General features: G+C 45.2%; 50 protein-coding genes, 4 tRNA genes, 2 rRNA genes and 1 pseudogene (2 of these 57 cut by a window edge). 36 read left to right on the forward strand and 21 right to left on the reverse strand.

What is annotated here, in order from left to right; all coding sequences use genetic code 11:
* The 4 genes from EL210_RS12195 to EL210_RS12210 all read right to left on the reverse strand — a co-directional run.
* A 23S ribosomal RNA gene (locus EL210_RS12195) occupies positions 1-146 on the reverse strand (it extends 2759 nt beyond the left edge of the window).
* 229 nt (positions 147-375) lie between these two features.
* Positions 376-449 (reverse strand) — tRNA-Ala (locus EL210_RS12200).
* A 150-nt stretch (positions 450-599) separates the two neighbouring features.
* Positions 600-673: transfer RNA gene (locus tag EL210_RS12205), tRNA-Ile, on the reverse strand.
* A gap of 267 nt (positions 674-940) precedes the next feature.
* A 16S ribosomal RNA gene (locus tag EL210_RS12210) occupies positions 941-2472 on the reverse strand.
* The 16S and 23S rRNA genes sit together here with 2 tRNA genes alongside, the layout of an rRNA operon.
* Positions 2473-2593: 121 nt before the next feature.
* Between EL210_RS12210 and EL210_RS13705 the strand changes: the two genes are divergently transcribed.
* From EL210_RS13705 to EL210_RS12230, 3 genes are all read left to right on the forward strand, one after another.
* Positions 2594-2770 (forward strand): hypothetical protein, encoded by a 177-nt coding sequence (locus EL210_RS13705; RefSeq protein WP_197721029.1) that lies wholly within the window; start codon positions 2594-2596, stop codon positions 2768-2770.
* A gap of 512 nt (positions 2771-3282) precedes the next feature.
* Complete coding sequence (locus EL210_RS12225) at positions 3283-4017, forward strand: Bax inhibitor-1/YccA family protein (protein WP_026285967.1); 735 nt, start codon at positions 3283-3285, stop codon at positions 4015-4017.
* A 24-nt stretch (positions 4018-4041) separates the two neighbouring features.
* On the forward strand, positions 4042-4689 hold the full coding sequence (locus EL210_RS12230; protein ID WP_018920627.1) for a DUF4923 family protein: 648 nt from the start codon (positions 4042-4044) through the stop codon (positions 4687-4689).
* Positions 4690-4855: 166 nt separating this feature from the next.
* Here the strand turns inward: EL210_RS12230 and EL210_RS13945 are convergent.
* The 3 genes and pseudogenes from EL210_RS13945 to EL210_RS12245 form a co-directional block, all read right to left on the reverse strand.
* Positions 4856-5824 (reverse strand): annotated as a pseudogene (locus tag EL210_RS13945) (GH92 family glycosyl hydrolase); the annotation flags it as partial.
* Positions 5767-6453, reverse strand: a complete 687-nt coding sequence (locus tag EL210_RS13950) for a histidine phosphatase family protein (protein WP_018920625.1) — start codon at positions 6451-6453, stop codon at positions 5767-5769. The gene EL210_RS13950 and the pseudogene EL210_RS13945, both read right to left, overlap by 58 nt.
* Positions 6454-6793: 340 nt before the next feature.
* Entirely contained in the window at positions 6794-8554 is a 1761-nt protein-coding gene (locus tag EL210_RS12245; protein WP_026285966.1) for an alpha-1,3-galactosidase-related protein, read from the reverse strand.
* 133 nt (positions 8555-8687) lie between these two features.
* Here EL210_RS12245 and EL210_RS13650 point away from each other — a divergent pair, with 133 nt between their 5' ends.
* The 5 genes from EL210_RS13650 (at position 8688) to EL210_RS12265 (ending at position 12553) form a co-directional block, all read left to right on the forward strand.
* Positions 8688-8876: a hypothetical protein gene (locus EL210_RS13650; RefSeq protein ID WP_018920623.1), complete on the forward strand. Its 189-nt coding sequence runs from the start codon at positions 8688-8690 to the stop codon at positions 8874-8876.
* A gap of 421 nt (positions 8877-9297) precedes the next feature.
* Positions 9298-9771, forward strand: a complete 474-nt coding sequence (locus EL210_RS12250) for an arginine repressor (protein ID WP_004373895.1) — start codon at positions 9298-9300, stop codon at positions 9769-9771.
* Positions 9772-9912: 141 nt separating this feature from the next.
* Positions 9913-10128: a PspC domain-containing protein gene (locus tag EL210_RS12255; protein WP_004373889.1), complete on the forward strand. Its 216-nt coding sequence runs from the start codon at positions 9913-9915 to the stop codon at positions 10126-10128.
* Between the two features lie 176 nt (positions 10129-10304).
* A complete protein-coding gene (locus EL210_RS12260) occupies positions 10305-10859 on the forward strand; it encodes a helix-turn-helix domain-containing protein (protein WP_004373888.1) in 555 nt (184 codons plus the stop codon).
* An 11-nt stretch (positions 10860-10870) separates the two neighbouring features.
* Positions 10871-12553: an AMP-binding protein gene (locus EL210_RS12265; protein WP_018920621.1), complete on the forward strand. Its 1683-nt coding sequence runs from the start codon at positions 10871-10873 to the stop codon at positions 12551-12553.
* Positions 12554-12638: 85 nt separating this feature from the next.
* On the opposite strand, the gene EL210_RS12270 is transcribed toward EL210_RS12265, so the two are convergent.
* The 3 genes from EL210_RS12270 to EL210_RS12280 are packed head-to-tail and all read right to left on the reverse strand — an operon-like array spanning position 12639 to position 15343.
* Positions 12639-13316, reverse strand: coding sequence for a NigD1/NigD2 family lipoprotein (locus tag EL210_RS12270; protein ID WP_018920620.1), 678 nt, complete (start codon positions 13314-13316; stop codon positions 12639-12641).
* Positions 13317-13323: 7 nt separating this feature from the next.
* Positions 13324-14523 (reverse strand): 1-acyl-sn-glycerol-3-phosphate acyltransferase, encoded by a 1200-nt coding sequence (locus EL210_RS12275; RefSeq protein WP_018920619.1) that lies wholly within the window; start codon positions 14521-14523, stop codon positions 13324-13326.
* A gap of 28 nt (positions 14524-14551) precedes the next feature.
* A complete protein-coding gene (locus EL210_RS12280; protein WP_004378012.1) occupies positions 14552-15343 on the reverse strand; it encodes a DeoR/GlpR family DNA-binding transcription regulator in 792 nt (263 codons plus the stop codon).
* Between the two features lie 1237 nt (positions 15344-16580).
* Between EL210_RS12280 and glpA the strand changes: the two genes are divergently transcribed.
* From glpA to glpC, 3 genes are read left to right on the forward strand one after another with little or no spacing between them, the layout of a single operon-like run.
* Positions 16581-18203: an anaerobic glycerol-3-phosphate dehydrogenase subunit A gene (gene glpA / locus EL210_RS12285; RefSeq protein WP_018920618.1), complete on the forward strand. Its 1623-nt coding sequence runs from the start codon at positions 16581-16583 to the stop codon at positions 18201-18203.
* A complete protein-coding gene (gene glpB, locus EL210_RS12290) occupies positions 18200-19444 on the forward strand; it encodes a glycerol-3-phosphate dehydrogenase subunit GlpB (protein ID WP_018920617.1) in 1245 nt (414 codons plus the stop codon). Before glpA ends, glpB begins: the two co-directional genes overlap by 4 nt.
* Positions 19445-19448: 4 nt before the next feature.
* Positions 19449-20702, forward strand: coding sequence for an anaerobic glycerol-3-phosphate dehydrogenase subunit GlpC (gene glpC / locus EL210_RS12295; RefSeq protein WP_026285964.1), 1254 nt, complete (start codon positions 19449-19451; stop codon positions 20700-20702).
* A gap of 404 nt (positions 20703-21106) precedes the next feature.
* Here glpC and EL210_RS12300 read toward each other — a convergent pair whose 3' ends face one another.
* The 4 genes from EL210_RS12300 to rpmH all read right to left on the reverse strand — a co-directional run bounded on the left by EL210_RS12300 (position 21107) and on the right by rpmH (position 24195).
* Entirely contained in the window at positions 21107-22102 is a 996-nt protein-coding gene (locus EL210_RS12300) for a D-alanine--D-alanine ligase (RefSeq protein ID WP_004373857.1), read from the reverse strand.
* A gap of 19 nt (positions 22103-22121) precedes the next feature.
* On the reverse strand, positions 22122-23189 hold the full coding sequence (locus EL210_RS12305; protein ID WP_025879621.1) for an RluA family pseudouridine synthase: 1068 nt from the start codon (positions 23187-23189) through the stop codon (positions 22122-22124).
* 25 nt (positions 23190-23214) lie between these two features.
* A complete protein-coding gene (locus EL210_RS12310) occupies positions 23215-23907 on the reverse strand; it encodes a PASTA domain-containing protein (protein ID WP_004378017.1) in 693 nt (230 codons plus the stop codon).
* Positions 23908-24039: 132 nt separating this feature from the next.
* Positions 24040-24195, reverse strand: a complete 156-nt coding sequence (gene rpmH / locus EL210_RS12315) for a 50S ribosomal protein L34 (protein WP_004378018.1) — start codon at positions 24193-24195, stop codon at positions 24040-24042.
* A gap of 252 nt (positions 24196-24447) precedes the next feature.
* Between rpmH and efp the strand changes: the two genes are divergently transcribed.
* The 3 genes from efp to radC all read left to right on the forward strand — a co-directional run bounded on the left by efp (position 24448) and on the right by radC (position 26952).
* A complete protein-coding gene (gene efp, locus EL210_RS12320; protein WP_004373848.1) occupies positions 24448-25014 on the forward strand; it encodes an elongation factor P in 567 nt (188 codons plus the stop codon).
* A gap of 79 nt (positions 25015-25093) precedes the next feature.
* The gene (locus EL210_RS12325) at positions 25094-26143 is read left to right on the forward strand and encodes a glycosyltransferase (RefSeq protein WP_018920613.1); all 1050 of its coding nucleotides are present in this window, start codon (positions 25094-25096) and stop codon (positions 26141-26143) included.
* A 104-nt stretch (positions 26144-26247) separates the two neighbouring features.
* Positions 26248-26952, forward strand: coding sequence for a RadC family protein (gene radC, locus EL210_RS12330; protein WP_018920612.1), 705 nt, complete (start codon positions 26248-26250; stop codon positions 26950-26952).
* A 46-nt stretch (positions 26953-26998) separates the two neighbouring features.
* Here the strand turns inward: radC and EL210_RS12335 are convergent, their stop codons facing one another.
* From EL210_RS12335 to EL210_RS12345, 3 genes are all read right to left on the reverse strand, one after another.
* On the reverse strand, positions 26999-28231 hold the full coding sequence (locus EL210_RS12335; RefSeq protein ID WP_004378021.1) for an alpha/beta hydrolase: 1233 nt from the start codon (positions 28229-28231) through the stop codon (positions 26999-27001).
* Positions 28232-28328: 97 nt separating this feature from the next.
* Positions 28329-29096: a UDP-2,3-diacylglucosamine diphosphatase gene (locus tag EL210_RS12340; protein ID WP_004378022.1), complete on the reverse strand. Its 768-nt coding sequence runs from the start codon at positions 29094-29096 to the stop codon at positions 28329-28331.
* A complete protein-coding gene (locus tag EL210_RS12345; RefSeq protein WP_004373839.1) occupies positions 29097-29417 on the reverse strand; it encodes an iron-sulfur cluster assembly protein in 321 nt (106 codons plus the stop codon).
* 35 nt (positions 29418-29452) lie between these two features.
* Between EL210_RS12345 and EL210_RS13655 the strand changes: the two genes are divergently transcribed.
* Entirely contained in the window at positions 29453-29602 is a 150-nt protein-coding gene (locus EL210_RS13655; protein WP_018920610.1) for a hypothetical protein, read from the forward strand.
* Between the two features lie 166 nt (positions 29603-29768).
* Here the strand turns inward: EL210_RS13655 and EL210_RS12350 are convergent.
* Positions 29769-29841 (reverse strand) — tRNA-Pro (locus EL210_RS12350).
* Positions 29842-29963: 122 nt separating this feature from the next.
* On the opposite strand from EL210_RS12350, the gene EL210_RS12355 reads away from it, so the two are divergent.
* A tRNA-Phe gene (locus tag EL210_RS12355) sits at positions 29964-30036 on the forward strand.
* 1072 nt (positions 30037-31108) lie between these two features.
* Here EL210_RS12355 and EL210_RS12365 read toward each other — a convergent pair.
* Positions 31109-32425, reverse strand: coding sequence for a UDP-N-acetylmuramoyl-tripeptide--D-alanyl-D-alanine ligase (locus tag EL210_RS12365; protein WP_018920609.1), 1317 nt, complete (start codon positions 32423-32425; stop codon positions 31109-31111).
* 130 nt (positions 32426-32555) lie between these two features.
* Here EL210_RS12365 and folP point away from each other — a divergent pair, with 130 nt between their 5' ends.
* From folP to EL210_RS12405, 7 genes are all read left to right on the forward strand, one after another.
* Positions 32556-33410 carry a dihydropteroate synthase gene (folP, locus tag EL210_RS12370; protein ID WP_018920608.1) on the forward strand — a complete coding sequence of 285 codons (855 nt, stop codon included), beginning with the start codon at positions 32556-32558 and terminating at the stop codon, positions 33408-33410.
* Between the two features lie 147 nt (positions 33411-33557).
* Entirely contained in the window at positions 33558-34334 is a 777-nt protein-coding gene (gene cdaA, locus EL210_RS12375) for a diadenylate cyclase CdaA (protein WP_004378026.1), read from the forward strand.
* Between the two features lie 125 nt (positions 34335-34459).
* Positions 34460-35482 (forward strand): phosphate acetyltransferase, encoded by a 1023-nt coding sequence (gene pta, locus EL210_RS12380; protein ID WP_018920607.1) that lies wholly within the window; start codon positions 34460-34462, stop codon positions 35480-35482.
* A 40-nt stretch (positions 35483-35522) separates the two neighbouring features.
* Positions 35523-36728 carry an acetate kinase gene (locus tag EL210_RS12385; RefSeq protein WP_004373717.1) on the forward strand — a complete coding sequence of 402 codons (1206 nt, stop codon included), beginning with the start codon at positions 35523-35525 and terminating at the stop codon, positions 36726-36728.
* 125 nt (positions 36729-36853) lie between these two features.
* Positions 36854-37897 (forward strand): sugar kinase, encoded by a 1044-nt coding sequence (locus EL210_RS12390; RefSeq protein ID WP_018920605.1) that lies wholly within the window; start codon positions 36854-36856, stop codon positions 37895-37897.
* Between the two features lie 644 nt (positions 37898-38541).
* Positions 38542-39444, forward strand: a complete 903-nt coding sequence (locus EL210_RS12400) for an SPFH domain-containing protein (RefSeq protein WP_004373712.1) — start codon at positions 38542-38544, stop codon at positions 39442-39444.
* 142 nt (positions 39445-39586) lie between these two features.
* Positions 39587-39856 carry a hypothetical protein gene (locus tag EL210_RS12405; protein WP_232000355.1) on the forward strand — a complete coding sequence of 90 codons (270 nt, stop codon included), beginning with the start codon at positions 39587-39589 and terminating at the stop codon, positions 39854-39856.
* A 128-nt stretch (positions 39857-39984) separates the two neighbouring features.
* Here the strand turns inward: EL210_RS12405 and EL210_RS13435 are convergent, their stop codons facing one another.
* Complete coding sequence (locus EL210_RS13435) at positions 39985-40164, reverse strand: hypothetical protein (RefSeq protein WP_145962300.1); 180 nt, start codon at positions 40162-40164, stop codon at positions 39985-39987.
* Between the two features lie 237 nt (positions 40165-40401).
* Here EL210_RS13435 and EL210_RS12415 point away from each other — a divergent pair, with 237 nt between their 5' ends.
* The 11 genes from EL210_RS12415 (at position 40402) to EL210_RS12465 (ending at position 53930) form a co-directional block, all read left to right on the forward strand.
* Positions 40402-40698, forward strand: a complete 297-nt coding sequence (locus EL210_RS12415) for a hypothetical protein (protein WP_232000357.1) — start codon at positions 40402-40404, stop codon at positions 40696-40698.
* A 297-nt stretch (positions 40699-40995) separates the two neighbouring features.
* Positions 40996-42804, forward strand: a complete 1809-nt coding sequence (locus EL210_RS12425) for an AMP-dependent synthetase/ligase (RefSeq protein WP_018920602.1) — start codon at positions 40996-40998, stop codon at positions 42802-42804.
* Between the two features lies 1 nt (position 42805).
* Positions 42806-43942 (forward strand): peptide chain release factor 2, encoded by a 1137-nt coding sequence (prfB, locus tag EL210_RS12430; protein ID WP_018920601.1) that lies wholly within the window; start codon positions 42806-42808, stop codon positions 43940-43942.
* A 38-nt stretch (positions 43943-43980) separates the two neighbouring features.
* Positions 43981-44130 (forward strand): hypothetical protein, encoded by a 150-nt coding sequence (locus EL210_RS13660; RefSeq protein WP_004373698.1) that lies wholly within the window; start codon positions 43981-43983, stop codon positions 44128-44130.
* Positions 44127-44630, forward strand: a complete 504-nt coding sequence (locus tag EL210_RS12435; protein ID WP_018920600.1) for a CYTH domain-containing protein — start codon at positions 44127-44129, stop codon at positions 44628-44630. Before EL210_RS13660 ends, EL210_RS12435 begins: the two co-directional genes overlap by 4 nt.
* A 4-nt stretch (positions 44631-44634) precedes the next feature.
* A complete protein-coding gene (locus EL210_RS12440) occupies positions 44635-44991 on the forward strand; it encodes an MmcQ/YjbR family DNA-binding protein (protein ID WP_018920599.1) in 357 nt (118 codons plus the stop codon).
* Positions 44992-45145: 154 nt separating this feature from the next.
* The gene (locus EL210_RS12445; protein ID WP_018920598.1) at positions 45146-46504 is read left to right on the forward strand and encodes a sodium-dependent transporter; all 1359 of its coding nucleotides are present in this window, start codon (positions 45146-45148) and stop codon (positions 46502-46504) included.
* 57 nt (positions 46505-46561) lie between these two features.
* Positions 46562-47455 carry a ComEA family DNA-binding protein gene (locus EL210_RS12450; RefSeq protein ID WP_018920597.1) on the forward strand — a complete coding sequence of 298 codons (894 nt, stop codon included), beginning with the start codon at positions 46562-46564 and terminating at the stop codon, positions 47453-47455.
* Positions 47456-48257: 802 nt separating this feature from the next.
* Positions 48258-51032, forward strand: a complete 2775-nt coding sequence (locus EL210_RS12455; RefSeq protein ID WP_018920596.1) for a TonB-dependent receptor — start codon at positions 48258-48260, stop codon at positions 51030-51032.
* An 89-nt stretch (positions 51033-51121) separates the two neighbouring features.
* On the forward strand, positions 51122-52384 hold the full coding sequence (locus EL210_RS12460) for a DUF4876 domain-containing protein (protein WP_018920595.1): 1263 nt from the start codon (positions 51122-51124) through the stop codon (positions 52382-52384).
* Positions 52368-53930, forward strand: coding sequence for a DUF6850 family outer membrane beta-barrel protein (locus EL210_RS12465; protein WP_018920594.1), 1563 nt, complete (start codon positions 52368-52370; stop codon positions 53928-53930). Before EL210_RS12460 ends, EL210_RS12465 begins: the two co-directional genes overlap by 17 nt.
* Positions 53931-54042: 112 nt before the next feature.
* Here the strand turns inward: EL210_RS12465 and dgt are convergent, their stop codons facing one another.
* Positions 54043-55380, reverse strand: a complete 1338-nt coding sequence (dgt, locus tag EL210_RS12470) for a dGTP triphosphohydrolase (protein WP_004378046.1) — start codon at positions 55378-55380, stop codon at positions 54043-54045.
* Positions 55381-55483: 103 nt separating this feature from the next.
* On the opposite strand from dgt, the gene dut reads away from it, so the two are divergent.
* Both dut and EL210_RS12480 read left to right on the forward strand, forming a co-directional pair.
* Positions 55484-55918 (forward strand): dUTP diphosphatase, encoded by a 435-nt coding sequence (gene dut, locus EL210_RS12475; RefSeq protein ID WP_018920593.1) that lies wholly within the window; start codon positions 55484-55486, stop codon positions 55916-55918.
* Between the two features lie 63 nt (positions 55919-55981).
* Positions 55982-57671 carry the 5' portion of a tetratricopeptide repeat protein gene (locus EL210_RS12480; RefSeq protein WP_018920592.1) on the forward strand. Its footprint extends 47 nt past the window's final position, so the window shows 1690 of its 1737 coding nt (coding positions 1-1690); its start codon is at positions 55982-55984; its stop codon lies beyond the right edge, outside the window.

Consider the following 57671-nt stretch of genomic DNA (forward strand, 5'->3'; position numbering starts at 1 on the left):
CCGTCCTTCAGACGGCCGGGTTGTCCCATTCGGAAATCCCCGGATCAGAGATTATTTGCATCTACCCGGGGCTTATCGCAGCTTATCACGTCCTTCGTCGCCTCTGTGAGCCTAGGCATCCGCCATACGCCCTTTCTTACTTTCTTCTTATGAAGGATAAAGCGGGGATACAAGAAGCAACATACATTGCTCTGCCTTCCTCCGGCTTCACCTTCTGAAGCTCATACTTTCAGCTGTCAAGTGAAATCGCATCTTGCGATTTGATTTCTAAGACTGAACTTAGTTTACTTTACAGTTTTTGCTTGTGTCAATATGTCAAAGATCGTATGGAAACCTCAGAATGCACGCTTCAGCATGCACGGTGATGTCCATCTGTGGAGAATAACGGATTCGAACCGTTGACCCCCTGCTTGCAAAGCAGGTGCTCTAGCCAGCTGAGCTAATCCCCCAAGGTAGTAATTCATAATGATTAATGCATGATGCATAATTATGATTACCATTTGATTGGAGTGTTCATCATTCAAGGTTCCATTAATAAGCAAAACTCAAATTTTAGTTTGGATTATGCATTATTAATTATGAATTATGAATTAAAGAAGTAGTCCCAGGCAGACTTGAACTGCCGACCTCCACATTATCAGTGTGGCGCTCTGACCAACTGAGCTATAGGACTGTGGTCTGTTCATGATGCACAATGCATAATTATCATTTCCATGCTCATGCTCATGAATCCCGGTTGGCTGCTGTCCAAGACCTGGGCTTGGATAGCCCGGCTTCCTTTTTCTCTATATCAAAAAACAGGTGCGGCAGTACAAGAAGAATGGAAGAATATCTTGCCTATCCATTCTGTTTCCCTTCGTCTTTATTACTTCTCTCTTTGCTGTCAACTCGTCAACATGTCTACTGTCAACTCGTCAACCAGCAGGAAATCCGTCTCCAGAAAGGAGGTGTTCCAGCCGCACCTTCCGGTACGGCTACCTTGTTACGACTTAGCCCCAATCACCGGTTTTGCCCTAGGCCGTTCCTTGCGGTCACAGACTTCAGGCACCCCCGGCTTTCATGGCTTGACGGGCGGTGTGTACAAGGCCCGGGAACGTATTCACCGCGCCATGGCTGATGCGCGATTACTAGCGAATCCAGCTTCGTGGGGTCGGGTTGCAGACCCCAGTCCGAACTGGGACCGGATTTAAGGATTAGATCGTGTTTGCACAAAATCAACTCTCTGTACCGGCCATTGTAACACGTGTGTAGCCCCGGACGTAAGGGCCGTGCTGATTTGACGTCATCCCCACCTTCCTCACACCTTGCGGTGGCAGTGTCTACAGAGTGCCCAGCATCACCTGATGGCAACTGAAGAAAGGGGTTGCGCTCGTTATGGCACTTAAGCCGACACCTCACGGCACGAGCTGACGACAACCATGCAGCACCTTCACAGACGCCCCGAAGGGCAGCTTCATCTCTGAAGCCTTCGTCTGCAATTCAAGCCCGGGTAAGGTTCCTCGCGTATCATCGAATTAAACCACATGTTCCTCCGCTTGTGCGGGCCCCCGTCAATTCCTTTGAGTTTCACCGTTGCCGGCGTACTCCCCAGGTGGGATGCTTAATGCTTTCGCTTGGTCACCAGGCTGAAACAGCCTGACAACGGGCATCCATCGTTTACCGTGCGGACTACCAGGGTATCTAATCCTGTTCGATACCCGCACTTTCGAGCTTCAGCGTCAGTTGTGCTCCCGCAAGCTGCCTTCGCAATCGGAGTTCTTCGTCATATCTAAGCATTTCACCGCTACACGACGAATTCCGCCTGCGTTGCGCACACTCAAGTGGACCAGTTCGCGCTGCAGTGCAGACGTTGAGCACCTGCATTTCACAACACGCTTAATCCACGGCCTACGCTCCCTTTAAACCCAATAAATCCGGATAACGCCCGGACCTTCCGTATTACCGCGGCTGCTGGCACGGAATTAGCCGGTCCTTATTCATGCGGTACCTGCAATGAAGGACACGTCCCTCACTTTATCCCCGCATAAAAGCAGTTTACAACCCATAGGGCCGTCATCCTGCACGCTACTTGGCTGGTTCAGGCTCTCGCCCATTGACCAATATTCCTCACTGCTGCCTCCCGTAGGAGTTTGGACCGTGTCTCAGTTCCAATGTGGGGGACCTTCCTCTCAGAACCCCTACTGATCGTAGCCTTGGTGGGCCGTTACCCCGCCAACTAGCTAATCAGACGCATCCCCATCCCTGACCGATGAAATCTTTAATCGTCGTTGGATGCCCGCAGACGATGCCATGAGGTATTAGGCCGACTTTCGACGGGTTATCCCTCAGTCAGAGGCAGGTTGGATACGCGTTACTCACCCGTGCGCCGGTCGACGCCCGGGGAAGCAAGCTTCCCCGTCGTTTCCCCTCGACTTGCATGTGTTAAGCCTGTAGCCAGCGTTCATCCTGAGCCAGGATCAAACTCTCCATTGTAAAATAAGCTTGATAGGTAAAAAGCAAAAAGAAAAGACAGCAAAGCCGTCTCGGCTCCAAGCTCATACCATGAATAATCTGTTCAGAACGAATCTCCCTGATTTAATAGTAAAAAAACAAATTGAAAGCAAGAAAGCAACAGACAGGGAAAGCAATCGCTCACTATCCCGCTTCCCATCACTTCACTGCTCGAATTGATCGGTTCGTTTATTCTACCCAAGACACATATCGCTACATGCCTTGCTTCTTGTACTACTTCTCTGTTTATGTAAATCCTTTCAAAGAACGCTTCTTCTGAGCCTGAGAGAACCGTAGTTCTCAAAAGCGAGTGCAAAGGTAAGATAAAAAACATTCACCACCAAATGTTTTTAAAGAAATGTTTGAAATAACTTCAATTTATTTCACTTTGTCTTACAAACCATCTACACTGAAAATGTTACACCTTATTATATAATGTAAAAGACAAACATAAAAGGACTGCCAGCGCCGCTGACCTGCAGGGACATTGCAATCTGCGTCAAAACAGCGTGTAATCTGCATCAAGTTATCGTGTCATCTGCGTCAGATTGCGTGGTAATCTGCATCAAGTTACAGCGCAATCTGCGTCAAATCACGACACTTTCCACTATCATATAGACAGTAATAGGCTAAAGATTATTAAAGAGGGGAATTAAAATGGCATTACATTTGTACATAGAAAAAGAAAAGATTATTTTTGCATCGAAAGATGACAAGACGTCATTCGGCAAAGCAGAAACAGCTCTGCTTTCAGCAAAACACAACAGATTATTATCAAAAACAGTAAAGAATATGGATTTCAAAGAATTTAATGAAAGAATCAGAGAACAGGAGTATGGCACAAACGACATGGTGCTTTCAGAGGCATTTCCTGCCTTGATGCGCAAAGTGTATCTATGGATGACTTTGGCTTTGGCCATCAGTGGCATCGTCGCTTACGGCGTTGCAACCTCTCCAAACCTGTTATATCTGATTTACACCAACCAATTAGTGTTCTGGGGATTGATTATAACGGAGTTAGTTTTAGTGTGGAAAATCAGTGGAAGTATATGGAAGGAAAATCGCTCGTTAGCTGCAACAACATTGATGTTTGCCACATTCGCAGCCCTCAACGGTGCCACACTGTCATACATCTTCATCCGCTTTGCACCGACAGCCATCATCAAAACGTTCTTCATCACGTCAGGAACTTTCGCTGTTACTTCTGCATACGGCTACTTCACCAAGAAAGATCTTTCCAAGTGGGGAAGTTTTCTTTTCATGGCGTTAGACGGACTTATCATTGCATTGGTGGCCAACATATTCCTCAAGAGCAGCATGCTCGACTTCATCATCAGTATTGCAGGCGTGTTACTCTTTGTCGGTTTGACCATTTGGGACAGCCAGAATATCAAGCGTCAATTAGCAATTGCACCCGACATGAGCGAGACTTCACAGAAGATTGCACTGTGTGGCGCACTTGATTTATACCTTGATTTCATCAACTTGTTTATCTATCTGCTGCGCCTTTTCGGTCGTGATAATTAAAGAAGAACTATATACAACACGGTGATGAATAAAAAAATCATTCTGGCAGCAGGCGTGCTGACCACGACATTAATGCTAAGCAGCTGCGGCATTACAACCAACGGCAGCAGCAATAACACAGGAGGGAACATCTTGAGCGAGGTTCTTGGCAGTATGGGCAACGCCAACACTATCGGCAATGTGCTGAACAGTGTGCTCGGTATAGACAAGCCTTCGGAACGCGATCTCATCGGAACATGGCACTACAGCGAGCCGGGAGTAGCTTTCACGAGCGACAACACCTTGGCAAAAGCAGGTGGAGAGGTGGCTGCTGCCCAGGCAAAAACGAAGTTGACCGAAAGCTACAAGGCCATTGGTCTTCGACGCGATAACACCCAACTGACCTTTAACAGCGACAAAACTTTCAGTGGACGCATCCTTGGAAGAAGCATCAACGGTACATGGACTTACGACAGCAGTAACCAGAAAATCATGATGAAGACTTTGTTCTTCACTCTCCCTGTATATGCAAAACGCACCACAAAGGGCATGAGTTATCTCATGGAGTCGAAGAAACTGCTGACTCTTCTTCAGACCGCTTCAGTCCTCAGCGGCAACAGCACTATTCAAACTGTCGGTGAACTGAGCAAGAACTATGACGGAATACGCATGGGATTTGAAATGAAAAGGTAAGAAAACAGCTTTTCTCTCCCACCCTCTGAAAATGAGAAAGAAAACAAGTTGAAGAAAAATTCACGAAGACTTATCAAGCCTCTGCATGATAAGAATTATAAAATCAAATGGAGAATATCAAAGACATCATCTGCGATATTCTCCATTTCTTTAGGAAAGACGATTATCATTTCATCAAATCCGGCGGGCAATCTTCTGTCTTGCTGCCCCACTCCGTATTGGGTTTCAGCCCCATTTGAAATTCCAACACGCCGTCTCCTTTCAACATTTCATACGTAATGTAGTTGTGCGTGTAAGGCTGTCCATTGTAAGTTGCCGACTGGATATAGATATTTTCATGCGAAACATGATGTGCCTTAATGGTGAAACGACCGATATGTGCCTCGTCAAATGTCGGGGTCCCTATAATATAATAAGGTGAAACGGGACATACGGGATAGAAACCTAAGGCCGAAAGTACGTACCATGCACTCATTTGTCCGGCATCATCATTGCCACTAAGACCACCGGGCACATCAAGATATTCATTATCAAGGATAGTCTTTACCCTCTGCTGTGTCTTCCACGGCTGTCCAACATACGCATAAAGATAAGGAATCTGCTGGCAAGGTTCATTGCCATGCCAATACAGGCTGTCGCTGAACATACGGTCAAGTCGGTCAGCAAATATCTTCTTTCCACCCATCACCTGCATCAATCCATAGACATCATGGGGCACATACCACGTATAGTGAGCCACAGTTCCTTCTGTAATAAACTTCACACGCGTGGTCAAATCCTTATTATTCAGCCATTTTCCATTGGCCCATCTGCCGTCAGCCCATCCTATACGAGGATTGATAACATGCCGCCAATTGCGTGCCCTTGCCATGAGAACACGGTAGTCATCAGTATTCCCCAAGGCCTTTGCAGCCTGCGCAACAGCATAATCATCATAGGCATATTCCAAAGTCCGGCTCACTTGTTCATGCGTATGGAAAGCTTCCATGACACTGTCATTCAGCGGGATATAGCCATATTTCAGATAACTCTGCATCGCACGGCGTCCCTTTCCGTCCTTATAAGCTTCAGCATCTGCTATCTCAAAGGCATTCTTGCGCATGGCTTCGTAGGCCTTTTCTTTATTAAGATTACGTGCTCGTTGAGCATGAACTTAACGATAACTTGCTGTGGCTTTAATGGCTTCTCCTCCTTATCTGGATTATAATAAAAAACCATCTGCAAGTTGGCCGCCATAGGAATAACCTTGTCCATCTCGTCTGTTTGCTCATCAGAGAGGTTGTCAGGCCCCAACAAAGCCAGCAAACGATAAAGTGGAGTGTCATGCCCAAAGCGCAATGTAGCTGTCGGTTTGCCCTGCAAGGCACGGTTAACTTCGGCCACAATATTATGCCAAAGGCTTACGGCCGAACGCTGAGTAACCCCATAGTTGTCGGGAGCTTGCCCATTACAAAGCCACATCCGCTCATTATTCTGCTCGTAAATATCACGCAATTCCTCTTCCGTAAAAAACTGATAAAAATCGAGTTTCAGTCCCACATCCTGCATATCTGAGGCAACGGCATGCAGTTCTGTCATCAGTTTCTCGGCATCTTCAACCTTTGTCGGATCCTTGAAAAGAGCAGAAATAAATCGTTCATTGCCCAAACGACGCGGTGGATTGACGGTCTTCTGCCATGCCTTGAGTTCAGGACTCTTATGAGCAAACCAATCCTCTGTTAGGACTCTTGCTATCTGAGATGCACTTTTATATCCATCAACCAAAGATAAGTTAAAATCTAAATTCGTAATATTCTATACCTTCTCAATTTCATCTAATGATTATATGAAAGGCAAAGATACTTCTTTTCCTTTACATTTACAATCTCATCTAAAACATAATAAGACATTTCTTATTTCTAAAACTCTATTTAGAATATTCCTATTTCCAACAAAACAGGATATAGATAAATCTCTATTTATAGAATTTATCTCTTATTTTTAATACACTTATAAATAAAAAAGTCACAGAAAACGATGCAAAAACGATATCATTTCTGCATAATACATGCTCCGAAATTAGGACTAAGAAATAAATAATGCCTAATGATCAACTTCCTTATTGCTATGGTTCCAAGAACTTGTTTCCCTTGATAGTCACCTTACTGCAACCCTCAAGAACAACCCATTTATTCCCAACCAGCGAGGAAGGGGACTCTATCTTCACCTCATTGCCTTTGAAAACTAACTGTGAAGTGCTCTTGGCATACAGCAAAGGATTACCCGAAGTGACGAAGAAGTTATTGATTATACGTACATTCTGATGCACAGGTCTACGTGCATCAATAACCGTATTCGAAGGATTTAAGGCGATAACGGCACGTGAAGGGCCACCATTATAGGCACAATCTATAAACTTGTTGTTTTCAATAATCACATCCTTTACAGGCCCCGACTCATACCAACCAGCAGCATCGCCCTCTATAAGAATGGCACTCATGCCCGTATAACAATAGGTGTTATCACGGATAATCACTCGCCGAGGTGTGGTAACAAGCGTACCACGCGTGCTGGTTCGAGAGAAAAAACAATGCCGAATGGCCACTTCAGGCGTACAACTGAGGTTCTCTACGCAATCACTTTGCAATCGAACATCTCTAGGAATGGGGCGCATGAACGCCACTTCCACGATTCGAGGCGACTCCATTCGTACTTTCTTTACGATGTTTTCAGCATAGCGTTGCATGGTAGAAGGACGCACAAAGGCCACCGTATCGCCAGCAAAATAAGCACAAAAACCATAGCTTTGAGGATGCATGAAGCGCAATCTTAGCGTATAATCATCAACTCTTTCAACGGCTTGCAAATTGGTTCCATGCACATTAATGCCGTCATCTTGCGCACCAAGAAACCTGCAACTATCAATCACAACCTTGCCGCTACAGCCCGAGAAATGCATAAAATCGGCCGAAGATGCCAATAGTCGCGTGCTGTTTTCACGCGGTTCACATCTCACCCGAAGCATCTTGACGTTTCGACAATACTGACTTACGATGCCCAAGCCATGCATATAGTGCACACCTACATTGTAAAACGTGATATTTTGGCTTTCAAACAAGAACATTCCCACCTGATCTCGAATGATATCGCGCACCATAATCGTGTGGTTCTCCTTGAAATCTTTAGCCAAATCCGTTGCAAAATGCACCACATTTGGCGACAACTCAACAACCTTAGCCTGTGAGAGAATGTCCCAACCACGGCTATAATAAAAATGTTTATTAGTGGGATCATACTCTATACAATGCGGGGTATTCGTCCGCCAACCCTCTCCTATCCACATCATCTTCCCTTCGACAATCGCAAATTTGGAGTCGGGATGCACGCGAGCCGTTACTCCATGTGCATCAACTTTAAGGTAAGTGAGTTCCGAACCGCCAGGTCTTTCAAAGTCAAAATGAATATTCTGCAACCTCATCTCCTTGCAATGGGCAAAAGAAAGCATCGTCATCTTGCCATGAAACATCAGCGTTGCATCATTTCCCTCAATGGTTAGACCGCTCATATCTTCGAACAACAGCCCTATCGTCTTTACTTTCGAACGACATTCTGTTTCTGAAGAGGTGTTGGAAATGTAATATTCGCGCCTCATTGCATCTGTAGGCCACAGGTCATATCGCCCCGATTGAAACACAATAGCCTTGCTTTTCCAACGCTTGCAGTCGGCAATCAAGGTTTGCAAACGTGCCGTCTGGTCTTCATTGGTGTTGGGATGCACACCATAATCGGCCACAAACAGCGTATCATGGGGTGCAGCCTGCGCAGAAATCGTTATAAAAAACAAGCATACATTCAACAACAAACGCAATCTATTCTCCTTCATCATCTGTAAAGTCTCGTATTTTCATGCAAGGTGCATCGCCAATAAAAAGGTGACGATATGGGGCAAAGATAAGCATTATATCTGATAATCCGCCCCGTTTTGAGAGATATATTCCACGAAGAACTATCTTCACGCAGTGAAGAACATCCGCCAAATCAAGGCAGAAACACCATTAAGAAACTTTAAGAAAATAATCAAGTTTGTTTACAAGAAGCTTTATCCGAGAAGACCAACAAAGGCTTACCGAGTCATCTTTTCATTCACTTCAACGGCTAAAGCCTGTCATATCAGCACGCAATATGATGCAGAACATCTTGTAACTTGACGCAGATTACACCATGATTTGACGCAAATTATAGCCTCTTTTCCTATAGATGACACGATGATTTGCAGAAGAACATGAAAAAAGGGAAAGCACTTGCACACTTTCCCTACGGCAAAGATAATGGTTTTCAGAGGCGATTCCAAATCTAAGATGAAAGAAGTTTACAGATAAGAGAGACCTACCCCCGACCCCTCCCCAAGGGAGGGGAGAGCTTCTTGCTGTCATTTTAAGCCATGAAGATAATGTATGTCATGAACCATGAATGTTGAAATGCGAGGGTTAGGCAAAGTGATTATGGATTAACTCCACATTCATTGCTTTGTATTCTTTATTTTAAGACTGCATTTCTTGTATTTTTATTTGGTTAAAGTTGCACTATTTTATAACTTTGCAGACATAAAACGAATAAACATACAGATAGATGAAAGTAAAGACAAGAAGATTAGAAGCGTTGAAAGTCCTTATCTCAAGCACTGAACTCAGTAGTCAGGAGGAGGTGCTTCAAGCGCTGAGAAAAGAAGGTTTCACCTTGACACAGGCAACTTTGAGCCGCGATCTGAAACAACTGAAAGTAGCTAAAGCGGCCAGCATGAACGGCAAATATGTCTATGTGTTGCCTAATGAAACCATGTATAAGCGCATTCATAAGCCCATCTCTCCATTAGAAATGCTGCAGACTCCCGGCTTTATTTCCATTAATTTCTCGGGCAACATAGGTATTATCAAGACGCGCCCGGGCTATGCAAGCAGCATTGCTTACAACATAGATGCCAGCAATCTTCCCGAAATATTGGGTACTATTGCCGGTGATGACACTATCGTTATCGTCATCAAGGAAGGCGTAAGCCATGAAGAAGTGACCGAAAGTCTGGGGCAACTGATGCCGGGATATTAAAAAGTGACGCATAATTTATAATGTATAATGCATCATTAAGAAATGTTTACCCCTATCTTTTTCAACTTTAATTGCAACTTCTTGTATGCGGAGTTGCGTCTAAAGCATGAGTTATGAATAATAAGACAGAAATTAAAATAAATGCATATGGAAAATAGGAAAAGATTAGTGCGCTCTTCATCTGACAGATGGATTGCCGGAATATTAGGAGGAATAGCGGCTTATATGGGCTGGGATACGGCATTGCTTCGCATCGCCTATCTGCTGTTGACGCTGTGCAGCGTGGGATTTCCAGGCTTCATAGCCTATATTATCCTGTGGATTTGCATGCCACAAGATACAAACGAACAAATATAAGCAGGCATAATAGCTGACACATTAAATGAGAAGGCAAGATGCTGCACAAACAAATAGGGTTTGTGCAGCATTTTTTAGTTTATTAAGAGTATGTCGAAATAAAAGCCAAACAAAAAGTAACAGTCAGAAAACTTTTCGTAACTTTGGCAATAAGAAAATAAATAAAACGTTCAAAAATGGAAGAATCTATCAAACAAATTGGCGAGCGCCTGCGTGGTCTTCGCGATGTTCTTGACATTCCTGCAGAGGAAGTTGCCGAACTTTGCGGTATCTCCTTAGACCATTATCTCAAGATAGAAGCGGGCGAAGCAGACCCTTCTGTATACCGACTTTCAAAGATATCAAAACGCTACGGCATTTCACTTGACGTGCTTCTCTTTGGAGAAGAACCGCGAATGAGCCGCTACTATCTCACTCGTGACGGTCAAGGACCGGAGATAGACCGCGGTGATAAATATCAATATCAGACCTTGGCAGGTGGTTTCAGAGGTCGAAAGATGGACCCATTCCTCGTGGTTGTCGACCCACTCCCGGCCGGGAAGCGATACAGCAAGAATACGCATGACGGTCAAGAAGTGGATTATATCCTCGAAGGAACACTGGAACTGACGATTGACGACAAAGTACTTGTGCTGAAAAAAGGCGATTGCATCTATTTCGATGCAACCATTCCACATTGCATGAACGCCCTGAATGGGAAGCCAGCCAAGTTTTTATGTGTAGTAAATTAAAAGAGAGACTTATGTTAGAACGATTTTTAACGCAGACAAGCTTTACTTCGGAGGAAGACTATGCACGGCATCTGCATTTCAAAATACCCGAGAATTTCAACTTCGCTTATGATGTAATGGATGCTTGGGCAACGGAAGAACCCGACAAAGTTGCACTGCTCTGGGCCAGTGAACGGGGCGAAGAAGTGAGCACAACCTATAGGGAATTCAAGGAACAAACCGACCAAACAGCTGCTTATTTCATGCAGCTTGGCATCAAACATGGCGACAAAGTGATGCTCATTTTGAAGCGTCATTATCAGTGGTGGCTATCTATGATGGCCCTTTGTAAGATTGGGGCAATAGCTATTCCCGCTACACATATGCTGACAGCTCACGACATCGTGTATCGCAATCAGAGTGCAAGTGTAAAGGTTATCATCTGTGCCAACGACGAATATATCACCGAACAGATTGCCAAGGCCATGGCGGAAAGCCCCACAGTGAAAGCTTTGGTGGCCGTTAATGCCCTGTCGGAAACAGACAAACCTGTACCGAAAGGTTTCCATGATTGGCGCGAAGAATGGGATAAAGCACCTGCCTTTGTGCGCCCGGAGAACGTGAACACCAACGAAGATACAATGTTGATGTACTTCACCAGCGGTACAAGTGGCGAACCAAAAATGGTTGCTCACGACTTCCTCTACGCTTTGGGGCACCTCACAACGGGTGTATATTGGCACAATCTCCATGCAAACAGCCTGCATCTTACAGTCGCTGATACGGGTTGGGGCAAGGCCGTTTGGGGCAAACTCTATGGACAATGGTTTGCAGGAGCAACCGTCTTTGTGTATGATCACGAGAAATTCACGGCCGAAAAGATTATGCAACAGATCGAGAAATACCACATTACATCGTTCTGTGCACCGCCAACCATCTATCGTTTCATAATCCGTGAAGACTTCTCTAAATACGATTTGAGCAGTCTTGAATGGTGTACTACGGCAGGAGAAGCCATGAATCCATCGGTAGCAAATAGGTTTAAGGAACTCACCGGCATTACCATTTACGAGGGATTTGGCCAGACTGAGACCACAATGACACTTGGAACTTTCCCCTGGGTGAAGCCAAAACCCGGTTCAATGGGAAAGCCAAACCCGCAATACGACGTGCGACTGCTGCGCCAAGACGGTACGGAATGCGAAGACGGTGAAAAGGGAGAGATCTGCATCCGCATAGGCGACAAGAAGCCACTCGGCTTGTTCAAAGGTTATTATCGCGATGAAGAAAAGACCAAAGAGGCTTGGCACGACGGCATTTATCATACAGGTGACATGGCATGGCGCGATGAGGAAGGTTACTTCTGGTTTGTAGGTCGCACGGATGATGTTATCAAAAGCTCGGGTTATCGCATTGGCCCATTCGAAGTTGAGAATGCACTGATGACGCATCCTGCCGTTGTTGAATGTGCCATTACAGGCGTTCCCGACCCTATCCGCGGTATGATTGTCAAGGCTACTGTCGTTCTTGCCGCTGAATATAAGGCCAAAGCAGACGACAATCTCGTGAAAGAACTGCAGAATCATGTAAAGCATGAGACCGCACCTTATAAGTATCCGCGAGTCATTGAGTTTGTAGATGAGCTGCCAAAGACTATCTCCGGAAAGATCAGGCGCGTTGAAATTCGCGAAAAAGACAATCAAAAGAAGCCATAAAATCAAGGAAAATGTGGAATTGATGCTCATCTGTCATTCCACATTTTCCATTTTCTACGAGGCCATTCCCTTTACAAACAGCCCCTCAGATATTGAAACTCTTATAGATTCTCCCTTTATAACTGTTGACACGAAGATTGATTATACAACCTTTCGGCAGTCGAGAAAGCGGGACACTGATAAAGCCTCGGCTTGAATAATACTGTGGCATACCTCCTTGGTCATGGTAGAGTGTGAGGTCAAGTCGGCGGATTTTTCCATCCGTTACCAAGCTGTCAGTAGCTATCAAGCCAAAAGTATGGCCTTTCATTCCCTCTGTTTTCGCCCCCGTTTTCACGGAAAAGCCAATATTAACATAGCGATGATTACTGCTTAGCCATGCACTTTCAAAGATAACGGGGTCGGTATGAACCTCACGGAACTTAGTAATCGGATGCCAAGACAGCACAGGAACCGGCACCAACCGTATGGCTTCAGTCGGTTTTCCAATCACTTTATTGTAATAAAGCAAGCCACGATAGGTTGCATTTGCCTGCTTAGCCCACTCTACCTGAAGTCTTGGAGAGAGCACAAGAGAGTCGCCCTCGTCGGTAACTGCACTTGAGATTTCATGGGCAGAAGCCGTATGTGCCTCAACAAAATCAGCCCGAAGATAAGAGTCTCTGCCGTCACCGCTCTCATAACTGTCATGAGAACAGGCACTCATCATAAGGCCCATGATGAGTGTCTCGAATGATATTCGCAAGAAACTGAAGCCTTTCATGCGCGGCTTACTTGCGGAATGGAAGATGATTGAGCAGCGACTTCAGCTTGCCATTGCCGTTGATGGCGGCCAGATAGTTCTTTGCAGGATAAGCATACTGACTCAACAAGCAGGCCCGCAGATAGCGTTCGTCCTTGTTTTCGATATCAATCTTATCCAACTGTCCAAGCACATAATCCTCAAACTCCTTACGATTGGTCTCCGTATAATGGTCGGTATACATCTTCGTATCCTGTATCATGTCGAGCGCAATGTAGTTACATGGATACATACGATAACAGCGATGGATCTCCGTATCAATATGCGTTGCAATCTCATCAAAGAGCTTATTCTTCTGTTGTTCTTGGTCAACGGTCTGTAACCAGTCGTCAATACACGGTGCACATTCATAGTGAATATGTCCCTTGAAGCCCTTGATACCCGTCATCATACTTTCGATATCGTCCTCTGCAGTCTTCTTCCAGAAGGGCACATCACGCCGCAATTGATACTCACGGGCCTTGAGATAGTCGCATGGATCATATTCATAAGAGATAGAAAGCGGCACGATATGGAGCTGCGTCAGACGCTCAATGATGGTTCCCTCGCCACCCATGGCCATCATTTTCAGGATAGCAGGCTGCGTAAGGTCGTTTGAATTCTTGGCACGTCCCTGTCGTTGTGCTATCCAAACATTCTCATTTTTCACGTTAATGGCAAAGTGGATATACTCTGACATGCGCTTGCTTGCCTTCAACATCTCCACAGAGTGAAGGGCCCGTTCAACGGTAAACGACTTGTTCACACGCACAAGATCTTTCACCCAAGGCAGTGTCAGCAGGTTGTCACCAATGGCGATTTCACAGGTAGTATCAAAGCCCACATCAATCAACAGCTTATCAAGGAAAGCCGAATCAAGCACGATATCACGATGATTGCTCACAAAAGTGTAGCGGTTCTTGATGTTGATGTTATAGGCATCCATGTCACAACCCAAGCTCTGCTTAACGACTAACTGCTGCAGGAAGGGGTAACAGAATGCCTTTTGGAATTCAAGATTCGTCTTGCATGCACGCATCTTGGCAGCAATATTGTCGAGTGGCACACCGGGATAAAGGTAAGCCAAGACCTTCTGGAATTGAGAATCACTCAATAACCTGTCGTAAACCTCGGGTAATTCCTCGGGTTCAAAAGGTCTGATACAATCAAACTCTGCTGGGATTTTCATAATATGTTTGTCTTTAAATTAAACGTCGTTAAATGTGCTGAAGCCCTGAAACAGAAGCTCCGGCGATAATAAGTTCGATGCCAAGTTCCTCAATGGAGCGGGCAACAGCAGGCGAAACATGGTTGTCAGTGATAATAGTATCAACGTCATCCATACCACAAATACGCGCAAAACCACGTCGGCCAAACTTGCTGGAGTCTGCAAGTACAACGGTTTTCTGTGCCGTACGTATCATCTTGCGGTTGAGTTCAGCCTCGCGCATGTCGGTAGTTGAAATGCCAAAGTCAAGATCTATGCCGTCAACTCCCAAGAAAAACTTACTGAACGAGCAGCTGTCAAGAATTCTTTCTGCATACTCTCCCACCACGGAAAGACTGCTATGGCGCACTACTCCGCCCAATTGTATGATGTCGATGTTCTCATTCTGGGCCAGCAACTCCGTGGCCTGAAGCGATGCTGAGACTGCCATCAGCTTGCCACTTGTGTGCAGATTGCGGGCCAAAGCATGGATTGTAGTGCCCGAAGCCAAGAGAATAGAGTCACAAGGCACGACAAGTTGGGCCGCTTCCATACCGATAAGCTGCTTCTCTTCAGCGTTCAAGCTCTCTTTCTCGTTGACCGAACGGTTGTTGGCAAAAGGATTAATGAGGATAGCCTTACCGTGACTGCGATACAGTTTACCGCCTTTTTCCAACTCGGTAAGGTCTTTACGAATGGTTACAGACGACACATCAAGCAATTCTGCCAGTTCAGAAACCTGCACAGAACCCTGTTTCAAAAGTTGTTCTAAAATCGAGGTGTGGCGCTCTTCCTTAGTCATTGGCTGAAAATTTAATCTGATTATCCATTTGAGATAACTATACAAAGATAGACCTTTTCTTTTATATTGGTTCACGCGAGCATATGTTTTAACAAATTATTAACTAACAACACGCGCCCACATAGCCACACGCTGAAACATAGATTGCAATCGCCTGCAGTATGAACCACAGGCAGTTGCATGATTTGCTCACTCTTCCTATCCTTCCCTTGCTTTGAAAAAGGGCCTCAACAACGATGCTACATACTGCGTCACAGCCTTATTTTACAGCAAAAGAGAACTGCTTTAACACGCTTTTCACTGTAAACATTCTTGCTCAAATTTAACACTTCATGGAGCCACCAAATAGAAATAAAAATCCGTTTTCAATGCCGATGTACAGCCCTTGCACAGCTTCGACCATCTCATTTTTATCTTCTTGCGTTGCAATCTCAGTCACTTTACCATGCTTTCTGACTCAGATTACATCATAACTTCATGCAGATAGCAAGGTGATTTGACGCAAATTGCAGTGAATTTCAACGTAATTTCATTTCATCTTTTGTGTTTAGTTTCACAATCATCTGATTGTCAATAAATTACAAACTTCCGAATTTCAGCACATATTTGGAGCGAGAAAGAGTTCCTTCTTGAATTTACAAGTTTGATAACTCAAATTGTAAATGTTTGTGATAAGAATTAACATATATCTTGCCAAAGGCGAATATGCACGGAGACCTGCTGCGAAGAGGCCTGCGACAACCCTGCCATGACGTGCCTCTTATATTTCTTTTCCGCTCAAAGAAAATGTAAGGCATCATATTCTTCAGCATCAATTAAACTGCAATCTGCCACATCTTAAACCGCATTCAAAAACAGTTCATCATCTCACATCCTGCAAATCATCCTGCATTTATTTCATAACGAAACATTATTTTCTTTTTTATTTATTCTCCATTAGATATATCTTCGTTTCAAAACTAAATATCTTCACAAATCAATATATTCTTCAAAACAAGATTAATTCAATTTAAGGAATTCAGTCGATAGTACAGTAAATAAAATAAAATTAAGCTATTTAATGCGTAATAAAAGTTAAATAAACAGCAAATACAGGCGTAAGTTTTGAATTACCAGAAATAAAAACTATTTTTGTTGCGTTATGAAAGCTTTTCAATATCATACAAAAGACATCATGAGTGAATAAGAGCTATAAAACCATACGATACAGACGAAACTCTATTTCCTATCCAAAACTATGAATAAAGAACAACATACAACCTATGATGTAATCGTTATCGGCGGCGGAATCACCGGAGCTGGTGTGGCAAGAGATTGTGCCATGCGAGGACTGAAGGTGCTTCTCGTTGAGAAATACGATTTGACCAATGGTGCAACCGGGCGCAACCACGGTCTCTTGCACAGTGGAGCGCGCTATGCAGTGACCGACAGAGAGTCGGCAACAGAGTGCATTCAGGAGAACATGACACTGCGAAAGATTGCGCGTCATTGCGTAGAAGAGACCGACGGTCTGTTCATTACGCTGCCCGAAGACGACATTCTGTATCAGCAAACCTTTGTAGATGCGTGCCGAAATGCAGGTATTCGCGCTGATATTATTGACCCGAAAGAGGCCATCCGATTGGAACCGGCAGTCAACCCAACGCTGATTGGTGCGGTTAGAGTGCCAGATGCCTCGATAGATCCATTCAGATTGACTGCTGCCAACGTACTCGATGCACGTTTGCATGGCGCAACTGTGCTCACCTATCACGAGGTAACACGACTCATCATCAACAATGGCAGAGTGGAAGGTGTCGTGATGCGCGACAACATCACAGGCGAAATGCGGGAAGCCCACGCCCAACTTACGATCAATGCTGCAGGCATCTGGGGGCACTTGATTGCTGAAATGGCCGATGTTCCATTGAATATGTTCCCCGCAAAAGGCTCATTACTCATCTTCGGACACCGTGTCAATCAGATGGTTATCAACCGATGTCGCAAGCCGGCCAATGCCGATATTCTCGTTCCCGACGATGCAGTTTGCGTGATTGGAACGACCAGTGACCGCGTCTCCTACGACGTTATAGACCATCTGAAGGTTACTCCTGAAGAAGTAGATATATTGATTAGCGAAGGCGAAAAACTTGCACCGGCGCTTGCAACGACCCGAATTCTGCGGGCTTATGCCGGTGTTCGTCCGCTTGTTGCCGCCGACAACGACCCCTCCGGGCGTAATATCAGCCGAGGTATCGTGTTGCTTGACCACGAAAAACGCGACGGATTAGGCGGCTTCATCACGATAACGGGCGGCAAGATGATGACTTACAGGCTCATGGCAGAGCTTGCAACCGACCTCGCATGCAAGAAGTTGGGAGTCAACAAGGCCTGCGAAACCGCAGAAAAGCCATTACCCGGCTCGGAAGAAAAATGCTCAAAGAAAGGTCTTTCGACAGAACGGCTCGCCGAAGAAGGGCGCCATGGCACGCTGACTTCGCTCATCCCGGCCGATACAATCATGGATAAGGCATTGGTTTGTGAATGCGAAGAGGTGAGCGTTGGCGAGATGAAGTATGCTGTCGACAAGCTTCATGTGAAGAATCTCATTAATATGCGCCGTCGCACTCGCGTCAGTATGGGTACCTGTCAGGGCACACTTTGCGCCTGTCGTGCCGCATGTGTACTCTGCAATCTTACCCAAACAGATGCCAAGAAAAGCCAGGCTGACCTTGCTTCTGTAATGGCTGAGCGCTGGAAAGGCATGCGCCCGGTGGCTTGGGGAGATACTTTGAAGGAGTCACAACTCATGTCTATGGTCTACGAAGGCCTCTGCGGACTGAACCAGAGGACTGGAAAAGGAAAGGAGATTGCAAGATGAAATTCGATACAATAATAATAGGTGGCGGTCTTAGTGGATTGACTTGTGCCGCCATGCTCGTCAAAAGCGGTCATAAAGTGGGGCTTGTGACGGCCGGACAAAGTACTTTGCACTTCAATTCCGGCTCATTTGAACTGTTAGGATGCAACAAGGGAGAGGCTGTAGAGAAGCCTTTGGAAGCGATAAAGCAATTAGATGAGGGCCACCCCTACCGCAAAATCGAGGGCGAAAAGCTTGAAACCTATATCGAAGAAGCCGAGAACCTGCTTGCAGAAGCAGGCTTGAAACTGAAAGGGAACAAGGAAAAGAACCATCTTCGCCTATCTCCTATCGGCACAACACAACCTGCATGGCTCACCCTCGAAAACCTTCTTACCCTTGAAACTGCAGAGGAGTTGAAGGGCAAGAAGCTGCTTTTGGCCAACATAGAAGGCTTTTTAGACTGGCCCGTTCCCTATCTTTCAGACAGCTTGCAGACGATGGGAGCCGACGTGAAAGAAGCCACTTTCACCACCAAGGAATTAGAGTTCGCCCGTGAAAGTCCTACAGAGATGCGTGCCACCAACATCGCCAAATATCTCAGTAAGCCACAGCATGTAACCGATGTTGCCCGCGAAATCAACCGCATTGCCACCGACTTCGATGCGGTTTTGTTGCCTGCTGTGCTGGGACTGACCAGTGATGATGCGGTCAAATTGCTGCGCAAATCCATTCATACGCCTATAGAATTCGTGGCAACCATGCCTCCTTCGGTACCCGGTATATATATCCAGAACAAGCTACGTGCTTTCATTCAAGAGCAGGGAGCAGTGATTTTGAACAGCGACACGGTAGACAATGGCATTTTTGAAGACGGCAGACTCACGGCCATCACAACCGAGAAGTTAGAAGAAACATGCCTTACGGCCGACCAATATGTATTGGCCACAGGCTCATTTATCAGCGGGGGACTCGTTTCCAACTATCTCAAGGTGAGTGAACCTGTCTTCAATCTTGACGTAGAAGCTACTGAAAACCGCGAACAGTGGACATCAGAATATCTCTTCGATGAACAGCAATATATGGCGTTTGGCGTAAAGACTGACGATGATTTCCACACGATAAAAGACGGAAAGACCATAGAGAATCTCTTTGCCATTGGCTCTGTTTTGAGCGGTAACAACAGCATCAAGCAAGCCAACGGCACGGGAGTATCCATGCTCACGGCTATCGCTGTGGCACACCATATCCTAAATAAATAACACTATGCAAGCCAGAATACAACTTAAAAATATCAGCCAACATGAATTGGAACAATGTATGAAATGTTCCATTTGCACGGTATATTGCCCTGTTTCGGCTGTCGAACCGAAATATCCCGGGCCGAAACATGCGGGGCCAGACCTTATGCGTTACCGCATGAAAGACGCTGATTTCTTCAATGAGAACCTGAAGATGTGTCTCAATTGCAAGCGCTGTGAGGTTGCCTGTCCAAATGGAGTGAAGATTGGAGACATCATCCAAGAGGCCCGCATCAAATACAGTACGCATAGTCCTTCGCTGCGTGATCGCATGCTTGCCAATACAGATTTCGTCGGAACAATGGCTACTATGGTGGCTCCGGTGGTGAATTTCTCATTGGGACTGAAGCCTGCAAAGATGGTTCTTCATTCGGTAATGGGCGTTGACAAGCACCGAACTTTCCCCGCATACAGCAGTCAGAAGTTTGAAACCTGGTTCAAGAAAGAAGCTGCCGACAAGCAGAAAGCATTCTCAAAGTTTGTGAGTTACTTCCACGGTTGCTATGTCAACTACAACTATCCACAGCTCGGCAAGGACTTGGTAAAGATATTAAATGCCTGCGGATACGGCGTTCATCTGCTTGAAAAGGAGAAATGTTGCGGCGTTGCACTTATTGCCAACGGCCTTTCCAAACAGGCAAAGCGGCAAGGAGAGGCTAATATGAATGCCATGCGGCAATCTATCAAGAACAACGATGAAGCCATTGTGACGACCAGTTCGACCTGTACGTTCACCATGCGTGACGAATATAAGCACCTCCTTGAAATTGACAACGAAGACGTGAGAGGCAGTCTGATGCTGGCAACTCGCTTCCTTTACAATCTCATCAGCAACGGGAAGATACGTCTCTCCTTTAGAAAGGACTTTCAAAAAAGGGTTGCTTATCACACAGCATGCCACATGGAGCGCATGGGATGGGTCATCTACAGCACTGAACTGCTGAAAATGATTCCAGGACTCGACCTGATCATGCTCGAAAGTCAGTGCTGCGGAATAGCCGGAACCTATGGTTTCAAGAAAGAAAACTACGAGCGTTCGCAGAAGATTGGCGAGAGTCTGTTCGACAACATCAATAAAGTTGCTCCCGATTGTGTTTCTACCGACTGCGAAACTTGCAAGTGGCAGATTGAGATGTCAACCCAATACAAGGTCATTAACCCAATCTCTCTCATTGCCGAAGCCCTTGATGTAGAGGCCACCCAACAGCTCAATGCCTGAAAACCATGGCCTTCTGAAGTTCCTTACGCCGTCAATCACCCCCACAAGGGTATAAGTGTGGCAACCTCATCAGGCAGGCATTGTCAGCGAATTTATATCTCGTTGAATTTCAACGGCTTACATCATACATTTCAACTTGCATCAAATGACGCTGTGATTTGCGTCAAATGACGGGGTAAAATGCGTCAAATCAGCGGCTCATCTGCGTCAAATCAGAAGCTCAAATGCGTCAAATCAGGAAACCACTGAATTTGAGTTCATACCTCGTTGATTATCAGACAATTAGAGACAGGCACATAGTTATCATGAAGAATAACGTATTCTGTGAATTAAAATGAGGTGACAAGCTGTAGAACTTGCCACCTCATTTCTCTTGACAACCTGCATCTGAGCAGTGAATATGCTTAGAATTGGTTCTCAACAATATCGCTCAGCACATCTTTTATATCAAGACCTGCAGCGCGAACCTGCTGGGGAATGAAGCTCGTGGCGGTCATTCCGGGAGTGGTGTTGATTTCAAGCATGTTGACAACATCGTTTCCTTCAGCATCCTTTGAAATGATATAGTCGATGCGGATGATGCCATTGGCATGCAGGATATCGTAGATACGACTGGTCTCGGCAGCCACTTTAGCCGCTGTTTCCTTGCTGAGGCGGGCCGGAGTAATCTCTTGAACCTGTCCATTATACTTGGCATCGTAGTCGAAGAACTCATTCTTTGTCACCACTTCTGTTGCAGGAAGCACCACTTCCTTATCGTGGGTCTTATAGATACCCTGTGAGATTTCGACACCATCAAGGTAGCCTTCTATCATCACTTCATTGCTTTCCATGAACGCAACGCGCAAAGCGGGAGCCAATTGGTCGGCATTCTTCACCTTTGAAACCCCGAAACTGCTGCCGTCAGCAGAAGGTTTTACGAAGCAAGGCATGCCCAATCGCTTTTCAATCTGCTCCTCATCATAGTCTTCTCCACGGCGAAGCAGGATGCTGTCTGCCACGCGAACTCCGAAACCACGCAGGTAGTTGTTGAGCACATACTTATCAAATGTCATGGCTTCGACCAACACTCCGCTCGTTGAATAAGGCAGATGAATGAGGTCGAAATATCCCTGCATGACGCCATTCTCACCAGGTTGTCCGTGGATGGTGATGTAGGCATAATCAAAGAAGACCGTTTTCCCGTTATGTTTGAACGAGAAGTCGTTCTTGTCAATGGCTGCCGTGGCACCATCACTAAAGTTGACATGCCAGTCAGTTCCTTTCACATCAACGATATAGACATTGTATTTCTCCTTGTCGAAAAAGGAATAAAGTCCCTGTGCAGAGCGCAAGGAAACGTCGTGTTCCGATGAATCGCCACCGCAAACGATAGCTATGTTTCTCCTTAAATTTTCCATAATTTATATTGATTACCTATTATTCAGCAAATGTGTCCTGCGTAGTTCCGCTGATATAACCACGCCATTTTGCAATGAGTTGACTGAAATCATCGGGCCATTCGGAGTCGAAATCCATCTGACGGCCTGTTGAGGGGTGGACAAAACCCAAGGTCTTGGCATGCAAGGCCTGGCGTGGGCAGAGCTTGAAGCAGTTCTGAATGAATGCTTTATAAGTGCTGCTGCGTTGTCCGCGCAATACCTGTTCGCCTCCATATGTGGCATCTGCAAAGAGCGGATGACCGATATGCTTCATATGTGCACGTATCTGATGCGTGCGACCTGTCTCAAGTATGCACTCCACGAGCGTTGTATAGCCAAAGCGTTCGATAACGCGATAGTGGGTAACTGCATTCTTTCCGATGCCACTGTCGAGCGAAAAGACTTTCATGCGCAGTCTGTTCTTGGGGTCACGGGCTATGTTTCCCTCGATCGTTCCCTCGTCGTCAATGAGGTTTCCCCATACCAAGGCATTGTAACTACGGTGGGTTGACTTGTTGAAAAACTGTTTTCCAAGTGCTGACTTGGCATCAGCAGTCTTGGCAACGACAAGGAGTCCGCTTGTATCTTTATCGATACGGTGAACCAACCCGACCTCCGGATCGTTGGCATCAAAGCTTTCCAAATCTTTCAAATGCCATGCCACAGCATTGATAAGCGTGCCCGTGAAATTGCCTGCACCAGGATGTACCACCATGCCGGCCTGCTTGTTGATAACCATGAGAACGTCGTCTTCATAGACGATATCAAGCGGAATATCTTCTGCAACGATACTTGTGTCGTGCTTAGGACGGTCGAGCATCAGCGTGATAACATCTCCCGGGCGTACCTTGTAGTTGCTCTTTACGGGCTTATCATTCACGTGGATGAAGCCCGAATCGGCTGCCTGCTGGATGCGGTTACGGCTCTGATAAGGGTTCTTCTCGGCCAGAAACTTGTCAATGCGCACGGGAGTTTGCCCCATGTCCACCTCAACTTTCCAGTGTTCAAAGAGTTGTTGTTCATCCGTTTCGAGGTCTTCTATGTCGTAATTCAGCACTTCTGCCATATCAATTCCTTTCAATAGACTTTTCTCATTCACTGCTGCTATGCCCCTTGGCAGGTTCTTTTGCATCGGGCCCCGACACCACTTCAAATTCGTCTACGTCTCCTTTATCCTCCGGAGTGTCTTCTACCGCAGGATCAACATAGTCAATGGAGTCATCGGCACTGCGCATACCATTGCCTACCTGTATGACAAGTGCAGCCTCAACCGACACTTTATCGCCCGCAACAACATGCCTGCCATTGACCAAAATGCCATAGACCCAGTCTCTTTCTCCGGGAATATACTGCGGAGTTTCAAGATGAAAGCCCATTGCAGTAAGCTTAGCCATGGCCTCACGAAGCGAGCAGTTGTCAATGACATCAGGGATAGTCATGGTGGGAGAATGCGGAGAATTGATCGTCACATAAATGATATGACCCGACTTCACACGTTCTCCCGGGACAAGAGATTGCTCAAGAATGCAATCTGCAGGAAGGCTTTTCACATAGCCGGTATCAACGACCTGGAGTTCAAGACCAAGGCTGTTAAGAATATGTTCAGCATCAGCGAGCTGCTTATGTCTGAGATTTGGAATGGGAATAGACTCTCCGTGATGCGTATAAAGATCAAGTCCGAACTTCACTCCAAGGCAAAGTAAGACCACTACGGCAGCCATGGCAATGAGGTTTTTCCATAGATACCAGCTCTTGAATTTATTCAGGAAATCCGACGACTTCATCTTAATTACGTTGTTTTCTTATGCTGCAAAGGTAAGATAATCCCCTTGAAATACAAAATAAAAAACACAAAAAGCAGCAAGGAACAGATTTCCTTGCTGCTTTTTGCTGCCTTCTTTACGTTCTACAACGGATTATTTTCCGTGGTTTTCATCAGAGACAGTTAACTTCTTTCGACCGTGGGCACGACGTGAAGCCAATACACGACGACCATTCTTCGTTGCCATTCTTTCACGGAAGCCATGCTTGTTTACACGACGACGGTTGTGAGGCTGAAATGTTCTTTTCATTTTCTTACTTATTTATTTTTGTTATTAATTCGCTGATAATGCCCTGTGTGGAATCCTAATCTGTAACGTACAACACTCCCACTTTGGGCTGCAAAATTACTCATAATTTTCGAATTACCAAAGAATTAAATGAATTTTCAGTAACGATTTGATGTTTTTTTATAAAAATATAGTAACTTTGCAAGCGTTAAATTCAGTACTTCTGAATTTGCATTTCAAACGAGATAACAATAAACATTCAATGATATAACAATGATTAATTCACAGGAAATTAAAATCGGAACTTGCATCCGAATGGATGGTGGCATTTGGAAGTGCATCGATTTCCAGCACCGTAAGCCAGGAAAAGGCAACACTGTAATGAACACCAAGCTTAAGAATGTTGCCGATGGCCGTGTACTTGAGCGTACATTCCAAGTGGGTTTCAAGCTTGATGACGTTCGCGTGGAGCATCGTCCTTACCAGTATCTCTACGAAGATCCTACTGGATACATCTTCATGAACCAGGAAACTTTCGAGCAGATTCCAATCAACAAGGAGCAGATAACAGGTGTGGAATTCATGAAAGAAGGTGACATCGTTGACGTTGTTACCGACACTACAGACGGTACAATCCTGTCTGCAGAGATGCCAGTGAAGACCATCTTGAAGGTCGTTCACAGCGAACCTGGCATCAAAGGCAACACGGCAACCAATGCAACAAAGCCTGCGACATTAGAGAGTGGCGTTGAAATTCGCGTACCTCTCTTTATCAATGAGGGCGAGACTATCCAGGTAGATACCCGTGACGGCAGCTATCTTGGTCGCATTTCAGAATAGAACAACAAGAAGTTTACCCAAGTCTATCCACGTGATATTCGTGGGTAGGCTTTTTCATTTCCATTAAATCGTCCTTACTATGAAATACTCTGTCATTGTTCCTGTATTCAACCGACCCGATGAAGTGGCCGAACTTTTAGAGAGTCTCACCGTGCAATCACTCACTGATTTCGAGGTGATTATCGTGGAAGACGGTTCAAAAGAGCCATGCGAAACAGTGTGCAAGCAATACGAAAAGCAGCTTGACATCAAGTATTTCATGAAAGAAAACAGTGGCCCGGGACAGAGTAGAAACTACGGGGCAGCACGTTCTGAAGGCGAATATCTATTGATTCTCGACAGTGATGTGGTGCTTCCTGCGGGCTATATAGCTGCCATCGATGAGGAATTGCAACGCGAACCGGCCGATGCCTTCGGCGGTCCGGACCGAGCACATGAGTCGTTTACCGACACACAGAAGGCCATATCCTACTCCATGACAAATTTCTTCACGACGGGAGGTATACGCGGTGGCAAGAAGAAACTCGACAAATTCTATCCCCGTTCGTTCAATATGGGCATCCGTCGTGACGTATATGAACGTCTTGGAGGCTTCAGCAAGATGCGTTTCGGCGAAGATATTGACTTCAGTATCCGCATATTCAAGGCAGGATGTTCATGCAGATTGTTCCCCAAAGCATGGGTATGGCACAAGCGACGCACCGACTTTCGCAAGTTCTGGAGACAGGTGTACAACAGTGGTATTGCCCGTATTAACCTCTATAAAAAATATCCCGAGAGTCTGAAACTCGTGCACTTACTCCCTATGGTGTTTACCGTGGGCTGCGCTTTATTAGCATTCTTATTCCTATTGGGCATTCTGTTATTCTTCATTCTGCCGTCCGGCATGATGCAAGCCGTGGGACTCGGTCTTTCCATTCTTGCCCTTCAGCCTCTCATTCTCTATAGTTTTCTCATCTTTGCCGATGCCACTTCAAAAAACCACAGTGCCAAGATTGGTTTGCTTAGTGTGACATCTGCTTTCATTCAACTCATCGGTTATGGCTGCGGTTTCATTGAAGCCTGGTGGAAACGCTGCGTGAAAGGCAAGGACGAATTCAGCGCTTATCAAAGCAACTTCTATAAGTAAGCGCCTCTCCTACCCCCTCCAAGGAGGAGAATTACCATACAAAGCTCTGCCTACAGCAATGTATTCTACATTTAATTTGGCAGAGAATAATAAATGAAATAACCATGGAAGCAGAATTGAACAACACTTATAAGAGTATCGTTCATTGGGCAGAAGAAGATCGACCGCGTGAGAAATTAGAGCGACTTGGGCCTTCTGCCTTGAGCAACGCAGAGCTTTTAGGCATTCTTATCGGTAGCGGGACACCGAATGAGAGTGCAGTTGACCTAATGAAACGCATCATGATGGACTGCAACAACAACCTGAATACACTTGGAAAGCTAAGCATCCAGCAGTTGGAACAATATAAAGGTGTGGGACCGGCAAAGGCTATAACCATCCTCGCGGCCTGCGAATTAGGGAAGCGGAGAGCCATGGAAAAGGCAGAAGAACGCCAGTCTATCGACTCTTCGAAAGCCATTTACGAATATCTCCACCCGCGAATGCAGGACTTAGATGTAGAAGAAGCATGGGTGATGCTGCTCAACCAGCACTACAAACTCATTAAAGCACTGCGCATCAGTCATGGAGGAATCAGTGAAACAGCTGTCGATGTGCGCATCATTCTGAAAGAAGCATTGCTCTGTAATGCCACTGTTTTAGCCTTAGCTCATAATCATCCGAGCAACCATGCACAACCCAGTGGTCCCGATGACCAACTCACACAGCGCGTAAAAAAAGCCTGCGAAGCCCTCCGCATCTACTTTCTCGACCACGTCATCATTACAGATGGCACCTATTATTCATATCATGACAGTGGAAGACTGTAAACTTTTCAATACTTCAAAAACAAAGGAACACATTGTTTCTAATGAGTTATTGTTTGATAAAACGGACGATATCTTCCAGCACCTCGGGAGAAATGGTTTCTTCGATCAGGCGATATTCCGACACATTTCCCGTCGTACAATGCTGGAAAAGATGATTAAGAGCCGGATATTCCTTAACGAAATTCTTCGGATTTTCAGTCAGATGAGCCTTAATCCCAATAAGGTTAAGCGATGAAATCACCTGAACATCACGCTCCCCATTTATGGCCATGACAGGACAAAGCGTTTTTGATATATCGCCGGACGGGTCATAATCCATGAAGAAATTCAGCCAAGGAGACTTCTTCATATAGGCATTCACACGGTATTGCAAGGTAGACAATCGCATCGGTTGTCCCGAGAGTTCCAACAATCTGTTGGCCTGTGCCGTGAGTGCAGTATCACCTCGCACTCCAATTCCAGCCATACTGATGACAAAGTCAACCTTTCCTTTCGCACCAAGTATGAAGGCTATCGAGCCACCTTCACTATGTCCGAGCACACCTACTTTGCTGAAGCATTTTAATGTGCGTAGAAATTCAATGCCACTTGCAGCATCCCGCGCAAAATCGGCAGTTGTTGCATGCTTCACATCGCCCCCTGTTGACTTGCCAAAACCACGGTCATCGTAGCGCAAAGAGGCCACACCATGCCGTGCTAAATAATCGGCTATCACGAGAAATGGCTTATGTCCGAAGATTTCCTCATCGCGGTTTTCCTGTCCGCTGCCTGTAACCATCAACACAACAGGTGTTTTTCCCTTCTTATAATCTATTGGATACGACAGTGTTCCCACAAGCGTTGCCTTATCAGTTGCATTTATAAACGTCACTTCTTCTGTCTTATAAGGAAATGGTTCCACTGGATTTTGCGGACGCTTCAACTTTTCTTCGCCACGCTTCAACGTTAATGGAAACGCCAACCCCTGCGTAAACGTTCCGACAATCTCGTCACCTTTCAACCTGCCTTGATAGCTGAGACCTAACTGTTCAAGACTGACACTGATAGAATCTGCCGAGCAATAATCGCTCTTTACAGGTATATTCATAGCTCCCTGGTCTGGACTGTCGAGCGAACACACCGCATTTTCCGAAGTCTCATGCGCCACATGCAACACGAGAGTCAATGTCTGCGGACCGACATTCAACTTGCCTGTCCACACACCATCCATGGCATGCTGAGCTGAAACACCGAAAAACGGGCATAAAAGACAAAGCAAGAGAAGCGCCTTCTTCATCATATCAAAGTTTAATTACAAGTAAATACTGCTGAAACTATCCCATCAACACGATAAAGTTCTATGCACACAGAGCGCTCAAAAAGTTCAACTTAAGCCGTCAGAACTTTGATTCACCCTCCACATATTCACCCAAAAACAGATGTTCTCCGTCGAAAACGGCATATGTGAACTGCCAAATCCAGTCACCAAGTATCAGCATACGCGTGCTTTTATCAATGGGCAGGTCGAGTTCTATGTGGCGATGTCCGAAGAGAAAATAATCAATATTCGGATGAGAGCGCTTGTAGTCGCGGGCGAACCTCACGAGAAATTCCTTGTCTTCTCCCATGAAAGGAACTTCCTTTCCGTCTGCTCTCTTCAACCTACTATGCTTGGCCCAGTTCAGTCCTAAAGCCATTCCCCAGCGTGGATGAACGAAGTTCAGCAGGCGCTGGCACGTGTGGTTATGAAACAGTTTACGTAAGATTTTAAACTTATTGTCGGGATCTCCCAACCCATCTCCATGCGCCAAGAAGAACACCTTGCCATAGATTTCGGTCGTCACAGGCGCTTTATGCACGATAACTCCACACTCTTCTTCCAGATACCCATACGTCCACAAGTCGTGATTACCCGCAAAGAAATGCACTTCCACGCCGTTATCAGTCAGCTCGCTAAGCTTTCCCAAGAAGCGGGAATAGCCTTTCGGCACCACATAACGATACTCATTCCAGAAATCAAACATATCTCCGAGCAGATAAACTGCCGAAGCCTTTTCCTTGATACTGTCGAGAAAGCGCACCAATCTCCGCTCCTGCGTGCGGCCATGAGGTATTGCCAACGAGCCCAAATGGGCGTCACTCAAGAAATAAACGTTTTTACCCATTTAATCAAATCCAAGTTCTACACGTGCTTCTTCGGTCATCATGCTCTGGTCCCATGCGGGTTCGAACACCAAATTCACATTGGTTGAAACCACACCTTCCACGCTGTCAACCTTCGTACGCACGTCTTCCAAAATGAAATCTGCTGCCGGACAATTCGGTGCAGTGAATGTCATGTCAAGGTCAACGCAGCCGTCTTCCTTCACATCTATCTTGTAGATCATGCCCAAATCCCAGATGTTCACGGGGATTTCCGGGTCATAAACCGTTTTCAGTACATCGACAATACGTTCTTCTATCCGTGTTTTCTCTTCCTGTGTCATATTCCTATATTTATATTGCAAAGATAACAAATAAAATGAAACAAACGGATTTCACTTATATAAAAATGAGAAATAAAGGACAAGACGTGAGAGATAAGGCGGTATTTCATGCCCAGAACAAACGCCAACAAATAAAAAAGGAGAAACTATTTGCCTCTCCTTTTGGAATGATGAGTCGGGATTAGGCGACATTTCGCACACAAAGTAAACCTACAAGAAATAAAAAAGAGAGACTAAAAAGCCTCTCTTCTTAACATGATGAGTCGGGATTAGGCGACATTTCGCACACAAAGTAAACCCACAGAAAATAAAAAAAGAGAGACTAAATGCCTCTCTTCTTAACATGATGAGTCGGGATTAGGCGACTCGAACGCCCGACCCCTACGTCCCGAACGTAGTGCGCTACCAACTGCGCTAAATCCCGAAACATTGCGTTTTGCATCTGCAAAGGTACACAAATTTCTGTAATTACTCCATTTTTTGATAGAAAAATTTGCCAGTATACAGAAAAAAGACTACCTTTGCAAACGCAAATCAAGAAGTAAAGGTGCCATAGCTCAGTTGGTAGAGCAAAGGACTGAAAATCCTTGTGTCCCCGGTTCGATTCCTGGTGGTACCACTTCCTCCTTTCATTAAGCCGTTTGTTCTCTTCGGAGGCGAGCGGCTTTCTTGCTTTATATGCCTGTAGTTAAGGGGCTGTTGCCTTACAACGATTTCGCATACCACACATAACCATTCCATTTCCAAACTTAACTGGCAAGACGTTTCAAGCCATATTGCTTTGTATCACGCCCCGCTTCTGCCTTAAACTCCACAGTTATTTCCTCTTGCTTTTGTAAAGATTATTATCCGAATTTTACCCCCTTGGAATCTTACCAAATAGAAAAAACAAAGCAGAAAAACAGGAGTTATTTCTCGATTTCAAGGTATCTGAATCGCAACTTCATTCATCATACGCTGCAATATGCGTCAAAACACAGTGCTTTTTGAGTCAAAACACGAGACAATCTGAAGCTAATCATGGTGTGATTTGACGCAAATCACAATGCCTTTTGGCGTTTTTCATTGTCCATTTTCCGTCTTAAAGTAAGCAAATTACTGATTACCAATCTTTTACAAACTATCAAAATACAGCGTGTATTTACGTCCACTTGTTTTTTATTTTCAAGCAAGGCCCTTCCTGAAGAGGGGTTTGTAAAAGAAAATACTAACACCCACCCCCGCCCCTCCCCAAGGGAGGGGAGAGCTGACTTGAGGGACCTCCCCCAGCCCCTCCCAAGGAGGGGAGCCCGAACTTGCAAGGAAATTAGTTATAACTTACTTCGTAATTATAAATTATACATTGTGAATTATGAATTAAATACAATTCAACACTGCACATTCAACATTAAAAATTATTCATCATGAATTGTGAATTATGAATTAAATACAATTCAACACTACACATTCAACATTAAAAATTACACTTCATCCATTGTGAATTATGAATTAAACACAATTCAACACTGTACATTCAACATTAAAAATTACTCATTATGCATTGTGAATTATGAATTAAACACAACTCAACACTACACATTCAACATTAAAAATTATACTTCATCCATTGTGCATTATGAATTAAATACAATTCAACACTGCACATTCAACATTAAAAATTATGCATTATGAATTGTGCATTATGAATTAACTTAAAGCAGTTCGGGCAATTCAAACAGCTTGATGCCGTTACTACCTTTTATTAATATATAGCAGTTTTTGGGGCAATGGGCAGCGATTTCAGCCTTAACCTCATCCACATTCCTGAACTTTCGGAAGTTGGTATGGGTCTTTCCAAACTCTTCTCCGACAAGCCACACCTCTTGAAAACCGTCGGCTTGAAGCTTATCCACTAATTTCTGATGCTCCAAATCAGACACTTCACCTAATTCACGCATGTCTCCAAGAATGGCCATTTTATGCTCCACATTCATCAACTTGAAGTTTTCAATGGCGGCAGCCATGCTCGATGGGTTTGCATTATAGGCGTCGACAATCAACTTGTTCTTGGCCGTCACCTCCAATTGACTACGGTTATTGGCCGGCACATAGCTTTCGAGCGCATGGTTTATCTGCCCGGGTGTCACGCCGAAATGCAGACCTATGGTAATGGCTGCAAGCATATTGTCGATGTTATAGGCACCAATCAAGTGGCTTTCCACCTCATACGTGCGTGCTTTGGACTCTGTTGTAGAGAGGTCTGTCCATGAGAAATGAAGGAAAGGAGCACTATCTATGACCTCACCCCGCACGTTGGCATCATCACTCTGACCGTAAGTGATGATGCGATTCATCTCACGTTGGCGTGCCATATCCACAAGATCGGCATTGCTTTCGTTGAGAAACAGCAGGCAATCATGGGCTTTCAGATAGTCGTAAAGTTCGCCTTTGGTTTGCTTTACGCCTTCAAAGCTGCCGAAACCCAGCAGATGTGCACGGCCAACATTCGTTATCAGACCACACGTCGGCTCTGCATAGGTGACGAGTTTCTCTATATCTCCGGGATGACTTGCACCCATTTCGACCACTGCTATCTCATGCGTTGCATTGAGCCGGAACAGCGTTTTGGGCACACCCACATCGTTGTTGAAGTTTCCCTCAGTATGCATCACATTGTAACGCTCAGCAAGAACAGCCGAAACAAGCTCCTTGGTGGTGGTCTTTCCATTGGTTCCCGTGATGCCAATGACAGGGATATTGAACCGACGGCGATGCTCTCGGGCGAGCTTCTTGAATGTTGTTAAACAGTCGTTTACAAGTATCAAGCGGTCGTTATCAGCCTCGGCAAATGCAGGTTCGTCAATAATGGCGTAGGCACAGCCCTTATCTAACGCAGTCTTGGCAAACTTGTTACCGTCAAACGAAGCACCTTTCAGTGCCAGAAAAATACTGTCTTTGGGACAGTTTCGACTATCAGTAGTGATGCAGGGATGCTGCTGGTAGAGGTCATAAAGTTGTTTTATATCCATAGAATTGATGAATGTTGTGTTGCAAAGTTACATTTTTTTCTGTTATGACCTAATATATAATGTTAACGTTTTGCGGTTAGACCGTGATTTAATTTGCATTATCAAGCAAAATATAATAACTTTGCAGAGTATGAAACCGATAGATTATACCATCAATGTAAGAGGCAGACTGATAGACCTCGGCAGCCCGAAAGTCATGGGAATCCTCAACTGTACGCCCGACAGTTTCTATGCAGGCAGCCGCAAACAAACCGAACATGAGATTGCAGAACGGGCCAATCAGATTATCAGTGAGGGCGGAACGATGATTGATGTTGGTGCTTTCTCAACGCGTCCCGGTGCCCAGGAAGTGAGTGAAGAAGAGGAAATGACACGGTTGAAAGCTGCATTGAAAACGGTGAGAAGCGTGCAACCCGATGCCATTGTCTCTGTCGACACCTACCGACCTGCCGTGGCCCGCCGTTGTATTGAAGACTGGGGAGCCGATATCATCAATGATGTGAGCGAGGGAGGTATTACTGGTATCGTCAACACGCCTATCCATGAAGCCGAGAATATGTTTGATGTGGTGGGAGAACTGAAGGTGCCTTACATACTGATGTCAGTGAAATCCAATCTTCACGACATGATGATTGCCTTTGCTGATGAGGTGCAACAACTGCGCGACCGCGGTGCAAAAGACATCATCCTTGACCCTGGTTTCGGCTTCGGAAAGACGCTTGAACAGAACTATGAGATATACAATGGCATGGAACAATTAGCCGCTTTGCATCTTCCCTTGTTAGTAGGTATCTCACGAAAGACCATGATCTACAAGCTCGTGGGAGGCGATCCGTCGACAGCCTTGAACGGAACGACCGTCTTAAACACTGCCGCTTTGCTCAAAGGTGCAGGCATTCTGCGCGTTCATGATGTGCGCGAAGCAGTGGAAGCCGTGCAGATTGTCTCGGCCATTCAATCGGGCCCGGTTGCTGAAAAGCCTTAACCGATGCTCCATATAAAATATAATTCCACATTCAAACCCCTCATTCACATTATGAATTATGAATTAGATACAATTCAACATCAGTCATTCAACATTAAACACTACATATAATTCCACATTCAACACTTCTCATTCAACATTCATATGATGCCTTTTGACTTCGGAATAAAAGATGTAATCGACATCTTTCTGGTTGCTCTTATCCTCTATTATCTCTATCGTTTAATGAAAGAGAGCCGCTCGCTCAACATCTTTATCGGTGTGATGGTGTTTGTTCTTGTATGGCTTTTCGTGAGCCAGGTACTTGAAATGCGACTCTTAGGCTCTATTCTTGACAAGTTGGTTGGCGTGGGAGCCATAGCCTTGATTGTGCTTTTTCAGGAAGAAATCCGTCGTTTTCTCTATTCTCTTGGTGCACATCAGCGCATCAAACAGTTCAGCAGGTTCTTCGGCCAGCGTCGGGATGAGAAGAACCGCGAGGCTACTCGCCAGATGATTATGCCCATTGTATTGGCCTGTATGAGTATGGCGAAGGCAAAAGTCGGTGCATTGATCGTCATCGAACGCAGTGCCCCACTCGATGATATCGTGGAAACCGGAGACACCATTGATGCCAACATCAACCAGCGTCTCATTGAAAACATCTTCTTCAAAAACTCTCCTTTGCACGACGGAGCAATGATAATATCCCGCAAACGCATTAAAGCTGCGGGCTGTATCCTGCCAGTAAGCCACAACCTTGATATCCCCAAGGAACTTGGTTTGCGTCATCGTGCGGCCATGGGTATCAGCCAAGACAGCGACGCTGTAGCCATTGTAGTGAGCGAAGAGACCGGACGTATCAGCGTTGCCATTAGGGGTCAGTTCCACCTTCGACTCTCGGCAGAAGAACTCGAAAGCATACTTACGAGCGAAATAGACTGATCTTTTAGCGTTTTTTAGCCTACTAACCCGCATTATTTCAATAATTTTTGCTATTTTTGCAAAGTAGAAATGACAATTTAACGAATTGAAATAACTCAAAACACCTATTGAAAATACAGTAAACTATGGATTTATTACAGCAAATTATTGTACGTGCGAAGGCGCATAAGCAGCGTATCGTGCTCCCGGAAGCAGAGGAGGAGCGCACTCTGAAGGCTGCTGACAAAGTATTGTCTGACGATATTGCTGACCTCATCTTGATTGGTAATCCTACCCATATCAAGGAACTGGCCACACAGTGGAACCTTAAGAACATCGACAAGGCTACGATTATCGACCCTCAGAACAATCCGAAGAGTGAGGAATATGCCGAAAAACTCGCCGAACTTCGTAAGAAGAAAGGCATGACAATAGAGCAAGCTCGCGAGTTAGTTACCAAGAACAACCTCTACTTGGGCTGTATGATTATCAAGACAGAAGGGGCAGATGGACAGATCAGTGGAGCCTTGAGTACTACCGGAGACACGCTCCGTCCTGCGCTTCAGATTATCAAATGCGCTCCCGGTATTACCTGTGTGAGTGGTGGACTGTTGCTCATTACGAAACAAAAAGAATATGGTGAGAATGGCGTTGTAGTCATTGGAGACGTTGCAGTGACTCCCGTTCCCGATGCAGGACAGTTAGCTCAGATTGCCGTTTGTACTGCAGAGACCGCCAAAAGCGTAGCAGGTTTTGCGGAACCACGCGTGGCCATGCTGAGTTTTTCGACCAAAGGCAGTGCCTCTCATGAAGTAGTTGACAAGGTGGTTGAAGCCACGAAATTGGCCCATGAGCTTGCTCCCGAACTGCAGATTGACGGAGAACTCCAGGCCGATGCAGCCCTTGTTCCAGCTGTTGCGGCAAAGAAAGCACCCGACAGTAAGATTGCAGGCCATGCAAACGTACTCGTTGTGCCCAACCTCGAAGTAGGAAACATCGGTTATAAGCTTGTTCAACGTCTCGGAGATGCTATCGCTATAGGCCCTATCCTCCAAGGAATTGCCCGTCCTGTCAACGATCTTAGTCGCGGTTGTTCTGTCGATGACATCTACTATATGGTAGCTATCACCGCCTGTCAAGCACAAGATGCTAAAGCTAATGAGCAATGAGAAGTGAGGATTTCAACATTAATCATTCAACAATATTATCATGAAAGTATTAGTATTAAACTGCGGAAGCAGTTCCATTAAGTATAAACTCTACAATATGGACGATGAGTCTGTATTGGCACAAGGCGGTGTTGAGCGCATAGGAATAGACAATGCGTTCATCAAAGTGAAGTTACCAAACGGTGAGAAGAAACAGATCATGGCCGACCTCCCCACGCATAAGGAGGGCGTTGCTTTGGTATTCCAGTGCCTGCTCGACCCCGAATTCGGTGCTATCAAGAGCCTTGACGAGATTGATGCCGTAGGACATCGCATCGTGCAGGGCGGTGACAAGTTTAACAAAAGCGTTATCCTTACAAAGCAAGTAGAGGAAGGTATCGAAGAACTTTGCGACCTTGCACCTGTTCATAACGCAGGACATCTGAAGGGCATCCGTGCAGTTGACGCCCTCATGCCTACCACTCCGCAGGTTTGTGTCTTTGACAATGCATTCCACAGCACCATGCCCGACTATGCTTATCTCTATGCCGTTCCCTACGAACTCTATGAGAAATACCACGTGCGTCGCTATGGTTTCCACGGCACAAGTCATCGTTATGTCTCCAAACGCGTGTGTGAAATCCTCGGTCTTGAGGTCAACAACTCGAAGATTATCACCTGTCATATCGGCAATGGTGCCAGTGTTGCAGCCGTATTGAACGGCAAAGTCATCGACACTTCCATGGGACTTACTCCGCTTGCAGGCCTCATGATGGGTACTCGCTGCGGTGATATTGACCCCTCGGCAGTTACTTATCTGATGGAGAAACTCGGCAAGAAGCCACAGGAAATGGCTGACTATCTCAACAAAAAGAGCGGTGTTGTCGGCATCACGGGCATCTCAAGCGATATGCGCGACATTGAGAATGCAGCCTCAGAAGGCAACGAACGCGCACAATTGGCACTGAAAATGTATGACTATCGCATAAAGAAATACATCGGCGCTTATGCTGCTGCACTCGGTGGAGTGGATGCTATTGTCTTCACAGCAGGCGTTGGTGAGAACCAAACCGGCACGAGAGAAAAGGCTTGTGAAGGTCTTGAATTCCTTGGAATCAAGATTGATGTGGCCAAGAATGCCACCATTCGAGGCGAAGAGGCCATTATCTCTACACCCGAAAGTAAGGTGAAAGTCGTTGTCGTTCCTACGGATGAGGAAATCGTGATCGCCCGAGATACGAAAGAACTCGTTGAGAAAGTCAAGTAAACAGAGCCTTTATAACGTAACCATATGCGTAAAGTCCTCTCCTGTTTGAGGAGGGGACCTTTCCTTTCATCCTGCAGAACAGGCCGTCCCCAGACCGTAATGTACATGTAAAATACAGCAATCCAATGAACAAGAAGATAGTAACTTTCGGAGAAATCCTTTTCCGTCTGTCGAAAGAAAACCACTTCCGACTGCCCCAGGGACATGTTTTCAATGGCGATTTCGGCGGTTCAGAGGCGAATGTTGCCGTTTCTTTAGCGGTCATGGGCGACCAAGTGGAGTATGTTACCCGCGTTCCCGACAACGCCATAGGGCATGCTTCGCTGATGCATCTCCGTGAGTTCGGACTTGATGTGAAGCATGTTGTGCTGGGAGGTGACCGACTTGGCAGCTATTTCTTCGAGTCGGCAGCGGCCATGCGCAATTCAATGGTGGTGTATGATCGCGAAAACAGTTCCTTCTATACGCTCAAACACGGCGACATCCAGTGGGAACCTATCTTTCAAGATGCCGTTTTGTTTCATTGTTCGGGCATTACATGTGCGATGAGTCAAGACGCACTCAACACCACTTTCGATGCCTTGGAATTGGCCAAGAGCATGGGAGTTGAAATCACTTGCGACATCAACTACCGCAAGAATCTGTGGCGATATCCCGGGGCAGATGCACCGAAGACGCTGCACAGACTCATGGAATACAGTTCATTTATCTTTGGAGATCAGAACGAATGGGAGGTAGGAAGCGGACTGAAACATATTCCTTTCGAGGCTGAAGATGCCTCTTATCAGATTGATAAGGCAGCTTATCTCGACTATTTTCATCAGTTGCAACGCCAGTTCCCGCATTGCAAACGCATGCTGATAGCCCTCCGCAACCAGATAGCTTCAACGCATCACACCCTTACCGGAGTGCTCTTTGCCGAAGGAAAACTCTATACAACCCGCATCTACGACATCAACCCGGTAGTTGACCCCATGGGATGTGGCGACGCATTCGTGGCCGGTTTCATCCATGCCCGCATGAAATGGCCCGACGACGACCAGCATTGTCTCGACTTTGCCCTGTCAGCTTCGGCCTTGAAAAACACCATTATCGGCGACCAGAACCTTGCAAGTGAGGCTGAAATCATTGCCAACATGAGCGCCCAAGGGGGCAGAATAGATCGCTAAACCGCCAAGAACAGTCTCCTATTCACACATCAAGCCGAAACCATAGGCCTATGAAAAGCCTGCTTCTCTGTAAATAAAAACCATCAGTTTTTAACATTTCAGGAGTCCACCAAATAGAAATGAAAACGCGTTTTCCATACTCATGCAAAGCCATTTTATTGCTTTGACACCCCCGTTTTCACCCTCTTCTCATGCCATTTCAGCCACATTACAGCGCAAACTGCCTTAGTTCACTGCGTAAAGTGAATGGAATTACTACGTCTTTTGACGCAGATGACATTGTAATTTGATGCAAATGACAACATACTTTGACATCAAAAAGCGCATTCATTTCAATCAAGAGAGCTAACATCTTGATATCCAACACCTTGCAAAACACCCTCAAAACTCGCGTATTTTGAACCACAATAAATCTTTTTCTGAATTCGCAAGCTATGGAAAAGCAATTGTAAATATCTTTGAAAAGAATTAACCTATTTTGCGCTTCCCCTGTTCTTACCTTGCAAAAAGAGGGAAGGGAAAACATAAAGAAAAAAGAAAAATCTTGCATATTCACATGAAAAACTCTATATTTGCAGATAAGATGCAGATGAAAAAGCAGCATAAATAAAGATAAAAACCACAAGAATATTAAACAAATTGACATGAATATGCCCACCAACAACTACAATCAGCGCAAATTGAACGCTACAGAAAACAACTTACTCAACGTCAACTTCGGTCAGAAACTGTGGTTCATCGTGGCTGCAGTCATTGCTGTCTGTGCCGCATGCTTAATCTTCTTCAAGTTTGTAAACCCCTCTTATGATGAGGAAGCTGCATTGAAAATGAAGCCCATTTTCTTTGGCAATACGCGTGTGGACGATGAACCTGTGAACTCTATCACGCTGATTGCTCCCACCACTACGGCTGTTTACTTCAATATTCTGCCCCAGAAGAAGCAGTTTCAGTTTGATGATCTGCTCTCAAATGATAACACTCCGCTTGATGTCAACATGTATATGATTATCCAAGTAAGGAAAGGTCAGACGCCTTCTCTGCTGAGAAACTACGGTGAAGAATGGTTCGAGAACTTCATAGAACCTTACTTCCGCAACAAAGTTCGTGAGTATGTGTCGTCCTGTTCGCCTTTCGATCTGATGAGTAATCGCGAGGTTCTGTCTGCTTTCGACAACAAAATCAAGCAGTCTATGCGTCAGTATGTGGCTTCACTTTCGCGAAAAGCCAACTTCCCCATAGACATCCAGCAGGTCATTACCGACCGAGTGATGCCCAATAAAGAGCAGTTAGAGGAGATGAACAAGACCGCTGCAAGCATTCAGGCCAAGCAAACTCAGGAGAAACGGGCCGAGATGGAGCTGGCAAGAGCTAAGGCCGAACGCAACAAAGCCGTTGCCGACAAAGCCTATATGACCGAGCTTAATCTCTCTCCCGCACAGTTCATACAGCTTCGGGCATGGGATGTTATCGAGAAAAAGCATGGTGCAAACATCGATGTTCTTGTCGGTGGAGGAGAAACTCCGGTATGGAATATCCGCAGGAAATAAAGCAAACAAATCGTAACTTCAACAACTTTGTTTACACAACACGTATAGGCTCATGGATTATTACTTAGTGTTTCTTGTGTCAATAGTCATACTTTTATTTGCCTTCATTGTTACTATTCTCGTCTGGAGAATTGTTTATCTGATGAAGACATGGAAAGATGAGTTCCATACTGAGCCTGGATTTCTTTGTCCCCACACATTCTTTGGTCATCCACCCATACCAATTGGCGACATTGTTGAAATCAAGTACACTAGCTCTATACGTTCTTGGAACTCCTATATATTCTTTATCAAGATGGCAAATGGAGGGAAAACAACCTTCACTATCAGTCATAATTTCAGTTCACAACGCGACCGTTTGGAGCGAGAATTAAGAGTACAGGGATATGATGGGCCTATTGAATATATGTAGTAGGCGACAGTTAATTTATATTTGAGACAAAAGAAATGCATCCATACACAATTCTATTCGATTACACCAAAGAGATTTTGGTCTGTAGTATCATTGTGGGCATCAGTTCATTCATCATCTATCGGCGTCTACTGAGCCGTAAATACGGAGAGTTCCACATTACACACGGCTATCTTTGTCCACATTCTATCCTGAAGATTCCACCGATTCTGATTGCCGATATCACTGACATTAAGTTTGAGTTGCTCCCACGTACAGGCGGTTCTTATAGGTTTTTTGTCACGACTTCGAATGGAGGAGTAGTTCATTTTATCTTCCGTTATCACGCATTTTCAGAGCGATTACGACTTCAAAAAGAGCTAAGAGAAATTGGATATGAGGGCCCTTTTGAGTCCATGCAGCGAAACTCTTGAATGTTAGAACTGTAAAAGATAAACAAACATAATATCACTCACCACCTATAAAGATAAAAAATCATGTTTCGCATGCAATCAATTCTTTTTCTATTGGGCATTTTCGTCATCATATACATTATATTTGTATTGTTGTTAAGAACATTTCTCAGGGGCAATTCTTATCCTAAAGAGTTCCATACTGAACCCGGTTATCTATGTCCCCACAGCCACTCCAGTCATAAAGTCATACCCATTGCCGACATCGTTGAAATCAAATATCGGGTGATGTGGCGTTCCTGGGGAGCCTATAGTTTCTTTATAAAACTGGCAAATGGAGGCTCAGCAATCTTTACTATCAAACATAATGCCAGATTAGAACGTGTTCGTCTGGAGCAAGAATTACGGGCAAGAGGCTATCATGGCCCTTTCAAACATATTCCTTTATAGCCTTTAGTTGCTCTCTACTTGAGCTAAAGACATCAACTTTAACCAAGACTTCATGCCCCAATAAACATGAACCACCACTCAACTTTCCTTCCAGACATATACGCCTTTGCCTGTAATCAGCAGCGGAAGTATTGTTGGGAGAGGATATAAGACAACTATGATATTCTGTAAAAAAGAGAAGAAAACAAGCAGAAGTGAATTGTCTGAAAATGAATTCAAACAGAAAATCAGTTCTTGTTTTCCTTTGCAGTTTCGCCCATTTCCACTATCTTTGCAACTATCTATAAAGAAAAAGCTATGCAAACAAAATGTCATCTTTCGGTATTAATTCATAAGCAGGCCGAGAAATATGGCGAGCGTGACGTGCTCACCTTTCGCAAGTTCGGCAGTCTTGAGTGGAAGACGATTTCATGGAATCAGTTTTCCTTGCGTGTAAAGCAGGTCAGCAACGCACTCTTGAACCTTGGTGCCAAACCGCAAGAGAACATAGCTGTCTTCTCACAGAACTGCATTCAATACCTCTATACAGACTTTGGTGCATACGGAGTACGCGTAGTTTCAATTCCTTTCTATGCCACGACGAGTGAACAGCAGATACAATATATGGTCAATGATGCCCAGGTTCGCTTCCTGTTTGTAGGCGAACAAGACCAGTACAACAAGGCTCATCGCATCTTTCCCCTATGTCCTTCGCTCGAACGTATCATCATTTTCGACCCCAGTGTGCGCATAAGTTCACACGATCCCAATGCACTTTACTTCGAAGATTTCATTGCTTTGGGAGAGAAACTACCGCGACAGAGCGAGGTTGAAAAGCTATGGGAACAGGCCAACGATAACGATATCTGCAACATTCTCTATACCAGTGGAACGACTGGTGACAGTAAAGGCGTCATCCTTACCTACGGCCAATACCGTTCAGCCATGGATGCCAATGACAGATGTGTGCCTCTTGGCGAGAAAGACCGCATCATAAACTTCCTTCCTTTCACGCATGTTTTCGAGCGGGGATGGGCATATTTAGCCCTGACTGAAGGCGCACAGATGATTATCAACACCTATCCGAAGGAGATTCAACAAAGCATGCGCGAGACACATCCAACGAGTATGAGTGCTGTTCCGCGCTTCTGGGAGAAGGTTTATATTGCAGTAAAGTCGAAAATGGACGAGGCTAATCCCGTTCAACACAAGCTTTTCAAACACGCATTAGCCGTTGGAAGGAAGCGAAACATCGAATACTTGAGTCGTGGAAAGCGTGTACCGCTGCACGTTGAACTTGAATATAAGCTCATCAACAAAACGGTATTGAGTCTTGTTCGCAAACAGATTGGACTCGAAAATCCACATATCTTCCCGACCGCAGGTGCCTATGTGTCACCCGAAGTGGAAGAATTCGTCCATTCTATTGGCATAAACATGATTGTAGGTTATGGCCTTACAGAGAGCATGGCCACGGTTTCATGCGACCATTTAGGTGAACCCTACACCATAGGTTCTGTGGGAAGACCTATTGAAGGCATTCAGATAAAGATTGGAGAAAACGATGAAGTATTGCTCAAAGGCCCAACGATTACGCCGGGATATTACCATCGTGACCAGGCGAATGCAGAGGCTTTTGATGCTGACGGCTTCTTCCACACAGGTGATGCAGGCTATCTTAAGGACGGCGAACTATTCTTAAAAGAGCGTATCAAAGACCTATTTAAGACGTCAAATGGTAAGTATGTGGCCCCGCAGATGGTGGAATCTCTGCTCTTAGTGGATAAATTCATCGATCAAGTTGCAGTTATTGCCGATCAGAGAAAATACGTTTCAGCACTCATTGTGCCTGAATTCCGACTGCTTGAAGACTGGGCACGCAAGCATGATGTGCCGTTCTCAAGTCGTGAAGACCTATGCAACAGCAAGGAAATCTATGCTATGATGAAAGAGCGTATCGAGACTTTGCAACAGCAACTTGCAGTCTATGAGCAGATAAAATGCTTCACACTGCTGCCTCATCACTTCTCAATGGAGAGCGGAGAACTAACAAATACGCTGAAAATGAAACGTCCTGTAATCTATAAAAACTACCGTGAATATATCGATAAAATGTACGAAGAATAATATGATTACAGCAGACCAGTTGAAAGATATCACGGAGCGTACCGACGCATTGCATAGATATCTCGGCATCGACCAGAAGAAAATAGAATTTGAAGAAGAGCAGTTGCGCACACAGGCACCCGACTTTTGGGATGACCCCAAACGTGCCGAAGCGCAGATGAGAAAGGTGAAAGGCATTGAGAAATGGCTCAAGGGCTATGATGCCTGCCGTCAGTTGACCGATGAACTGCAGTTAGCTTTCGATTTCTATAAAGACGAAATGGTCTCTGAAGAGGAAGTAGATGCCGACTATGCAAAGGCTATCAAAGCCGTTGAAGACTTGGAATTGAAAAACATGTTGCGCCAGGAAGAGGACTCCATGGATGCAGTTTTAAAGATCAATTCAGGCGCGGGAGGTACTGAAAGCCAAGACTGGGCACAGATGTTGATGCGTATGTATCAGCGTTGGAGCGAGTCTCACGGCTATACAGTGAAAGTAACTGACATTCAAGATGGCGATGAAGCCGGCATCAAAAGCGTCACGATGACGATTGAAGGAGGCGATTATGCCTACGGATATCTAAAGAGTGAGAATGGAGTTCATCGTCTTGTAAGGGTCTCACCCTACAATGCTCAAGGCAAGCGAATGACCAGTTTTGCAAGCGTATTCGTTACGCCTTTGGTTGACGATACTATTGAAGTGTATGTTGATCCGGCCAAAGTGAGCTGGGATACATTCCGTTCAAGCGGTGCAGGAGGACAGAATGTGAACAAGGTGGAATCGGGAGTTCGCCTGCGTTATCAATACGAAGACCCCGATACCGGAGAGCATGAAGAGATCCTTATTGAGAATACTGAGACACGCGATCAACCCAAGAACCGCGCTAAGGCGATGCTTCTTTTGAAGTCACAACTCTATGATCGTGCATTAAAGAAGAGGCAGGCAGAGCAAGCAAAGATAGAAGCGGGGAAGAAAAAGATTGAATGGGGCAGCCAAATTCGAAGCTATGTATTCGATGACCGCCGTGTAAAAGACCATCGAACAGGCTTCCAAACTTCCGATGTTGATGCTGTCATGGACGGTAAACTCGATGGTTTCATCAAGGCTTACCTCATGGAATTCGCCGCTACTGATGCTGAAAAGGAACATCAAGCATAAGGAAATAAACATCATAAATAATCTAAAAGATCAACACTATGAGCAGTAACAAAGCATTGAGAAAGGCAAAGCATGAAGCCTACCAAAAGAAACAGGAAGCCGAAGGCAAGAGTATTGTCAACTATATCTTTATCGGTTTGATTATCCTTGCTGTCTTATACCTTGTCTTTATGGTAGTCATGCAATGAGCAGCGGATTGGAAATAGAACGCAAGTTCCTTGTGAAAAAGGGCGGTAATTATAGAGATGCCGCCTTTAACTGCACGCATATCAAGCAGGGGTACATTCCCGCTGAAGGGGCAACTGTGCGTATTCGGCTTCGCGATGACCGTGCTTTTCTTACTATCAAGGGGCGTTCTACGAACCATGGACTGTCACGTTATGAGTTCGAAAAGGAGATAACGCCCGATGAAGCAGAGCATCTTATGGCGCTTTGCAAGGGTGGTGTCATCGACAAACACCGCTATTTGGTGAAGAGTGGCTGTCATACTTTCGAAGTAGATGAGTTCCATGGCGACAACGATGGACTCGTTATGGCCGAAGTGGAGCTGCAAAATGAGGCTGAACCTTACGAAAAACCCGATTTCATCGGTATGGAAGTAACAGGCGACAAGCGTTTCTACAACTCTCATATGCTGCAGTTTCCCTTCAAATTATGGCGTAACACGCTGCCCGAAGAATACCGATAAGCCTATGAACATCGAAGAAATACGCACATTCGCACTGTCACTTCACCCCGAAGTTACCGAGGATTTGTTTACCGAAACCGTGCTTTCCATCCGCATACATGACAAATGGTTCGTGCTCATCCGGCTCGAAACAGACGAGCCGAACATTGCCGTTAACATGCAACCCGATGTGGCTCGTGAACTGAGAGAACGCTATGATGCCATCCGTCCGGCTTATCATATGAATAAAGAACATTGGAGCGACCTCTTCGTCGAACGGCTTGACGACGGCTTGATCAAGCAACTCATCACCCAATCTTATGAAAACATCATTGCAAAACTGCCAAAAAAGTATCGCGCTTCACTTGCTCTGACCCGATAATCTGATTTGCTTCATCAAGTATTAATAGGTGAGAAAATCATCCCGTTAAAATCAATAAATAACAAGAAAAACAGCAAGTTTTCTTTCTGTTTGATACGAATATTGAAATGTTTTATATAATTTTGTCGCCGATTTCAAACTAAACAGTGATACAATGTCAGAGGAAAGAGTTAACTTCGGAAGTAAGATTGGCGTCATTTTAGCCACAGCCGGTTCTGCCGTTGGCCTTGGAAACATCTGGCGTTTCCCCTATATGGCAGGTGAAAATGGTGGAGCTGCTTTCATATTCATCTATATATTATGCGTCATAGTGTTGGGAATTCCCTGCATGATCAGCGAGTTTATCATCGGTCGCCACGGTGCTTCCAACACGGCAAGAGCCTATACCCGCCTTGCAAAAGGAAGCACATGGAAGTGGGTGGGCTATTTAGAAGTGCTCACAGGTTTCTTGATTACAGGCTATTACGCAGTCGTTTCAGGGTGGTGTCTCAACTATATTTACGCCTCCATTATGGGCGAATTGAAAGGTGACCCTGCTTTCATTACCGATTATTTCACAGCATTTTCCAATGATCCTATACGTCCGGTCTTCTGGACAATCGCTATCTTTGCAGCCACACATTTCATCATTGTGCATGGTGTCCGCAATGGTATTGAGAAGGCATCCAAGCTGATGATGCCCACACTCTTCATCCTCTTACTTGTCATTGTGGTAGCCGCCTGCCTGCTTCCCGGTGCATCCAAGGGCATAGACTTCCTTTTGAAGCCCGACTTCTCAAAGGTAACGGGCGACGTTTTCCTTGGAGCTTTGGGCCAATGTTTCTATTCTATGAGCATCGGTATGGGCTGTTTGTGTACCTACGCCAGCTATTTCAGCCGACATACCAATATCAAAACTTCTGCCATTCAAATCGGATTGATAGATCTTTTAGTAGCAATCTTGGCGGGATTGATGATATTTCCTGCTGCATTCTCTGTCGGAATAAGTCCTGACAGCGGCCCTTCGCTCATCTTTATCACGCTTCCCAACGTCTTCAATCAAGCCTTTTCAAGTGTTCCTCTCATTGGTTGGATAGTCTCTTTGATGTTCTATGCACTGCTTTCCTTAGCTGCATTGACCTCTTTAATATCCCTCCACGAGGTCAACACAGCTTTCTTCTACGAGGAAATGCACATCTCTCGCAAGGCAGGAGCATGGATTGTGACCCTTTCCTGCGGTCTTATTGGTGCCGTTTGTTCGGTATCTATCGGGCAGAAAGCCCACATGTCAATCTTTGGAATGGACCTTTTCGACCTCTTTGACTTTGTTACCGGCCAACTGATGCTGCCGTTATGCGGCATGCTGATGTGTCTTTTCGTGGGCTGGTTCGTACCGAAACAGATTGTGAAAGACGAACTTTCAAACTGGGGAACGCTGCGTTATAGTTTCTATACGCTGTTCATCTTCGCCATGCGCTTCGTCTGTCCACTGTGCATTCTCGCCATAGTGCTGCATCAATTCCATGTGATTTAATCGCCTGTGGAACAACAGAGGAGAGTTCCTCTAACAGCTAAAAATCATCTCACACCCATGAAATTCCATGATTTCTTCTATTACAACAAATCCGACCGCAACGTCATCCTTGTCCTGTTGGTGATAGCTGTTGCCTCTCTCACCGCCTTGTTTTTCCTCGGCAATGATGAGATTTCAGTGGGCGAAGGCTACCAAGAAACAGCCCAATCTACAAGTAACAAGGCTGCAGGGAACAAGCCCTCCCCTTATTATAAAACAGAAGAAAGAGTGGCTGAACTGTTTCCTTTCGACCCCAACACGGCCGACAGCACCACTTTTCTGCGTCTCGGACTGCAGCCATGGCAGGTGAGAAACATCTACAAATACCGCGCAAAAGGTGGCATCTATCGTCATCCTGCCGACTTTGCACGCCTATATGGACTCACCCAACAGCGTTACTTGCAACTCAAACCCTATATCCGCATCGGCCAAGCTTACCTCCCTGCAGCCCTATTACCCGAAGCTCAAGAGCGCAAAGTCCGTCATGACAGTATCGTAGCACACTATACTCCCAAGATGAAAGAAGGCGAAACACTCGACCTCAACACTGCCGACACCACGCAATTGCAGCATGTTCCCGGCATAGGGCCTTACTATGCACGGCAGATTTTGAATTATAACAAGCGACTCGGAGGCTTTGCCGACACCCGACAACTCATGGAAATAGATGGCTTCCCGACTGCAGCACTAAAGTATTTCACCGTTAATCGCGCCCATATTACAAAGCTGAATGTAAACCGACTGACGCTTGCCCAGTTGCGACATCACCCTTATATCGGCTTCTATCAGGCGCGTGACATCGTGGATTACCGTCGTTTAAGAGGCCCATTGAAAAGCCTTGACGACCTCAGATTACTGAAAAGTTTCACGCCAGAGACCATAGAACGTCTGCGCCCTTATGTTGAATTCTAAAGCTTTTCGCCGTATTGGGAAAAGTCAATGGGCTTGATTTACGAAACCTGTTCTATGAATTCGTCATACATGATGCTTCGTGCATCATCATGAGGAGCCTATCATCTGAGGAGAACATGACAAGTTGGAGGGCACAAGTCACAATAGATGTATCCCTCTTTTTGTAAAGAAAACCACCCTGTTTTTAACACTTCAAGACTCCACCTTTTAGAAAAAAAGAAACGAGAAAACAGAGAATATTTCTTGATTTCGCAGCCCTCATGATGAATTCTGATGCAGATAAGCATGTAACTTGACGCAGATTGCGCAGCCATTTGCATCAGAATGCGCGATGAAATGGGGCATAATGCACGATGATTTGATGCAAGTTACAAGGTTTTTCAGCGTGATTTTAAGTCGTTATTTGCCTCTGAATTCACAATCTGTTGATTATTAAAGAGTTGCAAAGTGCTTGAAAACGGCGCGTATTTGGAGCGAGAGTGTGTTTCGTTTTGAATACGCGAAGCATTTGAGAGCAATTGTAAAAGGAATTGACAAGAAGCCTCCCCCGACTCCTCCAAGGAGGGGAGGCATTACAAGTACGATTTATAAGTATTTTATCTTATGCCGACAATCTCTAAGCTTTCATGCTTCATCCCACATTCCAAACTACACATTCCATACTTTCCACATTCAACTTTTCTCATAATATATCATAAAATACCTACGCTTCGGTATTGTAACGTTAACAATATTTTAATAACTTTGCACGCAGAGAACAGGTATTTAACAAAGCTTTTGAAATTAAATAAAATCAGGAAACATGAAGAAAGGCATTGCATTCGCCATGCTGTTGTTCGGCCTTCTGCTTGCAACAACGGCATCTGCACAATCCAAAACCGATGCGAAAGGATATACGATAAACTTCACCGTGACCGAGAAAGGGACGGCAGAAAGCATCATGATGGCCAGCTGTAACCTCAATCCGTTAGGCGCTTTCACCGTGACAAACATCGATGGAAAAGCTTCTTTCACAAACATTCCACAAGGAAAATACACGTTGGAAATAAGCTATGTGGGATTTGAGAAATATCAAACCATGCTTGATGTCAATGGTAATCAGAACCTCAAAATCGTCATGACACCTACCTCTTTGGCTTTGAAAGAGGTGATAGTAACAGCACAACGCAAGTCATCGGGAGCCTCGACGACAAGCGTTATCAATCGACAAGCCATCGATCACCTACAGGCTTCATCGCTCGCCGACGTCATGCAACTCATTCCCGGAATGAAAATGGGCAACACAGATTTGACCCAACAGAGCAATCTTCAATTGAGAACATTGGTCAACAACAATACAAGTGCCTTCGGTTCGAGCATCGTTGTTGACGGAATGCCCATGTCGAACAATGCCACACTGACGCAAGGTGGCTTCTCAAGTACGGCATTCACAGGCACCGACCTGCGCCAAATCAGTGCTGACAACATTGATAATGTCGAGGTTGTACGCGGCATTCCATCGGCTGAATACGGAGACCTCACGAGCGGACTTGTCATTGTTCATTCCAAAGTGGGCGTCACACCATGGCAGCTCAAGGGCAAGATTAACCCCGAACTGCAGAACTATTCGCTTGGCAAAGGCTTCAATTTGCAACATGCAGGCATATTCAATTTCAACTTCGATTATGCCAAAGCATGGGGCGACCCACGCCAGAAGACACGCTCATATGGCCGCTATACGCTGAACATGGGCTATGGATTGGACATCAACAAGAAGTGGCATACGGATACGAAACTACGCTTGTTCTACGCTAACGACTGGAATGGTAAAGACCCAGATGCCGTTAATGACGGCACAGAAAACAGCAGTAAGAACTATACTTTCAATCTGACACACAACGGACGCATCAGTTTTAACATGCCATTGATGCGCACATTGGCATATACTTTCGGTGTAACGGCATCGAAACTCGACACACGAAACAGTAAAATCGTACCTGTAAGTTCGGGACTTCTGCCGATTATCACTGCGCGGAAGACAGGCTATCACAATGTTCCTTGGGCCACATCAAGCTATTTGGCAACGGGTATCACGGAGAGCCGACCTGCAAATCTCTTTGCAAAAATCAACGACAGCTTCTACTTCAAGACAGGGAAAACACGTCAAAGTTTCAAGATTGGCGCTGAATACAGACTGAGTTGGAACAGTGGTCGCGGTTATTACAACGCCGATGAAACACGTCCTTACAGTCCGAACAGCAACGGGCGACCCCGTGCGTTCTCAGACATTCCCGCGCTTCATCAGCTATCTGCCTATGCCGAAGACAACTTTTCATGGCAGTTCAACAAGGTAAATCAATTCCGTGCCAACTTCGGTCTGCGCTTTACAAGCCAGCAACCGTTCTCCAATGTAGCGACAACGGCACTGTCACCACGCCTCAACTTGATGTTCACTGCCACGAAATGGCTCGACATCCGCGGTGGTATCGGCATGAACAGTAAGACTCCAGGCCTTGATTATATCTATCCCGACCGCAAGTATGACGACCGAGTTGCAGCGAATTATATGCCACAGAACAACCCTGCCGGGCAGCTGTTGATGTATCATACACAGGTAGTAGAGGTGGCTTACAGCAAGGGATTGAAGAATGCTACGACCACAAAGATTGAGTTTGGCCTTGACTTTAAGCTGCCCGGGAACCGCAAACTAAGTCTGCTGGCCTATCGTGACAAGACACCAAATGGCTTCAGTGCACTCACAGACTATGTCATCTATAAGAGTAATTTCTATGACCTCACACACGGATTGACAGCAAACATGGGTAAACCGACTGTTGTTAATCCCAATGATCCGGCCCGTACGGATGTGGTTTTCATGACAACAGGTACAGTAGGAAATACCAATGTGACTGTGAACAAGGGCTTGGAATTCGACTTTGACTTAGGAGAAATCAAGCCTGTCAACACCTCAATATTCTTCAGCGGAGCTTATTCTGAGACACAAACATGGAGCAGTAACCTTTACACCCGAAGTGTTCCGCCGTCTTATCTGCCCACAGATTACTCATCATATGGGCTGACCCCTTATAAACTTGTCTATCCATCAGGACTCGATAAGAACACTTACCGACGCTTTATCAACACACTCCGCCTCGTGACAAACATCCCGAAACTGCGCATGGTGGCTTCGTTCACGGCACAGGCGATATGGTATGACTACAGCTTTGACTACACGGCAACGAAAGATCCGATTGGTTTTATCACCAAAGATCTTGCTTATCACGAAATCACTAACGACATGATGAGCGGTTATCTCGACATGCAAGGAAACTATTATGCCACGGCACCCGCTGTTAGCCACATCAAACTATCGGATATGACGATAAAGGCAAGTGATGCTGTGCCTGTAAAAAACCCGATAACATGGAACCTTTCGGGACGCCTCACCAAGGAATTGGGCAAGGTCGGGGGCTTGAGTCTCTATGTGAACAACATGATGTACTATGAGCCTTACTTAAAGAGTAGTACCTCATCAACGCTTGTTCAGCGCAACACAAGCAGCTTCAGCTATGGCGTGGAGTTGTATTTTAATTTGTAAGAGCCTCTCCCCCAACCCCTCCCCGAAAAGGGAGGGGAGTAGCAAGTCAAGGCTATTAAAGCATAAAATAAATGATAAAACCGAATAAAATGGAAAATAGAAATAAGCAAAAAAGAATACCTTTTGAAGGAATAAAAATAGTATTCTACATACTGATACTTTTATTGACATTCGCTTCCTGCGTAGATTACAGCGATGAAGCGACTGCAATATCGGCAAAAGTGCAAGTAACAGCACCAGAAGAGTTTACAAACGGCAGCAGTTTGGAAGGCAAGACCGTGAGTCTTCTCAATGCGGCAGGCAATAAGTTCACGGCAAAAACCGATGCAAACGGCGTGGCATCATTCAGCAATCTCGTGCCCGACGTCTATACACTCTCTACTTCATGGGAACTGACTCCTACCGAGTACGCTGCACTTACAGGCGACAACGTGGTCAACGAGGGTGCTGTTGTGTCGGGAAACATCAACAATCAGCTCATCAAAAGCCAGGAAACCATCACGCTTTCGACTTCGTTGGCTATCAACCGATCGCTTGTTATCAGCAAAGTCTACTATGCAGGCAGCAAAGATAACAAGGGAAAGAACTACTTGGCAGGGCAGTTTATTGAACTCTATAACCAGAGTGACAAGACCATAGACGTGGCGGGGCTCTACATTGGACTGTTGGAAAGCAATGCCACTCCTGCTTATACACTTGACAATCTGAAAGAGAAATTCAACGACAGCATTGTGGTTTGCAAGCAGGTTTATCGCATTCCGACCAACAAACCCCATGAACTGAAACCGGGAGAAAGCCTTGTTATCACCAACAGTGCTATTGACCACACTGTCAATGCACCCTTGGAACGAAATCTGTTGACGGCAGACTACGAAGCAAAAGACGCGCAGGGAAAGACGCAGAACAATCCCGACACACCGGCACTGGAACTTTGTTTCAGTTCGTTTGCAGCCATATCGAAGATGAACCTCTTACAGAGTGGCCCTTGTGGAATAGTGATTTTCCGTACCAATAAAGACGTAAAGAAGTTCAATCAGATTTATTCCTATGGCAAAACCAAAGGCTCTCTCTGGTTAGCTGTGCCCAAACGCTATGTCATTGACGGTGTTGAGATATTGAAATACAACCCAAAAACGGGTGGTGCAGACATTGCAACGAAGCATCTCTACAATGAGCTTGACGGTGGATATACCACGATAGGTGCCGTCAATGGCTATAACGGAGAAGTGGTTTACCGCAAGACTTCCACGCGAAAAGGCAAAGACGGACACCGCATCTTGCAGGACACCAACAATTCCTTGAATGATTTCAAACGCTCAACAACCATTAAAATCCATGAATACGATGAATAAGAACCTATTACTATCACTCATTTTGACAGCCCTTCCGTGTGCCATACAAGCGCAAAACCACTTGATGAACCATGGCATTTATCAGCATCTTGACAACCAATTGCTATGGCATAACACCGAGAATGCTGCAGGATTAGGCATTGACAGCACGCAAAATCGTGGTTTTGCAGGTTTCAGTTATACTTACACTGGTGGGAAGTTTCATCGTATTCAAGAGGGAACATCAACAAATAATCTGCAGTTTAAGACTGAAACCTATCAGAAATTATCAAAGCAATTCTATGGGTATGGCAGTTTTGAATTCAATAACGGCCGCACCAAAGACCGTGCATGGGCCGATGTAATGCGTCCATACAACAGCAATCCTTACTTTGCAGGCTCTGCAATAGCAGGGCACTACGACCATCAGAACATTAATCTTACGGCTGCAATCGGCACAAGTCAGTTGGGAAAATGGAACTTCGGAGCACGCCTTGACTATGCACTTGGCGACTTAAGCAGGCTACGCGACCCTCGTTCAAGGGCACAGATGCTCGATTATCAGCTTACACCTTCAGCCATTTATCACGTTGGGAAGCATGCCATTGGATTGGCAGCTTGGTATCATCGTCGCAAGGAAAAGATTGACGGATTGACTACAGTTCAACAGGATGCAACGCTGAAATACTACCTCATGACAGGCATGGAGAATGCTAACGGAAGTGTAGGCGGCTACAATAATTACCAGCGTGAGTGGGTAAATCATAATTTCGGAGCAGAACTTTCGTGGGGATATACGCAGTCAGAAAAAGGCTCTAAAACGCTGAACAGCATCAGCTTGCAGCGTGGAAGTGAGAGTGTTCTTGGCCAATATAAGTACCGTCCGGGGCATTACTATAATTATATTTACGCTATCAAGAGCCAAACTTTAATTCCAAGTAACAGTGTTACGCACCGCATTGACTTTAAAGCGCAGTATGAAGAGGGCTATGCTGATGAATACCGTCAGCAACTTGTCATCACAAATGACCCTACAACAGGCCTCAACTCCTATAAATATGAGAACCAACTGACTTTCAACAAGCGCTATCAAGTAAAGGTTTTAGACCTTGGCTTGCACTATCGTATAAGTGAAAATACGGTTCCTTTAGATTGGTTCTACATGGGAGCAATGATTGATTACAAGGCGATAAGTAACAAATATCTGCTCTATACCTCGGAACTTCAATATGGGAGACTTAATCCCGCCTTAGAAGTTGGGGGAAAAGTTGGCAGGATAAGCGTAAACATAAATGGTGGTTACAGCTTCTCAACACGTAATAAACTCGCACTGAACAACAGTGAAACCGACTATGCAAAACAGGTGTTACAGCCTGACATGAAGTATTATGAACTCAATTATTTCTTTGGTCATTTCGATATCACTTACGACTTGCCCTTGAAAATCAAGCAAACCAAGACCAATTGCTATGCTAAAGGCTGGTGTGACCTCTTGGAAACAAAGAAGTATCAAGGCGAGAAACTACACAAATATCAAGTGGGAATAAGCATGGGTGTGATGTATTAAGGAAGTTACCTTCTATTTTATACACTCCCGAAATGATAAAAACAAAATCATCATATCGAGAGGGAAACGGGCAAGAAAGCCAAGACTTTCTTGCCCGTTTCCTTTTCAATTCTTATACAATAGGTAATGCTACGCCCTTTATTTTCTGATAAATATCCAATGCATAGACATCGGTCATGCCACTGATATAATCAATAACTGCCATGATACGCGTCTCTACATCATCACTGTGAATGTCATACTGACTGCTGACCCGACGGATAAGCTGCTGCGAATAAAAGCGCTTGGGATTGACGGCAGCCTCGACAAACACGCTCATCAGTGTCTCCATAATCTTGTAACCCGAGAGTTCTATGTCGAGCACTGGCTTACTATGATAAATCTTTTGATATGATATTTCGGTACAACGACGGTAAGCTTCACGCTGAAGCGGGGCGATATGATCTATGATACTGCCGTTAAAAGTGCCGTTAAGGATTTCTTCTTCGTGCTCTACAAAAGTTCTGACACACTCGTTCTCAAGTTTTCCAATGACACTTGCCCGCATGTAAACGATTTGTTCATTGTTATCAGTCACACCCTCTTCACGAATGCGTTCTGTGATTTCCCGACGCATATCCTCATCAAAAAAGCCTAACAACAGACGGGTTGTCTCTTCAAATGACAGGATCTTCAGTTTGTGGGCATCTTCAATATCCATGATTTCATAGCAGATATCATCGGCAGCTTCCACAAGATAAACCAACGGATGACGTGCGTATTTCAATGGTTCTCCTGGCTTAGACTTGCAAATAAGGCCCAATTCATCGGCTATTTTGCGATAATCTTCGGCTTCTGTCTGAAAGAAACCAAACTTTCCATGACGGCCAGCCAAACTGCTTGAGAACGGATATTTCACGATACTTGCCAACATCGAATAAGTCATGACAAAGCCTCCCTGACGTCGCCCGAAGAAACGATGAGTAAGTAGTCGGAAGGCATTGGCATTGCCTTCAAAATGTGTAATATCATCCCAAAACTGCGATGAAACCGTCGATTTCAGCTGCTTCCCTTCCCCTTCTGTGAAGAAAGTCTGTATGGCTTTCTCGCCCGAATGACCGAAAGGAGGGTTCCCCATATCGTGAGCGAGGCAGGCTGCACTAACAATCGTGTCGATTTCCTCAAACAAAGTGTTGGCCAATTCGGGATGCTTCTGCTTCAAACGCGTACAGACATCGTTGCCCAACGACTGCCCAAGGCTTGACACTTCAAGGCTATGTGTCAGTCGATTATGCACGAAGACACTGCCTGGAAGAGGGAAAACCTGTGTCTTGTTCTGTAGTCTTCTGAACGGAGCTGAATAGATTAAGCGGTCATAATCACGCTTGAACTCTGATCGGTCATCATGTCTTTCAGCATGACGATGCTCTTGACCGAGTCTCTTGTTACTTATAAGTTGTTGCCAGTTCATGGGACAAATATAGTGTAAATTAGTGGATTTTCTGTCTTTTTAAGCCGAAAAATGAAGTTATCTGCATAGAATTGCGTATTTTTGTACCTTATAAATAATAATAATGGATATTAAAGTAGTAAACAAAGGACATCAACCCCTTCCTGAATATGCCACACCACAGAGTGCAGGCATGGATCTTCGGGCTAATATCGAAGCACCAATCACGCTGAAACCCATGGAGCGCAGACTTATTCCAACAGGTCTATATATAGCGCTTCCTGTAGGGTATGAAGCACAGATTCGCCCTCGCAGCGGACTTGCTTTGAAGCATGGCATCACCGTTCTCAACACTCCGGGAACGATAGATGCCGACTACCGCGGTGAACTCATGGTGTTGCTCGTGAACTTTTCCGACTCTGATTTCATCATCAACGACGGTGAACGCATTGCCCAAATGGTTATTGCACGCCACGAGCAAGGCATATTTAAGGTGGTGGAAGCACTTGATGATACAGAGCGTGGTACGGGTGGTTATGGTCACACAGGAGTGAAATAAAATCAATATAACACGGCTTTGAGACAGTACTTCAAACATATTCCATTTGCTTTGGCTATCACTATGATGGCTGCAACAGCAGTTTTCCCATCGTTTGCCAAACGTGATAAGAAACAGAAACAGACGGTTTCATCGGCCAATGTGTCTATGATGAGCTATGAAGACAGCGTGCGTTACAACACGATGTTCCTTGATGCAATCCTCGCTGAAGCTGCCGACAAGAATGATTCTGCCTATGCTCTGCTGAAACAATGCATCGAACTCAATCCTAATGCGGCCGAAGCTTATTATTTCCTTGCTCCATTTGAGTCGGACAAGAAGAATGACACATTAGCGATTTCCTATCTTACGAAAGCCTGTGCTCTCTCTCCCGACAACGACGACTATCAGGAACGATTGGCCGAATACTACATCAATGCACAACAATATGCCAAAGCTATTGATGTATTTGAAGCTTTAATAACTCATCATAGCGACCGTACTGATGTGCTCCAAGTGCTTCTTCAGCTCTACAACCAGCAGAAAGACTACGACAACATGCTGCGAACACTCGCCCGACTTGAACAGAACGACGGCAACAGTGAAGCCCTTACGATGTCAAAGGTGCACGTTTATGAACTCAAAGGTGACAGGAAACAGGCTTACAAAGCACTTCAAACGCTCTGTGACACCTATCCTAACGACCCTAATTATCGTGTCATGACAGGAAACTGGCTCATGCAGAACGACCGTAAGAAAGAAGCCTATGAACTCTATCAAGGCGTGCTGAAAGAAGAACCAAACAACGCTATGGCCCTTGCTTCCATGTATGATTATTACATGGCAACTCAAGACAGTCTGCAGGCAAAAAGCATCATGGAACGTATTTTATTGAGTGATAAAAGCGACTCTAAGATGAAGCAAAGCATGATTAGACAGTTCATTCAAACCAATGAACAAAGTGGTGGTGACAGTATAAAAGTGTTGAAAATGTTTGATGAGGTCATGAAAACATCTCCCAAGGACGCTGCCATTGCTGAACTGAAAGTAGCTTATATGTCGCTGAAGAAGATGCCGACAGTAGCTATCGACAGTGCGATTGTCAATCTACTTAACATCGCCCCAGACAATAAGGGAGCACGAATTCAACTGTTGCAAGACGTTTGGGCATCGAAGGACTGGCTACGAATTATCGACCTCTGCAATACTGGGTTGGCTTTCAATCCCGATGAAATGGGCTTTTATTATTTCATGAGTATGGCTTACATTCAGCTTGATAAAACCAATCTTGTTATTGAGACCATACGCAAAGGAATGATGCATGTGAACGATAAAACCAACAAGGACATGGTGGCTGAACTCTATGCGATTATGGGTGATTATCTGCAGAAACAGAATCGTTATAAGGAGTCGTATGCAGCTTACGACAGCTGTTTGCAATATAAAAATGATAACATCTATTGCATGAACAACTATGCTTACTACCTCAGTATTAATGGTGGTGACCTGAAGAAAGCCGAGCAAATGAGCTTCAAAACGGTACAAGCTGAACCCAAGAATGCCACCTATCTTGACACTTATGCATGGATACTTTTCATGCAAAAGAGATTTACCGAGGCCAAGATATATGTTGACCAAGCTATCAAAAATGATACTGATTCTGTGCTGAATTCAGTCATTTTAGAACACGCCGGGGATATCCATGCACAGCTTGGCGACACAAAGACAGCCCTATACTATTGGCATAAGGCCCTAAAACTCGGCAGTGGAAACA

Origin of the sequence: Segatella oris (genome assembly GCF_900637655.1) — a bacterium.
Taxonomy (GTDB): Bacteria; Bacteroidota; Bacteroidia; order Bacteroidales; family Bacteroidaceae; genus Prevotella; species Prevotella oris.

Coding starts and splice junctions, on each gene's coding strand:
- EL210_RS12225 (WP_026285967.1), top strand. CDS start 3,283: ATGGATTTCAAAGAATTTAATGAAAGAATCAGAGAACAGGAGTATGGC.
- EL210_RS12230 (WP_018920627.1), top strand. CDS start 4,042: ATGAATAAAAAAATCATTCTGGCAGCAGGCGTGCTGACCACGACATTA.
- EL210_RS12245 (WP_026285966.1), bottom strand. CDS start 8,554: ATGATGAAGGAGAATAGATTGCGTTTGTTGTTGAATGTATGCTTGTTT.
- EL210_RS12250 (WP_004373895.1), top strand. CDS start 9,298: ATGAAAGTAAAGACAAGAAGATTAGAAGCGTTGAAAGTCCTTATCTCA.
- EL210_RS12255 (WP_004373889.1), top strand. CDS start 9,913: ATGCATATGGAAAATAGGAAAAGATTAGTGCGCTCTTCATCTGACAGA.
- EL210_RS12260 (WP_004373888.1), top strand. CDS start 10,305: ATGGAAGAATCTATCAAACAAATTGGCGAGCGCCTGCGTGGTCTTCGC.
- EL210_RS12265 (WP_018920621.1), top strand. CDS start 10,871: ATGTTAGAACGATTTTTAACGCAGACAAGCTTTACTTCGGAGGAAGAC.
- EL210_RS12270 (WP_018920620.1), bottom strand. CDS start 13,316: ATGAAAGGCTTCAGTTTCTTGCGAATATCATTCGAGACACTCATCATG.
- EL210_RS12275 (WP_018920619.1), bottom strand. CDS start 14,523: ATGAAAATCCCAGCAGAGTTTGATTGTATCAGACCTTTTGAACCCGAG.
- EL210_RS12280 (WP_004378012.1), bottom strand. CDS start 15,343: ATGACTAAGGAAGAGCGCCACACCTCGATTTTAGAACAACTTTTGAAA.
- glpA (WP_018920618.1), top strand. CDS start 16,581: ATGAATAAAGAACAACATACAACCTATGATGTAATCGTTATCGGCGGC.
- glpB (WP_018920617.1), top strand. CDS start 18,200: ATGAAATTCGATACAATAATAATAGGTGGCGGTCTTAGTGGATTGACT.
- glpC (WP_026285964.1), top strand. CDS start 19,449: ATGCAAGCCAGAATACAACTTAAAAATATCAGCCAACATGAATTGGAA.
- EL210_RS12300 (WP_004373857.1), bottom strand. CDS start 22,102: ATGGAAAATTTAAGGAGAAACATAGCTATCGTTTGCGGTGGCGATTCA.
- EL210_RS12305 (WP_025879621.1), bottom strand. CDS start 23,189: ATGGCAGAAGTGCTGAATTACGACATAGAAGACCTCGAAACGGATGAA.
- EL210_RS12310 (WP_004378017.1), bottom strand. CDS start 23,907: ATGAAGTCGTCGGATTTCCTGAATAAATTCAAGAGCTGGTATCTATGG.
- rpmH (WP_004378018.1), bottom strand. CDS start 24,195: ATGAAAAGAACATTTCAGCCTCACAACCGTCGTCGTGTAAACAAGCAT.
- efp (WP_004373848.1), top strand. CDS start 24,448: ATGATTAATTCACAGGAAATTAAAATCGGAACTTGCATCCGAATGGAT.
- EL210_RS12325 (WP_018920613.1), top strand. CDS start 25,094: ATGAAATACTCTGTCATTGTTCCTGTATTCAACCGACCCGATGAAGTG.
- radC (WP_018920612.1), top strand. CDS start 26,248: ATGGAAGCAGAATTGAACAACACTTATAAGAGTATCGTTCATTGGGCA.
- EL210_RS12335 (WP_004378021.1), bottom strand. CDS start 28,231: ATGATGAAGAAGGCGCTTCTCTTGCTTTGTCTTTTATGCCCGTTTTTC.
- EL210_RS12340 (WP_004378022.1), bottom strand. CDS start 29,096: ATGGGTAAAAACGTTTATTTCTTGAGTGACGCCCATTTGGGCTCGTTG.
- EL210_RS12345 (WP_004373839.1), bottom strand. CDS start 29,417: ATGACACAGGAAGAGAAAACACGGATAGAAGAACGTATTGTCGATGTA.
- EL210_RS13655 (WP_018920610.1), top strand. CDS start 29,453: ATGAAACAAACGGATTTCACTTATATAAAAATGAGAAATAAAGGACAA.
- EL210_RS12365 (WP_018920609.1), bottom strand. CDS start 32,425: ATGGATATAAAACAACTTTATGACCTCTACCAGCAGCATCCCTGCATC.
- folP (WP_018920608.1), top strand. CDS start 32,556: ATGAAACCGATAGATTATACCATCAATGTAAGAGGCAGACTGATAGAC.
- cdaA (WP_004378026.1), top strand. CDS start 33,558: ATGCCTTTTGACTTCGGAATAAAAGATGTAATCGACATCTTTCTGGTT.
- pta (WP_018920607.1), top strand. CDS start 34,460: ATGGATTTATTACAGCAAATTATTGTACGTGCGAAGGCGCATAAGCAG.
- EL210_RS12385 (WP_004373717.1), top strand. CDS start 35,523: ATGAAAGTATTAGTATTAAACTGCGGAAGCAGTTCCATTAAGTATAAA.
- EL210_RS12390 (WP_018920605.1), top strand. CDS start 36,854: ATGAACAAGAAGATAGTAACTTTCGGAGAAATCCTTTTCCGTCTGTCG.
- EL210_RS12400 (WP_004373712.1), top strand. CDS start 38,542: ATGAATATGCCCACCAACAACTACAATCAGCGCAAATTGAACGCTACA.
- EL210_RS12405 (WP_232000355.1), top strand. CDS start 39,587: ATGAAGACATGGAAAGATGAGTTCCATACTGAGCCTGGATTTCTTTGT.
- EL210_RS13435 (WP_145962300.1), bottom strand. CDS start 40,164: ATGAACTACTCCTCCATTCGAAGTCGTGACAAAAAACCTATAAGAACC.
- EL210_RS12425 (WP_018920602.1), top strand. CDS start 40,996: ATGCAAACAAAATGTCATCTTTCGGTATTAATTCATAAGCAGGCCGAG.
- prfB (WP_018920601.1), top strand. CDS start 42,806: ATGATTACAGCAGACCAGTTGAAAGATATCACGGAGCGTACCGACGCA.
- EL210_RS13660 (WP_004373698.1), top strand. CDS start 43,981: ATGAGCAGTAACAAAGCATTGAGAAAGGCAAAGCATGAAGCCTACCAA.
- EL210_RS12435 (WP_018920600.1), top strand. CDS start 44,127: ATGAGCAGCGGATTGGAAATAGAACGCAAGTTCCTTGTGAAAAAGGGC.
- EL210_RS12440 (WP_018920599.1), top strand. CDS start 44,635: ATGAACATCGAAGAAATACGCACATTCGCACTGTCACTTCACCCCGAA.
- EL210_RS12445 (WP_018920598.1), top strand. CDS start 45,146: ATGTCAGAGGAAAGAGTTAACTTCGGAAGTAAGATTGGCGTCATTTTA.
- EL210_RS12450 (WP_018920597.1), top strand. CDS start 46,562: ATGAAATTCCATGATTTCTTCTATTACAACAAATCCGACCGCAACGTC.
- EL210_RS12455 (WP_018920596.1), top strand. CDS start 48,258: ATGAAGAAAGGCATTGCATTCGCCATGCTGTTGTTCGGCCTTCTGCTT.
- EL210_RS12460 (WP_018920595.1), top strand. CDS start 51,122: ATGGAAAATAGAAATAAGCAAAAAAGAATACCTTTTGAAGGAATAAAA.
- EL210_RS12465 (WP_018920594.1), top strand. CDS start 52,368: ATGAATACGATGAATAAGAACCTATTACTATCACTCATTTTGACAGCC.
- dgt (WP_004378046.1), bottom strand. CDS start 55,380: ATGAACTGGCAACAACTTATAAGTAACAAGAGACTCGGTCAAGAGCAT.
- dut (WP_018920593.1), top strand. CDS start 55,484: ATGGATATTAAAGTAGTAAACAAAGGACATCAACCCCTTCCTGAATAT.